Raw genomic sequence first — 57,671 nt, forward strand, 5'->3', positions numbered from 1 at the left:
CCAATACCCGACGGCCCCATCGCCAGCGAGACCGAAGCGCTGGGAAAGCCCCCGCCCAGCAAGCCATCGAGACTGGCCAGGCCCGTGCCGACGCGCCGGCGTCCCGGGCCTGCGGGCTCCCGGGCCCCGGCGTACCGGTGGCACGCGTCGCACCGGGCCCGGCTGCACCGGGTCCGGTCGGGCTGGGCCCGCCCGTACCGGTTCCGGTCGGGCTGGGCCGGTGCGCTCCGGTTCCGTTCGCGGTGGTGGGCCCCGGCTGCTGTACGTCACGGCGCCAGGTGGCTGCCACGACCGGGCGGGCCGTGCCGGCGCCTGCCGCCCCCGCTGCCGTCGGGGTGGCGGAGAACCCCTCGGCGGCACCCGTGCTGACCTTCAGCCCCCGGCCCGAGAGCAGGGTGCGCGACCGCTGGACGGTCGGTGACAGCGGGACGGTGCCGGTGGGAGGCGTGGCGGCGGCCCGTGCGCCCGCCCGCCTCGGGCCGATGTTCCGGATACGGACCGGTGCCGGGGGAGAGGCCGGGGAAGCGGCGGCAGCGGGCGCGGACCCACCCGTACCGACACCCGCACCCGTGCCCGTACCCGTAGACGTACGCGTCTGGGCGCGCTCGCCGTCCACCGCGCGCTGTACGGGCGCGGGCGAGGCGGCCGAGGCGGGCGCGGGGGCGGATCGCACCGGCATCTCGGAAGGCGTGCTCGGGGAGGCCGGTGGAGTGGTGGCCCGAGGGGGCGCGCTCCGCGGTGCCGGTGCGCCCGAGGGGCCCGGCTGCGTACGGCGACGGTCACCGAGGAGCGGGGCGTCGCGCTGGACCCGGGCGGTCGACGGGAGCGAGGTGAGGGGCGTGCCGATCCCGCCGCGCGCACGGGCTCGGGAGCCGGTGGCGTCGGCGGGCTGCGGGGGCCCGGAGGCGTCGGGGCGTGGTGCCTGGCGTGACGCGGTCGCCGATGACGGTCCCGCGCCCGCAGCCGGAGCCTTCTGGACCGGTGCCGGTGCCGGTGCCGGTGGTGCCTGTCCCGGCGGAGGTGTCGCGGCCGGTGAGGCTGTCGGCGCCGCCGTCTCCGGCGTCTGACGCTGGAGCACCGGCATGGCCGTCTCCTCCTGCCCCGCAGGGGCAGCGGGCGAGGGCTGCGCTTGCCCTCCGGGGCCGGACGGGATGGCCCCGGAGGGCAACTCCCGCAGGGGCTTGCCCAGGGCGGGGCGTACGGCCTCGGGGGCGGGAGCCGACGCGTGGCCGGGGCTCTCCGGCCGGGCGGGGGCGGGCGGCTGCTCGGACCGGTGCTGAGCGGTGGCGCTCCGTTGCACGGTGTCGGGAGGAGCGACCGCTGCTGAAGCAACGGCGGGCGTGGCAGAGGCGACCGGCGGCAGTCCGGTGATCTGCCGCAGCCGCATCGCCGGACGCCGGGCGACGATCAGGGGCGGCGCCGTCCGCCGAGGACGTACGGCGGCGGGGCGCGCACGCTCAACAGCCGAAGCCGAAGCCGAAGCCGAAGCCGAAGCCGAAGTGGCGGCCGTGGCCGAGGCGGGGGCAGCGGCCTGCGAAGAGGCCGGAGCCGCTCCGGTGTTCGCGGCCCGCTGCACGGTCGGCGTGGCCGCCGGGGCCGGGCCCGCAGCAGGCGCGGCGCCCGCGCCTGAGCCGGACGCGGACCCCGTACGGGTACCCGCACCCGTTCCCCGTACCGTCTTCGGCGTCGTGCCGCCGCCCGACCGCTGGACCGGGGCACTCCGCCCAGGGGTCCGACCACTCGCGGACGGCAGACCCGCCGCAGCCGATCCACCCCCCGCAGCCTCCGTCTCGCCCTCCGCCTCCGGCCGGGCGGCCCGCAGCAGCAGCGGCCCCCCGGGGGACGTCGAACGCGCCGAGCCGGGACGGGTCACGCCGTGGATGAGGCCCACCGGGGCGGACGGGAGTACGGCGTGGCCGAGTTCGCCGCCGAGGGCGGGGTTCTGCCAGGAGGCGAGCTGGGACCGGAACCGCAGCCCGTCGCTCACCCCGATCGAGGACCGGGCGACGGTCACCGAAGGCGGGGCGACCTGACGCCAGCCCCCATCCCAGCCGGAACCGGAAGCCGCAGAACCGGAAGCCGCAGAACCGAGAGCCGCAGAGCCGGAAACCTCGGAACCGGAAGCCGCAGGCACTGAAGGCCCCGGTCCCGACGACTCAGGACCACCACCCGTCCCCGTACGACCATCACCACCGGCACCACCGCCGACACCCGCACCCGCACCCGCATCCGAGCCGGCACCGGCCCCGTCCCGCGCCGCCCCGCCGGGCCGTTGCCGGTCCGTTCGGCGCAGCCAGTCCCCGAACCCCACACGATCACCCGCCTTCGTTGACGCGGGTGTTGATCCGCGCTATCTCCCGCACCCACTGCTGACGCTCAGCGTGGGTGAGGTCGAGAATGTCCTCACGCTGCCAATGGAAGTGGTAGGCGACGTACGCGATCTCCTCCCGCAACCGGGGAAGCGCGTACGTCACGATTCCCCCAGGCGCCCACCCGAGAGGTCCACCTCGAACGAGCCCTGGCAGAGCGGGCAGGTCACCGCCGCGTGCGTGTGGCCCTCGCTGTTGATCCGGCGGTAGAAGTCCTGGAGGAACGCCACGTCGGTGGCGTACATCCGCTCCACGATCCCGGCGTGCACATCGGTGACCGTTCCGAGCTGGGTGATCACCTGGCTCAGCAGCACCACGGACAGGTACGCCGGGTTCTCCTTCACCCGCAGGTCGATCTGCGGGCGCAGCTCGTCCCGGGCCGTCGCGAGCCGCATGGTGCCGTGCCGGTGCAGCTGGCCCTCGTCGTCGACGTACCCGCGCGGCAGCTCGAAGGCGAACTCCGTCTGGAGCGCGTCCCGTTCGCGGGAGCGGTCCCGGGGCGGGGCCGCCGCCGGGGCGGCGGCCTCCTCGCGCGGGGCGGGCGTGGCGGCGAGCGTGTCCAGGACCTCTTCGAGGCCGGCGCCCGGCGAAACGGTCCGGCGCCTCATTCGACCACGATCTCCTCGAAGGTGATGGTCACCGTCTCCGTGGCGGCGCTGGACTCGCCGGCCTTGAGGGAGGGGCCCTCCCACTTGGAGGCCCAGCCCTGCATCAGCTGGATGCGCCGGACGGTCTCACCGGTCGAGTCCTTGATCTCGATCGTGAGGTTCTGGCGCGCGGTGTCGACGGCGCCGTTGTTGAGCGTCTCCTTGATCCAGGTGGTGAACTCGCTGCTCTTGTCGAGCCCGCGGGTGATCGTCACCTCGCCCGCCTGGCGCGCGCCCGGCTGCTTGCGGATGATCTGCTTGCCCTCGGCGGTCACCTGACGGACCTCGACGACTTCCTCCTCGACGGTCATGCCACTGATCTCCTGGATGGACTCCACGAGGTAGCCGCCGAGCTGTACGCCGAATACGTGGGTGGAAAGAGCGTCGCCCTCTGCCATGACTGGGTGTCACCTGTTCCGCTAGTGAAGATGAAGGATGGTGGTGGGGAGGAGGACCGCGAGGGTCACTCGTCGATGAGGCTGGTGCTGTCGGAGAACTGCGCGAGGCGGAAGACCACGAACTCCGCGGGCTTCACCGGGGCGACACCGATCTCGCAGACGACCTGGCCGAGGTCGATCGACTCCTGCGGGTTGTTGCTCCGGTCGCACCGGACGTAGAACGCCTCCTCGGCCGTGCGGCCGAACAGCGCGCCGCGTCGCCACTCCTCGGTGAGGAAGGCGGTGACGTTGCGCCGGATGCTCGACCAGAGCCGGTCGTCGTTCGGCTCGAACACGACCCACTGGGTGCCCAGGAGGATGGACTCCTCCAGGTAGTTGAAGAGCCGGCGCACGTTGAGGTAGCGCCAGGCCGGGTCGGAGGAGAGGGTGCGGGCGCCCCAGATGCGGATGCCCCGCCCGGGGAAGGCCCGGACGCAGTTGACGCCGATCGGGTTGAGCAGGTCCTGCTCGCCCTTGCTGAGGCGGATCTCCAGGTCGACCGCGCCGCGGATGACCTCGTTGGCGGGGGCCTTGTGGACACCGCGCTCACCGTCGCTGCGCGCCCAGACACCGGCCACGTGACCACTCGGCGGGACCAGGGAGTTGCGGCCGCTCGCCGGGTCGAAGACCTTGACCCAGGGGTAGTACAGGGTGGCGTAGCGCGAGTCGTAACCGGCGTCGTCGTTGCGCCAGTCGCGGACCCGCTGGGCGTTCATGCCGGGCGGGGTGTCCAGGACGGCGACCCGGTCGCCCATCTGCTCGCAGTGCGAGATGACCGCGAGCTGCACGGTCTTGACGCCCTCGGCGTCGATCTCGCCGCGCTGGAAGGCGCTCATCAGGTCGGGGACGGCGACCATGGTGATCTCGTCGATCGATTCCAGGCCGGCGAAGCCCGTGCGGGCGGCGGCGTCACCGACGTACTCGGACGCGTCGAGCCGCGCCACACCGGAACCGGGGGCGCCGGTGGCCGGGGCGAGGGCCACCGTCTGCTTCTCGGGGCGGCTCTGGGCCGTGCCGGGCTGCTCGGTGACCTGGACGAGCTTGGAGTCGCGGGCCTGGGTGACCAGGTAGCCCTTGACGTTCTTGCGGGTGGAGGCGTCGTACGTCTCCACGACCTTGCCGGCCTGGCGGACCAGCAGCCGGAAGCGGTCCTCCGGGGGGTTCTCGCCCTCGGGGTCGGCGATCTCGACGGAGAGGTCGGCGCCGGTGCCCGACCTGGCGGCGATGAGGAAGCCGCCGAGGGCGACGGGGGCCGGGGCCTGGCCGACGGCGCCGGGGGCCTCGGACGCGCCCTGCGCCGGGCCGCCGATGCGCACGATGTAGGCCGCGCCGCCGCCGTTGGCGAAGAAGCCGTAGACGGCGTGGGTGAGGTAGGTGCCGGCGGTGAAGGTGCCGAACGTCTGGACGTACTGGTCCCAGTTGGTCACCAGCGTCGGCTGGTGGAAGGGGCCCGTCTCGGCGAAGCCGACGAAGGCTGCGACCGCGGTGCCGACTCCCTCGATGGGCCGTGCTCCGGACTGCACCTCCTCCACGTATACACCGGGGGTGAGGTACGACGGCATGCTCGCTCCTTCGGGGTGGTCACTCGTTCACCCGTCAGTCTCGCTTGACGGCCGGGGCGGGGAGTAGGCCTCAAAGTCCTGGGCGCGGGGCAACGACGCTGCCTTCCCAGGCACCCCGGCGGCGGTGATCGCTGCCCTTGGCGGGCCGGCCGGGCCGCGTGCCGTATTCGCCGGGAGGGGGCGCATTCCGGCGGGCCGAGATGAAGGGGAGGAGAACAACGGGTCACGGAACAGTTTCCGCTCCGGCCCCACTCCGGTTGCGGTCCGGCTGCGCCCCCGTTACGCGCCGGTTCCGCCGCTGGTTCCACTCCGGGTTCCTCCCCGGGTTCCGCTCCGGCCGTCGTTCCGGAGACGCGTCGGAATTACGGGTTCCGGCTCGTCCCGGGGATGTGTTCGGTATCTCTTTTTCTCGGTGAACGCCACGTGGCGAAAAAGCGTACGGGGGTCCCCGGGAATCGTCGCCGAGTGACGGGATTCGGCCAGAATGCGCCCAGAAGGTGTGGTCGTGCGGGCGGGTTTCGCCGGTGGAAACGGGCGCCGGACCGTTCCGATCGGGCACCCGGCGTCTCCCGTTGAACCGTCAGGAACGGCTCTGATCAGGCCCGTTCGTGATCGAGCACGCCGGAACCGGATATTCTTCCCGGGTCGTCGACGTCGAGGATGACCGACTTGGTGTAGACCTGTGGCGTATTAGGGAGGGCGAATCCGCCATCGCCCGGCACGCCGGGTTTCCTCCGGGGGCGGGTTTCTGCTGTTGTCGTCACCGATAGGTGGAGCGCGGCGCCCGGCGATGCCTGTTTCCGCTGCGCTCCACCCGTTTCTGCCGAGTTCTGCCGAGTTCTACCGAGCGAGATCGCTGAGTACACCGCTGACGTTGACCACCTGATGGCAGCCCGAAGCCTGCGTTCCGGTCGCCGGGGTGCCGGGCTTGGCACAGGTGACGGCAGCGGTGACCGTGGCGTTCTCCGGAATCTGAATGGGGGTGACCCAGTGATAGTCCTGGTTGCGGAAGGTTTCCAGCGCGATGGTGGTGATCTTCCGCTCTCCGAAGGAGATCGTCAGCACTCCCTCGTCGCCCTGGAAGTTCGCCACCACGAGGTCCGTGATGCCGAAGACCTTGCCCGCCGGAACCTGATACGTCCCCTGCTCCTCGGCGCCCGCCCTGGTCTCCACGTCGATCGTCGCGGAGCTCTGCTCGGTGCCCCCGGCGCCCCCGGTGCCCGTGCCACCCGGGCCGGTGCCTGTCCCCGGTCCCGTACCGGAGCCGCCGTTGCCACCGGGCGTGCCCGAGCCGTCCGGAGCGGTGCCCTGCCCCTGGCTTCCGCCCGGGGAGTCCGCGCCGCCCGGCGTTGCCGAACCCTGCTGCTGTTCGTTGCGGGCGGCCTCCTCCTCCGCGGCCTCGGTCACCGCCTGCTTCGCGGTGCTCTGCACCGCCGGCCGGACCAGCGCGAACCAGGCGAGCAGCAGCGCCAGCAGCGCGGCCAGCACGATCAGCAGCCACTTGGGCAGTACGGGCACCTGGAGGAACTCGCCGGGGACCGGCTCCGGGCGCAGCAGATCCGGCCCGGCGGGCTCCGGACGGGCGGGCTTCCCGCCCCCGGTCCCCACCTCGACGGCCTCGACGGGCGCCTCGGCCTCGGCGGCCTCCACCTCGAACGGCCAGGTGACCGGCGCGCCGAACCAGATGAGCTTGCCCGCACGGACCTTCAGCCGTATCTCGGCCGACTCGCCCGGCTCCAGCCGCTTGCGACCCGGGGTGAAGCCGAGCCGCAGCTCCTCCCCGGCCTGCTTGCCGGTGAAGGCGACGTCGACCGGGGTGTTCCCCTTGTTCTGCACGGCGGTACGGAACCGGGCGCCCAGCCAGCCCCGGCGGCGGCGCGGCTCCAGCTCGGTGCGCAGCTCGTGGTAGGGCTCGACGGTGACCGTGCCCTCCGGCACCACCACCGACTCCGGGTGCTCCGCGGGCAGTACGCGGACGGCCAGCGGGGTCTCGCCCGCTCTGACGTCACTGGAGCGCGGCGGGGCGAACGTGAGGGTCACCGTCTCGGAGGTGCCCGGGTAGAGCGACACGCGGGCCGGCTCGACGGTGCTCCACGCGGCGCAGTCGCCGACGACTTCGAGCGTGTAGGCCTCGACGATGTCACCGTCGTTGCGCACGGTCAGGGTGGTCGTCGCGGTACCGCCGGGCGACACCGTCACCCTGGGCATTTCGAGTTCGGCAGATGTGGTCACCCTGCGACGGTAAGCCGCCCCGGCGGCTGTGCAGCAGGGTCACGAGGGCAACGAGCGGGCAGCGCCGATGCCCCGAGGGCCCACCGGCCCGTCGGTCCCGCGACCCCGCCCAGGGCCCGCGCCCCCTGCCGAAGACCGGTGCGGTCGAGGGCGGAGAAGGCATATCGGGCGGAAGTACCTGAGAAAGACGGCGCGGAACGATGACAACGGCAGAAACGAAGAGCAGAACGACGGAGCGCGGGCAGTACCGCAGGCTCGACGCGGCACAACGGGCCGCCCGGACCACCCCCGGGGCGGGGACCGGCGGCAGGGTCACCGTGGCGGTGTACGCGGAGGACCTGATCCTTCAGACCGGCATGATCCACCAGCTGCGGATGCGGCCGGAGATAGAACTGATACCGGAGGCCGAGGCCGACAAGGCCCAGGTCTCCCTGGTGGTGGTGGACATGGTGGACGAGCCCACCATCCAGCTCCTGCACCGCCTCCAGCGCAACACCTCCACCCGCACCGGACTGGTCGTCGGCTTCTTCGAGTCCGGCGCGCTCCAGACCATGATCGAGTGCGGGGTCGCCGCCGTGCTGCGGCGCGGCGAGGCCGACCAGGACCGGCTGATCCACCTGGTCACCGCGATGGCGAACGGCGAGGGCGTCCTCCCGGGCGACCTGCTGGGCAAGCTCCTGGACCACGTCAGCAGCCTCCAGCGGACGGTCCTGGACCCCCGCGGGCTCACCCTCTCCACCCTCACCGCACGGGAGGCCGAGATGATCCGGCTGGTGTCGGAGGGCTTCGACACCGCGGAGATCGCGCAGAAGACCTCGTACTCCGAACGCACCGTCAAGAACGTGCTGCACGAGGTGGCGACCCGGCTCGAACTGCGCAACCGCGCCCATGCGGTCGGCTACGCGATGCGGCACGGGCTGATCTGACCGTTCACCGCCCCGGCCGTTCACCGCACCGCCCCGTACGAGCCCTGGCCGCGGGGGAGTTCCCGGGGCGATCCTGGACCGGGGGAGGGGAGGGACCGCCGCAAAGGGCAGCGGCTCCTTCCCCCGGTCCGGGTACTTGGGGCCTGTCTTCCCGCCCCGCGCGAGCGCGATGCTCGACGGTGGAGCGTCATCAACAGACTGTGAGGTGGGCCGTGACCGGCACTGCTGGCCCGGCGAAGCATTCCCGGTGGAGCCGACTGGCGGGCGCGGTGGTGCTGCTGGCGCCGCTGCTGGTCGTCGGCTCCGCCTCCGCCCCGCACGGGGCACCGAGGTTCACGGCCGCGGCGGCCGAGGCGGACCCGGCCGAGGCCGGGCGCATCGCGTTCGCCGGTACGGAGCACCGCAGCCTCGGCCGGGTCACGGACCCGGAGGCCACCGAACCCCTCTTCGGGGACGGCCCCACCCACTACGACGAGGACCCCTCCGCCCGTGGCCCGGTGCTCGTCTTCACCAGCCTCCGCGACAGCGTGCGCCCCCAGGTGTACGTGCGCGACGCGGACGGGACCGTACGCCGGCTCACCACCGACCGCGACGCGGCCAACCCCGAACTCTCCCCCGACGGGCAGACCGTGGTCTTCGACTCGGCGGAGACCGGACCCGGCTCCACCGTCCAGCGCGACCTGTGGTCGATCAGCATCGACGGCCTGGACCTGCGGCGGCTCACGGACACCCCCGACAACGAGGAGTCCCCGACCTTCTCCCCGGACGGCACCCGGATCGCGTACGCCTGCGACGGGGACGCCTCACGGGGCTGGCAGATATACCAGCGGGACCTCGCCGGCGGAGAGCAGACCCGGATCAGCGACGGACCGCCAGGCGACGCCACCGAACCGTCCTGGAACCCGGTGGACGACGACGCCCGCCGGGGCCTCGTCGCGTACACCCTCACCACCGACCCCGACCTCCAGGACGGCATGCGGCTGCGGGCCACCCGGGGCATCGGCACCGACCGGCCCCTGCTGACCGGCGGCCACGCCGAATGGGGCACCCGCTCGGCCTCCTGGCTGCCGGACGGCGACGACATCGTCTTCATCAGCCCCTTCCACACCTGCGGCTGCGACGACTTCGACCACGTGTACCGGGTGACCGCGTTCGTCGACGAGGCCCCGGAGCAACTGCTGACCGAGGACCGGAAGGTCGGCCCGCCCACCTGGCTCGGCCCCGCGGACTCCGGGACCGTCGTCGTCGCCCGGATCACCGCCGCGGCGGCGAACACCGTGACGCTCCAGGACGTACGGCAGGACGGCTCGGATCCGCGCGACCTCGGGCTGACCATCCTCGACGAGGACCCGGCGGCCCGCACCAACACCGAGCCCGGACTCGACCCGCTGTTCAACCCGGCGGCCGGGTACGACCCGTGGACCGAGCGGCAGAACTACACCCCCGACGGCCGGCGCATCGTCGTGACCCGCTTCGAGGGCCCCGCCGACGCACGCATCCAGCGGATCTGGATGGTCGACGCCGACGGCTCCGACGCCGAGGTGCTGCCGCTCGCCGGACGGGGCGAGCGTGACTGGGACACCGACCCCACCTTCTCGCCCGACGGCACCAAGCTGGCGTTCACCCGGACCTCGCCCGGCGGCGTCGGCGAGGCCGCGGGGCCGGGCCGCATCCTCATCGCCGACGTGGCCACCGGCGCCATCCTGGACGAGATCCACCCGCCCGAGGGCCAGCAGCAGGGCGGCGACGCCCAGCCCACCTGGTCCTCCGACGGCGTCAACCTCGCCTTCACCCGCAACCACACGATCAACGGCCACGGCGGCAACAAGCACATCTGGGTCGTGCCGGCGAACCGGCTCGACCAGCAGCGGGACCTCAGCGCCACCATCTGCTACGGCGACTGCGAAGTCATCGACGACAGCCCCGCCTTCTCCCCGGACGGTACGAGGGTCGCCTTCAACCGCAAGGACGGCGGCGGCCGCGTCAACGAGCAGGCTGGCATCCTGATCAAGCCCCTGCGCGGCGGCGGCTGCCGGGTCGTGCTGCCCTCCTCCGAGCGGGACAACCCCGACGGCTGCGACCAGGAGATCCCCGACACCACGCAGACCGGCCCCTTCCAGCCCCGCGACGTGGCCTGGTCGCCGGACGGCAGCCGGATCGTGCTGACCTCCCGCCGCGAGGTGGCGCCGAACTCGATGGAGCAGCTCTCGGTGCTCGACCTGGCCTCCGGCGAGCTGACGCCGCTGGACAACACGCACGCCGGACGCCAGAAGGAGCCCAGCTACCAGCAGGCGGTCGACCTCGCCGTGACGGCCCCGCCCACCGGGCCCGCCGTGGAGGTCGGCTCCTCGGTCGAGGTGACGGTCACCGTGGTCAACCACGGCCCCTCACCCTCGCCCGGCACCACGTTCACGGCCGACGCCCCGCCCGGCGTACGGCTGGAGGAGCTGACCACCGACGCCGGTACCTGCGAGGCCGGATCGCCCCAGTGCGACCTGGGCGTCGTCCTGCCCGGCACCGCGGTGGAGATCACCGCCCGGCTGACCGGCGTGGCCCGGGGCGACCAGCCGGTCGGCTGGTCCGTCACCGGCGCCGTGCTCGACCCGAACCCCACGGACAACGCCACCGGCACCCTCGTCCCGGTCCAGGACGTGCCCCCGCCGACCCCGTCACCCACCCCGACGCCCACCCCCACGGCCCCCACCCCGACCCCGACGCCCACCACGCCGGCCCCCACTCCGACGCCCACCACCACCGCGCCCGCCCCGCCCAACCCTCCGGCCCCGACCCCGGCCCCGCCCGCCGCCAGGCCCCCGGCCCCGCTGCCGCCCGCGCCCCTGGCCGGTCCCGCGGTCGTCGTACGGGCCCAGCCCAGCCCCGGCTACGTCGGCGGCAAGGTCGTGGTCACGTACACCGTGCGCAACGGCCGCAACGCCTCCGCCACCGGCCTGCGGCTCCAGCTCGGCCTGCCCGGCACCATCCCGGCGGGCCCGCTCCCGGCGGGCTGCGCGGCCGGACAGTGCACGCTGCCCGACCTGGCGCCCGGCGCCTCCACCGTCGTACGCGTCGTCCTCTCCCCGGACCGGGCCCTGCGCACCACCATCACGGCCACCCTCACCACGACCGGCACGGACGCGGACCGGAGCGACAACGTCTCCCGCATCCCGCTGCGCATCCTCCAGCCCCGGATCGTCTCGGTGCCCGCCGTCGGCAAGCCCGGCTTCGTCACCTCGGTGCGCGGCAAGGACTTCCCGCCCGGGGCGCCCGTGAAGCTCAGCTGGAACCCGGGGATCACGGCCGCCGCCGCGCCGACCCTGCCGAAGCCGGACGGCACGTTCATCGCCCAGCTGCTGATCCTGCCCAAGGACCGGACGGGCCCGCGCACGATCACGGCGCAGGGCCCCGGCTTCTCGCCGGTCACCACCGACTTCCTCGTGGTGCTCGGCACCATCACCCCGCCGGACGAGGTGATCCGCCGATGATCCACGAAGTCGACGAAGGGCTGCGGCTGCTGCTGGTCGACGCCGGACTCCAGGAGAGCGGGGTCGACCTGGTCTTCGACGCCCCGACCAAGGACTGGTCGGCCCGGCGCAACGCCCCCACGATCAGCGTCTTCCTGCACGGCATCCGGGAGGACGCGGCCAGACGGCGGACCGGCACGGCCGAGGAGCACGACGAGAACGGGATGGTCACCGCCTGGCGGACCCCGCCGCGCTGGTTCGAGCTGACCTACCTGGTCACCGCCTGGACTAACCGCCCGCAGGACGAACACCGCCTGCTCTCCGAGGTGTTGCGCTGCCTGATGCGCCACGACGTGCTGCCCGCCCCGATGCTCACCGGCAGCCTCGCCGAGCTGGGGCTCACCGTGGGACTGGAGGCGGCGGGCCCGCGCACCGACGGCCCGTCCGCCTCCGACGTGTGGTCCGCGCTCGGCGGCGAGCTGAAGGCCGGGATCGACCTGCGCGTCCTCGCCCCGCTCGCCGGCGAACGGGCCCCCGCGGGCCCGCCGGTCACCGAGGGGCTCGTGATGAAGGCCGCACCCGCCGTGGACGGTACGGCGGCCGACGACCCGGGCCGCCGCCTGCGGTACGAAGGGGCGGACGGCCTGGACGCGGAGGGCTTCGCCGCCGAGCGGGAACGGCAGCTGCCGCCCGGCCGGCGCAGGCGGGGGAGCGCGGCACGATGACGCTGACGCGGAGCGCCCCCGTCCAGGGCGCGGCCGGCCTCCCGGAGACGGACGTCGAGATCCTGTGGGAGCGGCTGGGCCGCGTCGAGCAGCGGGTCCGGCACGCGGTGGCGGCCCGCCACACGACCGACCCGGAGCCCGACGACCCCTACCGGGGGCAGTACCTCACCCCCGAGGCGGTCGAACGCGTCCTGGAGTCGCGGGACGCGTTCGCTCCCGTACCTTCGTACGGTACGGAGCCGGCGGGCGCGCAACCGCCGTACGGCCCCGAGCCCGTGCCGCCCGCCCCGCCCGGCTCCCGGCTCGACCTGCTGGCCCGGAGCTTCGGCCTGGTCCCGCTCGACGTGGAACTGCTGCTGGTCGCGATGGCCCCGGACATCGACGCCCGGTTCGAACGCCTCTACGGCTACCTCAACGACGACCTCACCCGCCGCCGCCCCGCCATCGGCCTGGCCCTGGAGCTCTGCGGGCTGCCGGCGGCGGGCTCCGGCCGCTTCCGGTTCCAGCCGTCCGCCCCGCTCGTCGCGGGCGGGCTCCTGGAGATCGGCGAACCCGAACGCCCCCTGCTCTCCCGGACCTTGAGGGTGCCCGACCGGATCACCGCCCACCTCCTCGGCGACGACGAGACCGACGGCAGACTGCGCGGCTTCGTCCGGGTGGCCGCCCCGGAGGGCGCCGCCGAGGACCGGCCGGAGGCCCGGCGGATCGCGGCGGCCCTCGCCACGGGCAGCGGCCTGGTGCACCTGCTCGACCGGGGCGGCGACCCCTTGGGACCGGCCGTCGACGCGCTCGCCGCCGCCGGCCGCCGCCCCCTCGTGGTGGACATCGCGGCCCTCGCCGGGGCCGGCGACCGGACGGCCGAGCTGGTACGGACCCTGGCGGCCGAGGCCCGCCTCGCCCACGGCGGCGTCGTCCTCGGCCCGCTCGAAGCGCTCGCCCCCGAACGCCCCGAGGGGGCCCGTCTGCTGGCCTCGCTGTGCGCGGCGGTGAGCGGCACGCCCCTGATCGCGTACGGGAAGAAGAACTGGGACCCGCTGTGGACCCGGGACAGCCCGGTCCCGGTCGCCGTCCTGCCGCCGGGCCCCGCGGGCGCGGCACAGCAGTGGCGGCGGGCGCTCGCGGAGGCGGCCAGGTCGGTGGGGCTGCCGGACGCGCGGGCGAGCGTCGACGACCGCCTCATCGAGGCCACCGCCTCCTACCGGCTCGACTCCGAACAGCTGAGGAAGGCCGCCACCGTCGCCTCCCGGCTGGCCGTCCTGGAGCAGCGCCCGGTCCACCCGGACGACCTGCGCGCGGCGGTCCGGGCCCAGAACGGCGCCGGGCTCGAACGGCTCGCCCGCCGCATCGAACCCGCCGTCGGCTGGGACGACCTGGTGCTGCCCCCGGCCACCCGCACCCAGCTCACCGAACTCGCCCTGCGCGCCCGCCACCGCGAGCAGGTGCTCGGCCGGTGGGGGATGCGGCCGGGCGGCGGCCGGGGCCGAGGGGTCATCGCACTGTTCGCCGGCGAGTCCGGCACCGGCAAGACCATGTCGGCCGAGGTGGTCGCCCGCGAACTGGGCATGGAGCTCTACGTGGTCGACCTCTCCACGGTGATCGACAAGTACATCGGCGAGACCGAGAAGAACCTGGAGCGGATCTTCGTCGAGGCCTCCGACGTCAACGGCATCCTGCTCTTCGACGAGGCCGACGCGATCTTCGGGAAGCGGTCGCAGGTCAAGGACGCCCGCGACAAGCACGCCAACGTGGAGTCGGCCTACCTCCTCCAGCGCATGGAGTCCTTCGACGGGATCGCCGTGCTCACCACCAACCTCCGGGCCAACCTGGACGAGGCGTTCACCCGCCGCCTGGACGTGGTCGCGGAGTTCCCGATGCCGGACGCCGAGCAGCGCCTGGCCCTGTGGGACCGCTGCCTGGGCCCCTCGATCCCGCGCGACGCCGCGCTCGACCTGGAGTTCTGCGCGGCCCGCTTCGAGCTGGCGGGCGGCTCGATCCGGGCCTGCGCGGTGACCGCCGCCTACCTCGCGGCGGAGTCGCGGGCCCCGCTGACCATGGACCAGCTCGTCACGGCGGTGCTCCAGGAGTACCGCAAGCTGGGACGGCTGGTGCTGGAGAGCGAGTTCGGTCCGTGGCTGGCGAAGGAGCGGGGGCGCGGGGGGCGGTAGGGCGCGTGGGGGGGGCGGGGCGTGAACCCGGCCTGTGAACCCGGGGCGTGAACCTGCTCGTGAGCCCGGGGTGTGAACCTGGGGCGTGAACCTGGCTCGTGAACCCGGGGCGTTCGCGCCTGGGGTCCCACGCCCTGGATGTCTGCGCCCGGAATGCCCGCGCCCTGGAGCACCCGCGCCCCGGAATGCCCGCGCCCCGGAATGCCCGCGCCCCGGAGCGCCCGCGCCCCCCGGAGCGACGAACGGACGACGGACGCGTGCCAGCCGCCACCACCGCCCCCGCCACCGTGTCACCGACGTGCCCGAAATCCCTGTCCCGGACGGGGATTTCCGGCTCTCCGGGGTCCCGCCGTCCCGCCTCTGCGTCTCTTCTCGCTGGTCACAGGCGTGTCCCGTCCCGGGACGTCCCTCCCGGCCGTAAAGCGTCGACCGGTACGCGGCCGGTGCAGCAGACTCGCTGACGCCGGCAGGAAACCTTCCGGCACCACCCCACCCGCACCGCGTCGCGCCATCCCGTTTCCGGGTCGCGGCGACGGGAGCGTACGCCCCTTGTCTTCCCCGACCACCCGGAAAGCCAGCCGAGGAGAACCGCCCATGCAGACACCGACCGCACCGCCCCGGAGCCTCCGGCGGACCCTGAGGACCGTGGCCGCCGCGACCGCCGCCGCCACGGTCATGCTCGCCCTCCCGCTCATCGGCGCCTCCCCGGCCGCCGCCGCCCTGCCCTCCTGTACGACGACTGACCGGGGGATCGTCCCCGCGGCCGGCCCCAAGAACCACCAGTGCGTACTGGGCGTCGGCAACCAGGGCACCGCCGTACGGGCCCTCCAGAAGTCGCTGCGCACCTGCAACGGCCAGAACATCACCGTGGACGGGGCCTACGGGCCGAACACCCGCCAGGCCGTGATCAACATCCAGCGGAAGGCCGGGATCGCGCAGGACGGGGTCTACGGCCCGAAGACCGCGCAGGCGATGCGCTGGAACACCGGTCAGTACTGCTACAACTACCTTTCGCTGCTGTGAGGATCCCCATGAACCTGCTCTCCCGCGTGGCCGCGACCGCGGCCGCCCTGCCCCTGCTGGCCGGCGCGACCCTGGCCTCCGCCGCCCCGGCGAACGCCGCGCCCTCGGGCATCGCCGACTGCCCCTACCCCTACGTGTGTCTCTACGACTCCCAGACCAAGCGGAAGGTGGGGCAGTTCAAGGACATCACCAGCGGCTACCAGGCGATCACGAACCGGACGTACCACGTCAAGAACACGCGGTACGACGACGTCGCCTACTTCCGGCACTTCAGCAGCTACGTGTGCATCGCGCCGCGTGCCGTCACCGATCTCCCCGCCGTCAACGGGATCCGCATCAGTTCGGAGGCGAAGTGCCGATGACCTGATCCGCCTCCGCACCCGTCGCGGCGGGCGACGGGTCATGGCCGGTCCCTTACCGGGCGGACGGCACGGCACGGAGCGGCACGGAGCGGATCGTTCGGGAGAGCCGGCCGCCCCCTGACAGGGCGGCCGGCTCTCCGTGTCGCCTCTTGGTGTCGTCAGGCCCGGCTCACCCCGGACCGAGGAGCGCCACCCGGCCGGTGCCCCCGTCCACCTGGACCAGCGCCCCGTCGGGCAGGGCCTCCGTGGCGTCCGTGACCGCCAGGACCGCCGGCAGCCCCAACTCCCGGGCCACGATCGCGGCGTGGGAGAGCAGGCCGCCGGTCTCGGTGACGACCGCCGCGACGACACCGAAGAGTGGGGTCCACGCCGGGTCCGTGGTCCGGCACACGAGTACGTCCCCGGGCCGCACCCGGGCGAAATCGCCGGGGCCGCGCACCACACGGGCCGGCCCCGCGGCGGAGCCGGGACTGCCGGGAGTTCCCGTACGGATGGCGGCGTCACTCTCCCCGGCGTCACTCTCCCCTGCGGCGTCACCGGCTCCGGCAGCCTCCGCGGGGGCGTCCGCCTCGGCGGGGAGGGCGCCGGTCGCCGGCCGGGCCTGGAGAAGCCAGAGCCGGGAGCCGCTGACCGCCCACTCGATGTCCTGCTCCCCGCCCAGCAGTCCGGCCGTCCTGCGGCCGAGCTCCGCGAGCCGGGTCACCTCCTCGTCGGTCAGGCAGAGGCGTGCCCGGTCGGCGGGTTTCACCTCACGGGTGACGACTCCGACGGCCCCGGTGGGGTCCCGGTCGGTCCGCGTCCGCTTCGTGCCGAGCGTCCGACGGGTGACCGTGGTGCCGGACACCGTCCAGGAGTCCGGCGTGACCCGACCGCCGACGACGCTCTCGCCCAGCCCCCAGGACGCCTCCAGCCGTACGGCGCTGCCGGTGCCGCTGCCGGTGAACATCACCCCCGCGACCTCGGCGTCCACCAGGCGCTGCACCAGCACCGCGAGGGCGGGCGGTCCCGCGTCCGCCCGCCGGCGCCGGTAGGCCACGGCGCGCTCGGACCACAGCGAGGCCCAGCACCCGCGCACCGCGTCGGCGACCGCGTCGGGGCCCCGCACCCCCAGGAAGGTGTCGTGCTGCCCGGCGGCGGTGGCGGTGGCGGTGTCCTCACCGGTCCCCGAGGAACGTACAGCGACGTACCCGTCCCCGGCCACGCGCGCCAGCGCCCGAGCGATCTCGCCGGTCAGCGCCGGTGAGGGGCCGGCCAGATCCCGTACGGCCCCGGCGTCCGCGAAGTCGAGGCCGCCGGCCGCCTGTTCGTACGCGGCGACCGGCACCACGAACCCGGGCGGCACCGGCAGCCCCGCGTCGAGGAGCCGGGCGAGCACCGCGGCCTTTCCTCCAGACGTACCGGCTCCGGCATCGGCCAGGTCGATCAGCAAGGCTTCCCCCTCCTGCCGCTTCCTCCAGCTTCCTGCCGGGGTCCCGCGTTGACGCCGTGCGCCTGAGCCTGAATGCTCCACGCCATGACGTACACCTCATCACCGGACCTCCTGGTCCTGCACGCCGTGCGCGTGTCCGGCTTCGCCGACGACGCGGCGGTGTCCCGGCGTACCGGCATCGAGGCGGACACCGTCGGCGAACTGCTGCCGGACTTCGAAGCCTACGGGTGGGTGACCCACACCGCGTTCGCGGGCACCGGCGGCTGGACGCTCACCGAGCGCGGCCGCGACGAGGACGCCCGGAAGGTGGCGCGGGAGCTGGAGGAGGCGGGTGCCCGGCCTGCCGTGGACCGGGCGCACCAGGCGTTCGAGGTGCTGAACGGACGGCTGGTGCGGGCGTGCACCGACTGGCAGTTGCGGCCCACCGAGGACGACCGGCTGGCGTCCAACGACCACAGCGACCCGGCGTGGGACGCCCGGGTGCTGGACGAACTCACGCTGCTCGGCGCGGAGTTGACCGGGCTGGTCGGTGGCCTCGCGGAGACGCTGGACCGGTTCGCCGGCTACGACGAGCGGTTCACCGCCGCGCTGGACCGTACTCGGGCGGGGGAGGGGCAGTGGGTGGCCGGGGTCGGTGTCGCCTCGTGTCACGCGGTCTGGATGGAGCTCCACGAGGATCTGCTGTCGACCCTCGGGATCGCCCGTGGCGCCGAGGAGGGAAGCCGGTAGCCGCGTTCCACGGCTACGTGGTGTCTCTCTGTCCGGCACCGACCCGGCACCGACCCGCCAGCGACCCGGCACCGACCCGCCAGCGACCCGGCACCGACCCGCCAGCGACCCGGCACCGACCCGCCAGCGGCCCGGCACGGACCCGGCCCCGGCCCGGCCCCGGCGACCGCTGAGAAGTGCCCCGCGAACGAGGGTTCGCGGGGCACCGTGGCGGGTCAGGCTGCCGTCCCGTAGCGGGCGGTCAGGCTCCGCCAGGCCGCCAGCAGCTCTGCGCAGAGGTCACCGGCCATCGGGTCGGTGGCGCGGACGGACAGCCGGGAGTCGGACGCGGCCGAGCAGTGGTAGGAGCCGGTGTCGGGGGCGAACCAGATGTGCGTCAGCCAGCCCGGCGGCGGCTCCGGAGGGCCGATGTGGTCGAAGACGAAGAGGGGTTGCCCGGCGCCGTGCGGGTAGGGCGTGCGGGATGTGGTGGACGGGGGAGGGGGGAGGACGGAGGTGAGCAGACCCGGCGCGGTGATCTCCGCGAGGTCGCGCTCGTCGACCTGCCAGCGGGCCATCAGGGCCCGCCAGGCCACGTACGCGGGCGCGTCTGTGTACGGCGCCGGGTCCGGGTCCACGTCATGGCCGGCTGCGGGTGCGGAAGCCGGGGCGACGGGCCTGGCGACCGGGTCCGCCCCGGCCGCCACCGCGGCGATCGAGTCCAGCAGCCCGGCGGCCCACGCGGCCGCCGCGGGTTCGCCCCTGTGCCGCAGCCGCAGCTCGGGGCCGTCCCAGGCACCGGACACCTCGGCGCTGGTCCCCCCGTGCCGCAGGACCTGGCCGCGCCGCCCCTCGAGCCAGCCCCCGGGCGGGGAGTCCTCGCCCGTCAGCGTGCGGGAGACGGCGCGGGCCAGGTCGGCCGTGCTCAGCTCGGGGGCGACCGTGTGCAGCCTGAGCAGGGTGGTGGTGGGTCGAGTCATGGTGTCGGTCCTCGATACGTCGGTGACGGTGACGGTCACAGGGAGACAGGGAGACAGGGAGACAGGGAGACAGGGGGTCAGGGGGACAGGGGCACAGGGGCACAGGGGTCAGAGGGTCAGGGAGTCAGGGGGACAGGGGTCACAGGGTCACGACGAAGGGAGCCGGGCCGCCCGGGGAGGCGAGCGTCCGCGCCGGCCGGTCTCTGCGGAGCAGCCGGTTCAGGGACACCGGGGGCCGGCCCCGGGTGACCACCGCCGCCACGGCCGAGGGGAGCGCGCCGCTTGCCGCGAGCGGTTCCGCCCGGCCGTACCAGGCGTCCGGGGGCCCGTGGCCGGCGATGCCGCGCAGCGACACCGCGCTGCCGGGGCCGAGTGCGAGATCGACGTCCTTCGCACCCCGGCTCAGCCCGAGGCCGGTCGCCTTGACCGCCGCCTCCAGCAGTGTCCATGCCGGGAGGAAGACCTCGGGGTCGGCGGTGACCGGCAGCGCGGGGTAGACGGTGGCCAGTACGTCCAGCGCCGCGGGCATCGGCCGCAGCCATTCGATGTCCACGCCGATCGGGCCGGTGCCGGCCGCCGCGAGGAGCAGCAGCTGGTCCGAGCGCGACCAGCTGATGTGCAGGTGGGGATGGTCCGGCAGATACGGTTTTCCGGCTGTCGTACGCGCGATGCGCAGCCCCGCCGGGGAGACGGCGAGCCGTTCCCCCAGGAGTTCCCGCACCGCCAGCCGGGCCCGCAGGAAGCGGCGAGCCGCGGACGCGTGGGTGAACTCCGCCGCGCGTCTGTTCTCCTCCGGTGTCGCACAGGCCCGCCCGCGTGGGAGGGCGCCGCTGTGCGGGTGCCGTCCCGGTGACCACGCGTGCTCGTCCAGATCCACCAGCCATGCGTCCACGCGCTCTTCTCCTCCTTTCGCCGCTCCACGGGCCGGGGCGGCCGCTACAGGGTGAAGACCTGGGTGTCGCTGAGCGACGGATCTCCGGGCCGCACGTGCAGTTCGCCCCGGTCCGGCAGCATCACCACGGCCGCGACGGTCCGCTCGGCGCGGACGTCGCCCCGGTCCGGCACAGCGATGGGCGGCAGGGACAGCAGCCCGAAATGCTCCTCGGCGCCCGCGCCCGGGGGCAGCTCGGCGAGTCCGGCACCGGCCGCCTTCAGCCTGCGGACCGAGGAGTTGCGGGCGAAGACGTTGATCTCGTCGCCCGCGACGAAGTCGGGGTGCAGGAAGTGGTTGGCGTGCACGGCCTGCGGGCCCTCCACGGCGCGGAGTTCGCCGCCGAGTGCCTCGACGTAGACGACCCGCTCGCGGTCGCACAGGACGAACGTGCGGGAGCTGGCGAGCGGCAGCCCGCGCAGGATCTCCAGGGCCTCGGTGACGGTGCCCGCCGAGTCCAGCAGGTGCCGGATGGCGAGGTAGGGCGGCACGCCTGGGCGCCAGTCGCCGCCCAGCACCAGATTGAGGCCGACCGCGAGGCCGTCGCCGTTGAGGCCGAGGTAGCCGAGCAGCCCGCCGAAGCTCAGGACGAGCGAGCCCCGCCCAGGCCGGTCGGACCGCTCCACCCTCAGTACGCTCAGGTAGTCGTCCAGGTCACTGTTGAGGTCGATGGTCTGGGCGAGGACAGGGCCGCCCGCGCCGGTGCGGGCGTACGTCGTGCAGTCGCCCATGGCGGGCACCTTGCGGTAGCCCATGATCTCCCGGCGCAGTTGCAGCAGCCAGGCCTCGTCCTCCCCGATCCCCGCCCCGGCCGCGAGGCCGGAGACCTCGTCGGCCAGGGCGGGGACCGCCGCCGTGATCGCCGCCCGGTGGGCGGCGATCGACGGCAGCAGACCGTCCAGCGAGACCGGCTCCCGCATGACCTTGTTCAGCCGGCAGAGCGAGTCGTCGAGGAAGGTACGGAGAGGACCGGCGAGGGCCTCGCCATGGGCGCGCCCCACGGCGAACGGGTCGCCCGACACGTGGATGAGGGGGATCCCCCCGCCCCGGGTCATCCGGCGGCGCTCAGCACGGCGACGTCCTGCGGCTCCTGGGGGGCGACCTTCGGCTTCGTGGCGAGTTCCCGCTCCACCCGGGGCCATTCGGCGCGCAGGAGGCTGTAGAAGACGGCGTCACGGCGGCGCCCGCCCGGCATGAAGTTGTAGCTGCGCAGGGTGCCTTCCTCCACGGCGCCGATGTTGCGCAGACCACGGCGGGCCTGGACGTTGAGGACGTCGGTCTTGAACTCGACCCGCTCGGCGCCGAGGACGTCGAACGCGTGGCGCAGCAGCAGGTACTTGGCCCAGCGGTTGATGCCCTTGCCGCGGAAGTCACGGCCCAGCCAGGACCAGCCGATCTCCAGGCGCTTGTCGGCCTCGGCCATGTTGCCGAAGCTCATGCTGCCCGCGATGCGGCCCGAGGCCTTGTCGAGGATGACGTGGACCGCGCGGCGGCCGGCCGCGTGGTCGGCGAGGCAGGCGTCGAAGAAGGCGGCGTAGTCGACGTCGTCGTCGACGGCGGAGACGAAGTAGCGCCAGATGTCGGGGTCCATGGCGACGGCGCGTACGGCTTCGCGGTCCGCTTCGGCGACCGGCCGCAGCAGGACGTACTCGTTCTCCAGGACCGCTGCCGCATTCCGGGACCAGGTCATGGTTCAGACCGCCTTGGCGTCGCTGTGCCGGGTGAGGGACTCGATGACGCTGCGCAGGGTGAGCATGTCGGCGAGGTCGTGCTCGGTGAAGTTGGCGAGGCCGACGTCGGTCGCCTCGCACACCTCGGTCAGGAAGAGGACCTTGTTGAGGGAGGTCAGGCTGTAGGAGCCGACCAGGTCCGCGTCGAGGTCCAGCTCCTGCGGGGGGACCTCCGGGTCGAGGACGGCGGAGAGGGCCTCGCGGGCCGCGTTCTCGATGATCGTGTCAGGGTGCATGAAGGCCTGCCTTGCTGTCGTGGACGCTGGACCGGTAGGCGGCCAGGATCCGGGGTCGTTTCGGCTTGTACTGCGAGGTGAGCAGGTCGTTGTCGATGCTGAACGGCTCGTCGGCGACGACGACCCGGCTGATCCGCTCGTCCCTGCCGAAGGTGGCGTTGGTCAGGGCGAGCTGGGCGAGGACGGCGTCCCGGTCGGCTGGCAGCACCGCCGGTGAGACGACCGCGACCAGGTCTGTCTGGGTGGGGCAGAACACGACGCACTCGGCGATGGCCGGACTGGTCCGCATGTGCTCCTCGATCGGCCGGACGATGACCTTCTTGCCGTTGTCCAGGACGATGACGTCATCGGCCCGGCCCCGGATGAAGAGGAAGCCGTCCTCGTCGATGTGGCCGAGGTCGCCGGTGCGCACCGTGCCCTCCGCGTCGAAGACGCGCTGGGAGTCGCCCGGTTCGGCGTACGCGTAGCCGTAGCCGACCGGATGGTCGCTGCGGACGCTGATCACCCCGTCGTCGTCGAACAGCACCTGCTTGCCCGGCAGGACGCGCCCCACGCTGCCCTCCCGGGCCGCGCCGGGGTGGTTCTTCGCGACGATGCAGGTCTCGTTGAGGCCGTAGCCCTCGTAGATGGGCAGCCCGGCGTCCGTGAAGAAGCGCAGCATCGCCGCGTCGGCCGGTGCGGAACCGGTCCACAGGTAGCGGATCCGGTCGCCGAACAGGTGGCGGGCCGCGTCGGCGGCCCTCGCCGTGCCGCCCGAGCGCCGGATGCGGGACTCGACCTGGCGCCTGGCCGTCTCGTAGAAGGCCGGCACGCCCATGACCACGGTCGGCCGGACCCGGCGCAGCGCCGCGAAGGCCGCCTCGTAGGTGCTGATCGTGACGTCATGCCCGTGGGCGAGCGCCGAGTAGATCCAGTAGCGCTGCTGGAGCAGCGACAGCGGCAGGAAGACGAACAGGTCGTCACCCGGCGCGTGGCCGAAGATCCCCTGCACCGCCGCCAGCGAGCTGTCGATACTGCCGGCCGTCGCGCCGAGCCCCTTGGGAGTGCCGGTGCTGCCGGAGGTGAACTTGATGGTGGTCACGTCCTGGGGCGCCCACCACACGGGCGCCGGGGCCGGCGCGCCGTCCGGCCGCGAAGCCGGTTCCGACCATGCGCGTACCTCGCTCATGGGCACGGACCGGTGGGTGTCCGTGGGCCGGTCCGTGAAGAGCAGGGTCAGCCCGTAGCGTCCGGTCAGATCGTCCGCCGGGTCGAACTTGCCGGGCTCGAACCCGGCGGTCTGCGCCTTCAGCCGCAGCGCCGCCAGGTCCAGCAGCACCCACTCCAGGCTGTTCGCGGCCAGGATGCCGATGCGGTCGCCCGGCCCGACCCCCCGTTCCCGCAGGTGCCCGGCGAGCCGTCCGGCGCGCTCGTACAGCTCCGGCAGGCCGATGGTCTCCGTACCGTCCAGGCGGGCGAAGGAGATCCGGCCGCCGGACGGGGCGGTGGTGACGATCCGGTTGATCACCGAGGTGGCGGTCATCACGGCATCCCCGCCCGCTGTTCGTCGAGAGCCCCGGCCAGTGCGTGGACGCAGTCCATCTCGGTGAACGCGTCGAGCGGGACGGTGATCCCGAACTGCTTGCGTACGGCGGTCAGGATGCGCGCCGCGGCGATGGAGTCGCCGCCCAGCGAGCCCAGGCTGTCGTGGATGCCGACCCGCGTGCCGCGCAGCACCGCCGTCCACATCTCGACCAGGGCCTTCTCGGTCTCCGTGGTGGGCTCACCGCCGCTGCGGATCTCCTGGTCGGGTGGCGCTGCCGCGACGGCTGCCGTGGCCAGCTGGTCGCGGTCCACCTTTCCGTTCCGGGTCAGCGGCAGCTCCGCGTGCCAGACGACGGTGGTCGGCACCATGTAGTCGGGCAGGTGGCGGCGCAGCGCGTCGCGTAGCTCGGTGTCGGTGGGGCGGCCTTCGCCTTCCGCCACCAGATGGGCCACCAGGCGGGCGCCCTGGGCGCCCGATCGGCCCGCGACCACGGCCTTGGTGACGCCGGGGACGGCGACCAGGTGCGTCTCGACCTCGCCGGCCTCGATGCGGTAGCCGTTGACCTTGATCTGGAAGTCGCTGCGGCCCAGGATCTGGATGTTTCCGTCCGGCAGCATCCGGCCCAGGTCTCCGGTGCGGTACATCCGCTCGCCGCGCACGGCGTCGTGGAAGAACCGCTCGGCGGTGCGCTCCTCGTCGCCCCAGTACCCGCGGGCCAGGCCGGTGCCCGCCGCGCAGATCTCCCCGGTCACCCAGTCCGGGGCGTCCAGGCCGTCCCGGTCCAGGACGTAGGCGCGGTTGTTGGCGTTCGGGCGGCCGTACGGGATGGACCGGCTGCCGTCCTCGTCCGGGCCGATCGGGTGCAGGATGTTCCAGATCGTGGTCTCGGTCGGGCCGCCCAGGGAGACCACGTCGAGGCCGGCCCTGAGCCCGCGCAGCGCGGCCGGCAGGGCCGGCGGGACACGGTCGCCGCTCATCATCACCAGGCGCAGCGCGGAGGGGACCACCGAGTCCGCGACCGCCTGGTCGTGCAGCAGGCCGACGATGGCCGGGACGGAGTTCCAGACCGTCACCCCCGCGCTCTCGCACAGCTCCAGCCAGTGCGCCGGGTCCACGGCCTTGTCCCGGTCCGGCATGACCAGGGCCGCGCCCGCCGAGAGGGCGCCGAAGACGTCCCACACCGACAGGTCGAAGTTGAAGGCGCTGATGGCGAAGAAGCGGTCGGTGGGGGCGATGCCGAAACGCTTGTGGCAGTCGGCGACGACGTTGGTGACGTTGCGGTGGCTGACCATGACGCCCTTGGGCACGCCGGTGGTGCCGGAGGTGTAGAGCACGTAGGCGAGGTCATCGGGGTCCGAGCCGGGCAGCCGGGCGGGCACCTCGGGTGGGGCCTCCGCCCGGTCGGCGCCGCTGCCGGCGCTGTCGTCGGTGATGTCGAGGCGTATGACCTCCCGCTCGCCGCTGGTGTCCTCCCGGTCGGCGTCGGTGAGGATCAGGCGCACCCGGCCGTCGCGCAGCATGTGCTCCTGTCGCTCGGCGGGCAGAGCCGCGTCCACGGGCAGGTAGGCCGCTCCGGCCAGCACGGTGGCGAGGATGCCGACGATCTGCTCGGGACCGCGGTGCATCACCAGGCCCACCAGCTCGTCCCGGCCCACCCCGCCCTCGCGCAGCCGGCGGGCCGCGGCGGCGGCTCGCCGCAGCAGCTCGCCGTAGCCGACCTCACGGCCGGAGGTGACGATCGCGGCCGCCTCCGGAGTCCGCAGGGCCTGCTCCACGAACGCGTCCCCGAGCATCGCCGGCACCAGCGGGACCTGCGTGTCATTGGCCTCGCGGCGCCGCTCGGCCTGCGCCTCGGGCAGCAGGTCGAAGGAGGTGCGCTGCCAGGAGCGGCGGTCGGTCAGGGCCTCCAGCAGGGTCCGGTAGCCGTGGGTGAACGCGTCCAGCAGCCCCTCCGGGAACAGCTCGTCGATACCGTCGATCTGGACGACGAGACCGCCGTGCTGCTCCATCGCGAAGGCGTTCAGCCAGACCTGCGGGGTCTGGGAGACGGTGAAGACCTCCGGGCCGAAGAGTTCCAGGGCCGAGCCGTCGGCCTCGGTGCTGCCGTGGCCGATCGCGCTGTTGAAGGTGTAGGGCATCCGCGCGCCCGCCACGCCGCCGCGGCGGCGCGCCAGTTCCTGGAGGACCTGGCCGCCGGAGAAGTGCCGGTGGTCCAGGTCCTTGCGCAGCCGGCTCTGCATGACGAGGGCCCGCTCCACGAAGGGGAGACTCCTGTCCACCTCCGCCTCGAACAGCAGGGTGTCCGAGAAGTTGCCGATGGCCTGGAACACGCGGGGGTGGATGGGCGGGCGGTTGGCGAGAGTGGTGTTGATCGTGAACCGGGCTCCGGCCCCCCAGGTGGCCAGGGTCTCCGCATACGCCGCGAGCAGCACGGCCGACGGGGTCAGGCCCGCCTCGGCGGCCCGCTCCTTGAGCGTCGCCCACGCCTCCGGGCCGAGGCGCACCTGACGCGGGGTGAACCGGGACGAGGACAGCGCCGAGGGGCTGACGCGCACCGGCAGATCGGGGTGCGGGGCGAGTTCGTCGACGCGCTCCAGCCAGTAGTCGCGCGAGCGGCGGGCCGGGGAGCGGTCCCGCCCCGCTTCCACGGCCGTGACGTAGTCCTCGTACAGCAGCTCCTCCGGTCCGCCGGAGCCGGTGCCCTGGTACTCCCTCCACCAGGCGCGGAAGAACAGGAACATGCTGATCCCGTCCATGACCAGCCCGTCGTGGCTGACGTGCAGCACCATCCGGTCGTCGGCGAGGTGGGTCACCTCCACGGCGAGCAGGGGCGCCCGGTCGGAGGGGAGCACCCGGTGCGAGCGCTCCTCGCGCAGCTCGCCCCGGATCCGGTCCTGTTCCTCGGGGCTCTTCGACCGCAGGTCGAGGCGGGGGATCAGCAGCGGGGCCCCGTGGTCCCCGGTGACCTGCCGGTCGTCGGCGGGGAAGCGCGACCGCAGGGCGCTGTGGGCGTCGATGACGGCCGCCAGCGCCTCCTCCAGGCGGTCCACGTCCCAGGAGCCCTCGATCTCGTGGTAGACGTGGCTGGCCACATCGCCGACCTCGAAGATGCCGCTGCGGCCCAGCAGATAGGCGCGCTGAAGGGTGGTGAGCGGGAAGCCCGGACCGGTCTTCTCCTCCTCGAGGAGGTGGGAGATCAGGTCTTCCTTCACGTCCTTGATCCGCGCGATGAACTCCGGCTCCATGTTCTCCCGGCCGCCCCGCAGACGCAGGTCGCTACCGGACAGTTCCACGAACAGGCCGCGGCTCTCGATCTCACGCAGTACGTCGTGGAAGCTCATCGGGGGTCCGCCTCGGCCAGCTCGGCGACGGTGGTCTCCTCGGCGCGCTCCTCCACGAGGGCGGCGAGCGCGGAGACGTTCTCGGCACCGAGCAGTTCGTCGAGGGTGACGTCCACGTCGAGCGCCTCGAGGAGCTGGTACTGCAACGTCACGGCCTGTAGCGAACTGGTGCCGAGGGCGTTCAGGCCCTGGGTGGCGACCACATGGTCGGCGGGCAGTTGCAGCAGGGTCCGTACGAGCCCGCTCAGCCAGCCGACCAGGCGCGGGTCGGTGGTGGCCTCGGGCGCCGGCCGGTCCGGCCGGACGAAGAAGACGGCGTCGGCGAGGCGGATCTCGCTGCCCGGGGCGACGAGTTCGACCGTACGCGGCCACACGGCGGGCGCGGGCAGCGAGAGCGCCTCGGCCACCCGGCCGGCGAAGCGGGGCATGAGCGGGGCGGCGACCTGGGCGAGCAGCCGGGCCGCGGCCAGTTCGAGGGCGATGACGGTACGAGCTTCGCTCTCCCAGCCCGCGGACCCGGCGAGCAGGCCCTCCTTGCGGGAGAACCGCACGGTGTCGTTCACGAGGCCGTCGAGTTCGGCGGCCGCCTCGTTGAGGGAGAAGGCCTCGGAGCCGAGGCTGGCGGAGATCGCGTCGAGGCGGTTGCCCAGGCGGCCGAGGAAGGCCGAGTGCTCCGGTGTCCAGGTGCCGGCGTCGGGGGCGGTGCCGCCGTAGTGCTTGGTGACCCGGGAGCCGAGATCGTTCAGCCAGGCCTGCCAGGTGCCGATCAGGGTGTCCTCAAGGGTCGCCTCGTACGCGGCGCGCCGGAAGTTGGTGCGCTCGGCCTCCGGGCGGGTGCGGGAGAGGAAGTAGCGGACGGCGTCGACCGAGTCCGGCCCGAGGATCTCCTTGCCCCAGATGGCGTGGCGGCGGCTGGTGGAGAACTTCTCGCCCTCCAGCAGGTAGAACTCGTTGACGTGGTAGTCGATGTCCGGCGCCCAGCCCGGGAAGGCCAGTTTGTACAGGGCCGGGTAGAGCACCGAGTGGTAGAAGCTGTTGTCGTAGCCGAAGAAGTGGACGACCTTCCAGTCCTGCTCCGGCTCAGCGGCCTTCCAGCTCTCGCCGAGGCGCGCGCCCAGGGCCTGGATCCCGTGCAGGAAGCCGTACGACATCTCGGGCCACACCCAGATCACCTGCCCGTCCAGCTCCTTCTCGGCCGGGGGAACGCCCCAGGCGGAGGGGTGGCTGACCGGGACGTCGAGGCTCGGGCGGCGGAAGAGGCGGTCGGTCAGCTCGCGCAGCCGGGCCGGAACCCGGCCCAGGCGGTGGTGGGCGTCGAGGTCCTCGCGGAACTCGTGCAGCGGCAGCGACCAGCGGGAGACCGGGCCGCGGCGCGGGGCGGACGGGGAGAGGGCGGAGACCGGGTCGGTCAGGTCGGTGACGACGTTGGGCTCACCGCACTGCTCGCAGATGTTGCCGCCGGCACCCGAACCGCAGCCGGGGCAGACCCCCTTGACATCCACCTCGTACAGGTACTGCCCGCTCTCCGCGTCGAACAGGGCGTCGGCCTCGGTGACCGTGACCCGGCCCGAGGAGACCAGCCGCGAGAAGAAGTCCCGCAGACCGGACCGGTACTCCGGGGCGGTGTCGGTGACGGTGAACTGGTCGGGCGAGATGTCCATCAGCTCGAGCGTCCGGGCTATCTCGGAGCTGTAGTGGGCGGCGGCTTCGGCGGGCTCGACGCCGTCGGCGGCGGCCGCGGCGATCACATAGCTCTGGTAGTCGTCGCTGCCGGTCAGATGCCAGGCCCTGGTGCCGTTCAGCCGCTGGTGGCGGACGTAGACGTCGGCACCGAGGTAGGGGCCCGACAGGTGGCCGAGGTGCAGGTCGCCGTTGGGGGTCGGCGGGGTGGAGAAGACGAAGACGGGGCGGTCGCCGAAGTCCTTGCGCTCGGTGTCGAGCGCCGAGGCCAGGGCACGGCCGGCGTCCCGCCAGTACTGGGTGAGGAAGACCAGGTCGCTCTCACCGGTGTTCTCCAGAACGTGGGACTCGAACGGCTCGAAGAGGACGACCGTGCCGGGAGCGGCCGGATGGCGCTCGCCGTCGACGGTGAACTCGCCCCGCCCGGCGACGATCACGAAGAACTCGGTCTCGTCGTGCTGGTGGCTGGCGGAGCTGGCCCCGGGGGCGACCCGGCCCCAGCCGGCGCCGACACCCAGACCCTGGATGTCGCTCATGTCGATGCCGAAGGCCTCGCTGAGCACGGTGTCGTCATAGGTGCTGATGATCACGAGAGGTCGCCCTTTCTGGGGGACGGAACGGGAAGCAGATGCGCGGTCTCCGCCGCGATGGCGGGAGCCAGCCGGTACCCGGAGCCGCTGGCGGCGCCCGCGAAGACCACGCGGCCGTCGGCCGTCAGCGGGCGGACGAGCGGTTCGAGGCCGGGGCCGTACGCGTCGCAGAAGACCCGGCCGGAGACGCAGTGCTCGATCAGGTGGGGGGCGTAGCGGGCCAGGACGGTGAGGGCCGCGTCCCGGTCGGCGGGTGTCAGGCTCGCCGCGACGGTGTCCGGGGCGACGTCCCATTCCTCGCAGGTGTAGCTGAACAGCCAGTGCCCGCGCTCGTGGTACGGCAGCAGGAAGGCGTCCTCGTCCTGGAAGACGACTGCCCGGTCATCGGCGGTGGGCGGGACCTCGATGTGCAGGGCCACGACCTTCTTCACCCGGGCCCCGAGCGGTGACACGAGATCCTTCCACGCGGGGGCCGCGAGCCAGGGGCCGGGCGCCAGGACCACGTGTCCGGCGCGGAGCTTGCCGCCCGTGCCCAGGGTGAGTTCCACCGAGCCGGCGCCGGGGGTCACCGCGGTGACCTCGACCCCTTCGCGGAGCTCCGTGGCCCGGCGCAGATCGCGCGCCAGCAGCTGGGTGAGGGCGGGGACGTCGGCGTACTGGCATCCGTCCCCCTCCCAGGCGGCCATGCCCTCCGGCAGCAGGGCGGTCTTCCCGGCCACCTCGGGGACGGGCCGCAGCCGCGCCTGCGGCAGGTAGACCTCCTCCAGCCGCGCCCGCGCCGCGACCGGGGCCACCACCGTCATGCCCAGGCCGCGGACGGGCAGTTCGGGACGGGCCGCCTTGAGCGCCGCGTACCGCTCCTGGCTGTGGGCGGCCATCGCGCGGAGCCGCGCCGTGGAGCCACGCGGGAAGTGCAGGCCGGCCGAGCGGCGGCTGGCGCCGCTGCCGACGGCGTCCCGCTCCAGGACCACCACGCGGGCGTGCGGCGCCCGGGAGACGATCTCCTGGGCGATGGTGAGGCCGAGTACACCGCCGCCGACCACCGCGACGTCGTAGGCCGTTCGGCCCTGCCGGGGCGGAGTCATCCGATGCTCCGCGCGGCGCTCGCCCCGGGGGTCTTGGAGGACCATTCGATGAAGGACGCCAGCTGCTCGTGGGTCCGTACCCCGAAGAGGCGGTCCGCGATGCGCTGGCTGCGCCAGGCGTTCAGGCTGAGGTTGGGGTCGGCCAGGCCGCGCTGCCCGCGGGCGGCGTTCTGGACGAAGACGCTGCGGTCGGCCGGGCCGTCCCAGCGCACCGCGAAGTCCTCGTCGATGCGCAGCTCGTCGCCGTCGCGCTCCAGCCGGTCCGCGATCGGCGCGAGGAAGTCCATCCGGGCCGGCCGGAAGCCGGTGGCCCAGACGATGACGTCCGCGTCGAAGTGTTCGGCCGGGGCGCCGGGCTCGTCGTTGTGCCGGACGGTCAGGTCCCAGCCGTCGACGGCGTTCTCCTCGACCGCGACGACGTCGCGGTTGGGGTGCAGCCCGACGAGGTCGGTGTTGCCCTCCACGAAGCGGTGGACGTAGACGGCCTGGTAGACGTCCCTCAGCGTGGACTCGGAGATGCCGTCGCTGCTCAGGACGTGCTGGGCGTTGAAGGTGGCGCGGGTCTCCGGGAGCAGGCCGTAGAAGTAGTCCGAGTGGGACGGCATGTAGTAGTCGTTGGTGAAGGGCGAGTCGTCGATCGGGAAGTAGTTGCGGCGGCGCGAGATCCACGAGACGCGGCGCGGCAGCTCGTCGCCGGAGCGGGAGATCAGGTCCAGGAACGCCTCGGCGCCGGACTGCCCGCCGCCGACCACGACGACCCGCTTGCCGCCCAGGTTCCGGGCCGCCTCGACGTAGTCGTTGACGTGGAACTGGGTGCGGCCGAGCGTGCCCTGCGGCGGGACCCAGGGCTGGTTGCCGACGCCGACGGCGATGTTGTCGGCGGTCACCGTGCGGCGGTCGGTGCGCAGGGTGAAGACGTCGTCGAAGCCGACCTCCAGCACCGTCTCGCCGAAGACGACGTTGGGGTTGCGCCGGGAGGCCCACGCCAGGTAGTTGCGGAACTCCAGGCGCGGTACGTCGGAGAACTGGGCGTTCAGGAAGTGGTACACCCGGCCCTGCTCGTGCAGGTAGGAGAGGAAGGAGAAGGGGCTCTTGGGGTCGGCGAGGCTGACCAGGTCCTTGAACATGGAGACCTGGAGCGTGGCGCCGGGTATCTGCTGGTTGTCGTGCCAGCCGAAGGCTTCCTTCCGGTCGATGAAGAGGTTGTTCACCTGCGGGCGACCATGGAGCAGTGAGGCCAGACTCAGGTTCGCCGGGCCCACCCCGATGCCGATGCAGCGGTAGTGGCCGGACCCGGGACGGATGTCGGTACTCATGCGGTCCTCTCCTTCAAGGCGTGCCGGTGGCTGACCGGCCCAGTCGTGCTGATGAGGGCGGGGGCGGTGTCGACGAACGTGCTGCCCAGGCCGTGGGAGTCCAGGAAGGCCATCCAGCGGACGGCTTCCCCGGCCGGCCGGCCGGCGCGGTTCAGACCGGGAGGCAGCGCCCCGGCCATCACCCGGGTGACGCCGTAGGCGATCGGCAGGGAGACGGCTCGGGCCATCGCGCTCTCCGACTCCTCGCCGGTGAGGTCCATCAGGTACGAGCCCTGCCAGCGCCTCCCGCCCGCCGCGCGCACGTCCAGCGCCACGGAGAGCACCACGCGGTCGCGGTCGCTCTCGGTGGTCGGGTGGAGTTCGGCCAGCTCCGTGGCGAGCCGGCGGACCTGTGCCTGGTCGCCGGCGCTCACCACGCGGAAGACCGGTTCCCAGGCGTCGCGCCAGCCCGCGTTGCGCAGGGTGCCGCGGACGAAGGTCCGCAGCCGCCAGCCCTCGGGGATGCCGTACTGGGACACGAAGGGCACGCTGTCGCGGTTGGGGTGGACCTCGAAGTCCTCGCCGCCCAGGCGGTGGACGGTGGTGGCCTCCCACGGGCGGACGGCGGTGCTCTCCACGCCTTCGGCGATACGGCGCGCGGGGGAGCCGAGCGCCGCGAGCACGCCGTACGGCGCCCAGCTGAAGCGGTAGCGGAACGCGTTGGGAACAGCCGGGATGCCGCCGCAGTAGGAGGTGAAGTCCACCGACTCGGCGGTGTCCCCGATCGCCTCACGGGCCTTCCCGACCAGCAGATGGGCCATCAGGTGATCGATGCCCGGGTCGAGTCCGGCCTCGGTCAGCACCACCAGGCCGGCCTCGGCGGCGCGCTCCGCCAGTCCGGCGATCTCCTCGGAGACGTAGCTGGTGCAGGCGAAGTGGGCCCGGCGGTCGATGGCGAGGCGCAGCAGCCGTGGGTGTTCGGCGGCGGGCAGCATCGAGACGATCACGTCTCCGGCGCCCACCTCGGCCTCCAGGGCCCCGTCCGTCAGGGCCCGCACCTCGGCGTGGCCGATCAGGTCCAGGGCGGCGAGCCGTTCGGCCGCGCGCTCGGCCGTACGGTCCCACAGCACGACGCGATCGGCCTGCGCGCACAGGAACCCGAGGCCGCTGCGACCGGTCGAGAGGCCGGTGCCTATCCAGTGGACGGTGCCGCTCGCGGGCACCGGGCCGGGCGATGTCGAGTCAGCGGGCATCGGCGTACTCCTTGTCCTCACGGGGCCGGCCGTCGTTCCCGTCCGCGCGGTGCTCGGTGGGGTCGCTGTTCCCGAACCCGGCGACGGCGGTCTCGAAGGCGCCCAGGCAGCGCGTCCAGACCGGATCCGAGCCGCCCAGGTTCGCCAGCAAGGGCCACAGCTCCGCCGAGAAGGCGCGGCTGGCCTCCACCGGAAGCAGCGACGGCAGATTGTCGATGGCGATGAGGTCGGCCGGCCGGTCACCGTCGCGCAGGCGGCGCACCGGCCGGTCCCAGTCGGTGAGTTCGGTGTAGACCGGCAGGACGTTGCAGGCCGAGGTCACGTCACAGGTGACGTCCGCCACCACGGAGAGGCGGCGGGGGCCGTCGAGGTCCCCGTGGGTCAGGAAGGGCGGCGTGGGCCGGGTCATCAGGACGGTGTTGACGAGGATGTCGTGGTCGAGCAGGGCCGCCCGGTCCAGCGTGGCCGTCTCCGCCACGTCCCACCGGGTGGGTGTGAACCCGGCGGCGACCAGGGCGTCGCACGCGCCACGGCCGCTGCGCCCGAGGGCGCCGATCACCAGCGCGCTCCCGTTCTCGCCGGGCTCGTCCAGCAGGGAGTCCAGCGCGGTTCGACCGGTCGGGGCCAGTGGGGCCCGCAGCCGCCCGCGTCGGTGCAGCACGGCCAGGGCCGCGCCGACGTAGCCCGCCCAGTAGCCGAAGGCGGCCAGCCGCCGGCCGGTGCCGCCGGTCAGGTACTCCAGGTCGAGGAGCCTGCCGCCGCCGGCCGTGAACCGGGCGAGCAGCTCGCCCGCGCCGGTCTGGCCCTTGTAGGCGTGCCCGAAGTAGATGTGCCGGTGAGTCAGGTCGGCCGGCTCTGCGGGCAGCTCCTTCAGGCCCAGGATGTGGGCGTCGTCGGGCGCGGCGGTCCAGCTGCCCGCCGGGGCGGTGCGGCAGCCCGCGGCGAGGTAGTCGTCGAGGGGGAAGGCGCGCTGCGCGGACGCCTCCACGGTGATCTGTGCGCCCTGGCTCACCAGGCGCGCCGCGTCCTCGGGGACGAGGGGTGCGCGGCGTTCGCTCGGCCGGGATTCGGCCCGCATCCAGAGGAGCGGATTGTCCGACATCTGCTTCATTCTCCTTTGTGGGCAAACTGGCGACTTGTGATGAGAAATCCAGTGGAAAAGGGCAGGCGGTAGCCGTGTGCGGTGCTCGTCGTGGAAGGCGGACACGCCGCTACGGCAGCGGGATCCGGGCGCTGCCCCGTGGCCGGCAGGTCACTGCGGTCGGTCCGGGTGGCCCGGAGGGCGGCAGCGTCCCGGTGACCGCCCTGACCGCTTCGATCGGCCAGGTCACCTGGGTGCTCCTCGCCGGGGACCGGTGCTCCGGTGCGGGCCGTCGGCCCGCCGAGGGGAAGGGGGCGTCAGAGGAAGCGGGCGGGGAGCGTGGCGCGCCGGGCGTCGAGGGTGCCGGCGATCGTCAGCCGCATGACCTCCGAGGTCCCCTCGTATATCCGCAGGGAACGGATCTGCCGGTACAGACGCTCGGTGACACTGTCTCCGGCCACCCCCGCCGCGCCGAGCAACTGCACGGCGGAGTCGACGATGTGCTGGGCCTCCTCGGTCGCGTACAGCTTGGCGATGCTCGAATGCCGGGCGAAGCGCCTGCTCCCGTGGTCGATCTCCCAGCCCGCTCGCGCCACCAGCAGCGCCGCCGCGTCGAGCCGGACGGCCATATCGGCCAGGGCCGCCTTGGTCAGCTGGAGGTCGACCAGCCTCTCGTTGCCGATCCGCCGGGTCCGGGCGTGGGCCAGCGCTGTGTCGGCGGCCCGGCGGGCGAAGCCGAGCGCCGCCGCGCCGACGGTCATACGGAACCGCTCCAGCAGGTCCATGGCGATGACGAAGCCCTTGCCCGGCCTGCCCAGCACGGCTTCCCGGGGCACCCGGCAGTTCTCGAAGGAGAGGTGGGCGAAGGCGCGCGGAGCGACCACGTCCAGGCGGTCATGGGCCCGCAGGCCGGGGGTGGTGGCCGGGACGAGGAAGGCGGTGAGCCCCAGCGGGCCGGGGCCCTCGCCGGTGCGGGCGATGACGACGTACACGTCCGCGATCCCGGCGTTGGCGATCCACGCCTTCTGCCCGTTCAGGACGTAGCCGCCGTCCTCCTCCGGCTCGGCCCGCAGCCCGACCGAGGCGATGTCCGAACCCGCCTCCTGCTCGGAGACCGCGAACGCGCCGATGAGCGAGCCCTTGGCCATCCGCGGCAGGTAGTGCTCCTTCTGTTCCTCGCTGCCGTACCGGATGACAGGGGTGGCGGCGAGGGCCTGGATGGAGAAGGCGAAGTCGGCCAGGTCCTCGGCGTAGGCGAGCGCCTCGCGCATCAGGCTGATGGTGCGGAAGTCACCGGACGGACCCCCGGGCGCGGACCGCGGGTCCAGGAAGGCGAGCCAGCCGTCCTCGCCGAGCATCCGGACCAGACGCCGTCCGGCCTTCTCCGGGTCCTCCCGGCGGACCTCCTTCCACAGGGGGGCACGGCCGTCGCACCACGTGCCGATGGAGTTCGCCAGGCGGCGGTGCCGGTCGTCGTAGAAGGGCAGGGCGAGGATCTCCTGATCGAAAGCGCTGGTCGGTTCCAAAGCGGTTCTCCCTGCGTGGGGCCGGCCGAGGGGGTGCCCGGCGGCAGACGTCAGATGAGCAGGCCGGCATCGTCGTCGGCGCGGGCGGCGGCCGACTGCTCGGCGCGGACCCGGCCGACCAGCTTGTGTTCGACGTAGTAGGCGAAGGAGGCGTAACCGCGCCAGATGCGGCGCCACTCCCGCTGGACCGCCTCCTCACCGGAGTTGCGCCGGATGTCGTCGAGGTAGGCGACGATGATGTCGGCCGCCTGACGGGCGTGCCCGGCGGAGAAGTTGTCGATCGACAGGTGGGCCTGCTCGTAGGTCGCGTCGAGGTTGTGGCGGCGCAGCTTCTGTATCTCCTGGAGCCGCATCGCGCCGAGCCCGAACATCTCGATGCCCAGGGTGTAGCCGAGGATCTCGTTGTAGAGGGTGTCGGGGAAGAGCGACAGGCACACCTGGTGGATGGAGACCCCGTAGAGCTCGTCCGGCAGGTCGCTCTGCTCCAGGAACGCGTCCTGCCGGATGTGCGGCAGGTGGATGTCCATGCTGGCCAGTACCTGGTGGATGATCGTGACGTGGTTCTTGGCGACGTCGCCGCGGCCCATCTCGTCGGCGTAGATGGAGAACAGCATGTGGTCGCTCTGCCGGTGGTTGCGGCCGAGGTTGCCGATGCGCTGGGCCCAGGTGCCGTCGATCAGGTTGCCGAGGGCGAAGGTGCTCTGCTCGAAGATCACGGTGTCGCGGTCGGGGACGTCCGTGAGGGGCTGGTACGGGTCGACCAGCTTGTCCCAGTAGATCGCGTCGACGCGCGCCATCAGCGCCTCGGGCGTGTAGTCGAAGAACTCGGCGTCGGTGAGGATGCCGCCCGATCCACAGCCGAACAGCAGCTCCGCTTCGGCGAGGTTGGCCTGGACCCGTTCCCAGGCGGTCCCCAGGATGTGGGGGAACTGCTCGATGTTGACCAGGCGGTGCAGCAGCCGGCGGTGGTCGAGGTCGGTCGGGGCCTCGGCGAAGACCGTATCGGCCGGGTCGCTGCCGCGCAGCGCCTCGGTCCAGGCCAGGGCCTGTTCGTCGCCGGCGGTGTTCGGCCGGAAGTCGAGGTCCGCCGGTTCACCCGCCTCGATGGCCTGGGCCCACCTGGTGAACACGGCCGCCTCGTGCGCGTCGAAGATGCCGAACATGGGCCCGCCGAACTTGATGGACCGCAGGAACCGGCACACGCCCTCGCGGGCGGGTTTCATCTGCCGGGCTTCGCGGAACTGGCCGACGAAGGCCGCGAGGTCCATGTTCTCGTCGTCGAGCCACTCCGACAGCCGCCGGTCGCCGATGCGCACACTGCGATGCTGGCGGCCCGCGTACGGCGCGTGCCGGGCCACGATCCGCCCGACCTCGGCATCCAGGGACAGCCCGTCGTGCCAGTCGGCCAGTTCGCCCAGGAGCGTGGTGTGCTCGCGCTCCAGCCGCAGCACCAGCTCGATGGCGGCGGTCATCCGCTGCCGGTCCCGCGCTCCGGTCGGCGAGGCCTCGGTCATCCTGAGGTACTCGGCGAGGACCGAACGGGCCTCCTCCTCGGCCAGGAAGGGAGTCTCCGTTCCCAGCAGCAGATCGTCGACCCCCAGGGCGTTCACGGCGTACTGCACGCCGACCACTTCGGGCAGGAACGACGCGGGCAGCCGGGAGAGCGCGAGGTAGAAGGAGGCGTGCAGCGCGGTGAGCGGGCGAGCCTCGGTCTCCTTCAAGAAGTCCACGGTCCCGATCTCGGGCAGGTGCACCTCGCGCTCGATGAGCGCCCGCCGCCGCCGGGCCGGTAACCCGCGCTCGGGGGTGCCCTCGCCCTGAAGGAAGAAGTGCTGACCGAAGAGCCGGTTGACGATGACCGACGGCTGCGTGGCGGTCTGCGAGACGGTGTCCAGCCAGCAGCCGGCGAGCAGCATGAGCGGTGCGCGCTGGCGCAGGACGAGGCGGTACGTCTCCGACCCGCGCCTGCGCAGATCGGCGAGGGACGGTTCGAGGGCGGTGCGGGCCTGCCGGACGCGGGCGGCGATCGTCTCCGCGTCCGTGGTGGTCTCTTCCCCGGCAGGGGGCAGGAAGGCGTGGAGCGTCCGGCGAGCGACGAGGAGGGTTGTCTCGCTCTCCTGGTCGTCGAGGAGTTGGCGGAAGATGTCGGCCGGCCCGGCGCCGAGAACCGCGGCGGCGTCCTCGGCGGCTCGCGGGCTGAACCGGAAGGCCGCGCCGGGCAGGGACGTGGTCAGGTCCGGAAGGGGAAATCCGGCGTGTGCGTTCATCAGGACTCCGAGGTCTCATTGCTCGTCGGCTGCTGGGCGGCGGCCAGTCGGCGAAGGAGTACGCCGACACGGACGCCCGGCACGCTCGATGCCAGTAGGTAGTGACCGTCGTCGCGCAGTCGCCCCGCGTCGGCGCGGTCCACGAGATTGATCAGGGGGTCGGCTGCGAAGCAGTGGCCGACGCGGGCGATGTTGTCCAGGAACAACTGCCGTGCGGTGAAACCGGCCTGATGCTCCTTCAGCACGATGATCGGCTTGAAGAGGTTGGGGTGCAGTACGCCGTCCACGTCCTGGAGGGTCAGGTCGAGGGGGGTGAGGATCCGGTCGTTGACCACTCGGGCCAGGTCCGAGCTGATCTCGTGGGACCAGCCGAGGGAGGGCGGGTCCTGGGCGCAGGCGCTGCCCAGGATCTCGTACGCGTCCTCGCCGTACCGCCGGCCGCTCACCAGGCAGGCGGCCGAACCGTCGCTGAACAGAGCGAAGTCCTCCATCCGGATCGCCTCGTCCGGGATCCGGTCGGTGGTGACCACCAGCACCGTGCGGTGCTGCCCGGAGGCCACCAGCGCCTGCGCCATACGCAGTCCGACCAGCAGATTGGTGCAGCGGTTCAGGGTGATGCCGGTGAAGGCCGTATCGGTCAGTCCGAGGCCGGTCATGACGGCGTGGACGAAATCCCCGTGGGTCCGGGGGCCGCCGGGGAACCGGGTCGAGCACAGGATGAGGGCGTCGACCTCCTCGGGCCCCGCCCCGGCCGCGGTGAGCGCCGCCCGGCCGCTCTCCACCGCCAGCGTCTCCAGGCTCTTTCCGGTGCGGTGGACCGTTCCCCAGCCCCACAAGGAGGCCTTGGCCGGTATCCGCAGTTCGGCGGCGCGTGCGGTCAGGTTCGCTATGGAGGAGTGATCGGCCGGGCTCTCGCCGAGGACGTAGGAGGGGGCGGACAGATGGACGGGAATGGCGTTCACCCTGTGGAGTCACCTTCCTGGCCGGCCGGTGGGGCCGGTGTCATCGCCGCGTTGACTTGGGGGTAGGGGAGGGCGTCCGTCCCGAAGCCGAAGGTTCCGTGGGTACGGATCTCCTCGGCGGCGCGGACGACCGAACCGAGCGCGGCTCGGGCCAGGGCCGAGCCGACGCTGATGCGCCGTACGCCGAGTTCACCGAGTTCCGCGACGGACAGGGGCAGGGCGGGTGAACCCATCAGGACGTTGACCGGGCGGGTGACGGCGGCGCACACCGCGCGGACCGCCTCACGATCGGGGAGGGCGGGTGCGTAGAGCACATCGGCGCCCGCGGCCTCGTAGGCCCGTAGCCGGCGGATGGTGTCCGGGAGGTCGGCGCGGCCCTGGAAGAAGTTCTCGGCGCGGGCGGTCACGGTGAAGGGGAAGTCGAGCTCCCGGGCGGCGGCGACGGCCGCGGCCACCCGTTCCACCGCCTCCTCCAGGGGGCGTACGGGATCGTCGGCCCGGCCCGTGGAGTCCTCGATCGAGCCGCCGACCAGGCCCGCCGCGGCGGCGAGCTCGATGGTCCGGGCCACCTCCTGCGGGGTGTCGCCGAATCCGCTCTCCAGGTCGGCGGAGACCGGCAGGTGTGTCGCGGCCACGATCTGCGCCGCGTTGGCGAGGAACTCCTGCCTGCCCACTCGGTTCGTACCGTCCGGCAGGCCCAGGCTGTAGGAGAGTCCCGCGCCGGTGGTGGCGAGGGCGGCGAAGCCGAGTCCGGTCAGCAGCCGCGCGGTTCCCGCGTCCCACGGGTTGGGGACGACGAAGGGTGCGGGGCCCTCGTGGAGCCGGCGGAAGGCGTGGGCGCGGGCGTGCTGGTCGGCGGGGTCCACGGAAGGGGTGATGGATGGGTTCACGACGGAAGTTCCTCTGTGACGTCGGTGTCCTACGGGTGCGGCACGCTCAGATGAGTACGACGTGCCCGTCGACAGGATGCCCGTCCCCGGGTGCTCCGGACAGGAGCGACCGCAGGGTGTCGGTGACGGTCCGGGAGCGGCCGTCGAAGTAGAAGTGGCCGCCCTCGCGCCAGTGCCGGGCCGGAGGCCGGAGGCATTCCCGCTCCCAGGGCTCGAGCGCGGCCTCGCCGACGTGCGGGTCCTCCAGACCGTTGATCAGGGTCACCGGTACGGTCAGCGGCGCGGCCGGCCGGTACGTGTACCCGGCGACCAGGCGGAAGTCGGCGCGCAGGTGCGCCAGAAGCAGCTCCTGGAGGGTTTCGTCGGCCACGACCTCCGGAGGCAGGCCGCCGAAGAAGCCCACGGCTTCCGTGAACTCCCGGCCCTCCAGCCGGGCGGCCTCCACCACCCGCTGGGTCGGCAGCAGAGCGGGGCCGGCGCAGCCGGAGGCGACGAGGTGGCGGAAGTCCGGCATGTGGCCGATCCGACGCGCGACCTCGAAGGCCAGCACCGCGCCGAAGCTGTGCCCCAAGAGGATGAAGGGACGGTCGGCGGTGGCGGTGATCTCGCGCGCCACCGCGTCGGCGAGTTCCGCGACATCGGTGGGGGCGGGCTCCCGGTAGCGGCGGCCGCGTCCCGGCAGGCAGAGTGCGGCGATCTCTGCCGTATCCGCCAGGTCCGACTGCCAGCTGAGGAACAGGCGCGGGTTACCGCCCGCGTGCGGGAAACAGTAGACGCGTGCGGCGGTCGGGAACTCGGATTCCGCGTGGTCGCGGATGAACCAGGAGGAAGAGTTCGCCCGAGCGGCCGCGCTCACGGGGTTGTCTTGGGCGTGGGTGAGTTCCAGCCAACATCGGCCGGAGTGATTACCTCGCCGGATACGCGGTGAGAGGTGCCGGCGTTCGTGGAGGGCGCCGCGAGCACGTCGTCGGCCAATGTGGCCGCAGTGGCCGAAAAGACAATGCAGACCGTTAGGGCCAGCGGGAGTAACGTACGGGCGCGGGAAGGGTGTGCCCACATTTTGTTGATCCTTTCGAAAGGGTGGGACGCGTGTCCCTGGATTGTCGCCGGAGTCGAGGTCGATTGCCGCGACCGGCCTCGAGCACTGTGGCACCCGGGTCACCCTGGACTCAAGGTCCGAGGTAGCTCATACTTTCGCATTGCCGAGACCTGATGGACCCGGAAGTCGTACAGTAGTAGATATGGGGCATCAGCCTGCATTTTGAGGGCCCACAGGAGTCAGCGAACTGGCAGGACGACCGGTTAAGTTGGAGAGTATGAATGGAACGTGAAATCTCGGAAGGCCCGAATGGTGTGCAACAGCTCATGGTCGAGCACTTACAGGCGCTCTCCCGGCTGGTCGCCGGCGGCCCACCCTCGGCCTCAGCCGCAACGACGACGGCAGAAGAAGCTCCCGCCGACCCCAGCATCGAGTACCACTACGGGCTCGAAGCCATTGCCACCGCCATCGACGAGGCACTCGCCGGCGCACGCAAGGAGATCCTGACCGCGCAGCCCGACGGGCCGCGCCCCGGGCCGGTTCTGGACGAGGCCCTCGCATCCGTACGCCGCCAGATAGAAGAGGGCGTCGCGATGCGCACTCTTTATCAGCACACCACGCGATTCGACGAAGCGACCAAGAAGTACGTGCGGACCGTCTCCGATTACGGAGTTCAGGTCAGAACGCTGGCCGAGTTCTACGACCGGATCATCATCGTCGACGAAAGCGTCGCCTTCATCTCCGCCAACGAGAGCCGTAGCAACGCCATTGCCATCAGAGAGCCCGCGATCGTGCGCTTCCTCAGAGACATATTCGAACGCTCATGGGACCGCGCGAAGCCCTTTCCCTTCGTTTCGACACATGCCGCGAGAGCGGCCGAGCAGGTCATCCCCTCGCTGCGGAAGTCGATCGGAAAGCTGCTCATAGCCGGATATCCCGACAAGCAGATCGCCCGTCGGCTCGGTATCAGTGAACGGTCACTGCAAGGGCATATCGCGGCGATGAAACATGAGCTGGGGGCGCACACCCGAATCCAGTTCGGCTACGAGCTGGGAAGAAATGAGACCACGCTCATCCTGTGAAGCGTCAGGCGCGGAAAGAGGGGGACGAGCGGGCAGGAGAACAGGGGCGGGGAGATCGTGTCTCCGCCCCTGTCGGTGTCGCCGCCGGCTCTGCCGGCCTCGGCCCGTGACTCAGCGCGCTGTCTCCGCCGCAGCGGCCGGCGCCGCGCTCTCCTCATCTCCCCGCCTGCGGAAGCCCGGCATGCGGGACACGGCCACTCCACCCAGGCAGATGGCGCCGCCGAGGAGTGTGACCCAGCCCGGCACCTCGTCCAGGGCGAGCCACGAGATGACGATCACCACGGCGGGCACCGCGTAGGTGGTTGCCCCCAGCTTCCCGGCGGTGGTCCGCGACAGCGCGTACGCCCAGGTGGTGAAGGCCAGTGCCGTGGGGAAGAGCCCCAGATAGACGACGTTGAGCGTGGCTGCCAGTGGCGCTTGGGACAGGTTCGACACCAACTGCCCGCTGAACGGCAGACATGCGACGGTGCCGATGAGACAGCCGTACGTCGTCACCTGCATCGGGCTCGCATGCCGCAGTGCGGGCTTCTGCAACACCACACCGGCCCCGTACGCCACGGCAGCCAGCAGGCAGAGCGCCAGGCCGAGGACCGAGGACGATCCGCCGCCGGAGGTCGAGACGCCGACGACCACCGCGCCGACGAACGACACGGCCATGCCGGCCAGCAGCAGGGGCGGGAATCCCTCTTTGAGGAACCAGCCGCCGAGCAGCGCGATCACCATCGGCCCCACGTTGACGACCATGGACGCCGTTCCCGCGTCCACCAGTTGCTCGCCCCAGTTCAGCACGATCATGTAGACGCCGAACCAGAGCACCCCCGACCCCACGATCCCGGGCCAGGCCTGCCGCGGCGGCACTCCACCGCGCTGCACCACCAGCAGGCAGACCAGCGCGAGGGAGCCTGTCAGCAGCCGCCCCAGCGCCAGAGCCCCGGGGTCGAAGTAGTCGGCGGCGGCGCGAATGGACACGAACGCCGAGGCCCAGAGCACCACAGTGGTGGACGCGGCTACCAGCGCCCGCCGATCCATTCCGGATCGGCCAGATAATGAGTTCATTCGGCCAACCTAGCTTTGCCGTTTCCCGAAGCGGCAGATCCTCATGTGAAGTCGCCTGATTTTCGGCTGGATCGCGTGATGCGGTGGCGGGGAAGTTCGGTTGAGTGACGCCGTACTCCGACGGCGAGAGGTGGTTCCCCGGACCGCGGTCGCGCACACGCTCATGACCACGAGGTGTGGCGTCGGTGGACCTGGCGGGTGGAGAAGGTTTCCTCTTGGATAGCGGAGTAATCGACGACGGGGCCGGCTGAGGGCAGGTCGGCAGGAGCGTCGGATTCGCTGTTGGGGGTGAGCCATCGTGCGACGGGGCGCGACGGTGGTGATGTCGCGGAAGCCTCGCGCAGCGGCGTCATCTCACGGCAGGGTGACCAGCCTTGAGGGGGCTACCTGCCCGTCAGCCCGCCTGTCAACAGGCCGTCAGGTGGCACGGCCCTCGGTTCCGCACGCACGGACGGGGCCTGGCCTGGCCTTTTCGCGGGCCTTCCTGCGGTGAGCCGACCAATGCGGCGGTACTCGGTGAGCAGACCGCCGAGCCCCCCGGGGCGCTGCCCCCGGGCTCCGCCGGCCGCGGAGCCCGATGACGCGATGGCCCACGGACTCACGCCGGAGCATTGTCGGCGCGGACGAGGGCGGCGGGGTGTGCGTAGAGGACTTTCGTCGGGCTTTCATCCGGCTTTCATCGGACAGGCCCGGAAGACCCGGGGAGGGCCCGTTTTCACGGGCGGCTACAGCGACTGACGGCAGCGAATCGCACCATGAACGGTTTCCCGGAAATCTCTGGAATATCTCATGGCGGTCAAGAAGAAATGGGGGGGCGTTCGGTGTGCGTGTGACGCACCGCGGAAACGGCAGCCGGACCGATCTCCTGGAAATGCCAGTCCGGCCACGGTCTTCATTCCGTTGAATTCCGGTCCGCAAGCCGTTCTCAGCACTCGATGATGTTCACCGCGAGCCCGCCCCGGGCCGTCTCCTTGTACTTCACGCTCATGTCGGCGCCCGTCTCCTTCATGGTCTTGATGACCTTGTCCAGGGAGACCTTGTGGCTGCCGTCCCCGCGCAGCGCCATCTTCGCCGCCGTCACGGCCTTGACCGCCGCCATGCCGTTGCGCTCGATGCACGGGATCTGGACGAGCCCGCCGACCGGGTCGCAGGTCAGGCCCAGGTTGTGTTCCATGCCGATCTCGGCGGCGTTCTCCACCTGCTCGGGGGAGCCGCCCAGGACCTCGGCCAGGGCTCCGGCCGCCATCGAGCAGGCCGAGCCGACCTCGCCCTGGCAGCCGACCTCGGCGCCGGAGATGGAGGCGTTCTCCTTGAAGAGGAGGCCGATCGCCCCGGCGGCGAGGAGGAAGCGGACGACGCTGTCCTCCTTCTCCGTCTCGGTGCAGCCGCCGGCCGCGAAGTTCATGTAGTAGTGCAGGACGGCCGGGATGATGCCCGCCGCGCCGTTGGTGGGGGCGGTGACCACACGGCCGCCCGCCGCGTTCTCCTCGTTGACCGCCATCGCGTAGAGGGTGATCCACTCCATGGCGTGGGCCTGCGGGTCGCCCTCGGCGCGCAGCTGGCGGGCCGAGTTCGCGGCGCGGCGGCGGACCTTGAGGCCGCCGGGGAGGATGCCCTCGCGGGACATGCCGCGCGAGACGCAGGCCTGCATGACGCGCCAGATGTCCAGCAGGCCGGAGCGGATCTCCGCCTCGGTGCGCCAGGCCAGCTCGTTCTCCATCATCATCGAGGAGATGGAGAGGCCGGTCTCGCGGGAGAGGCGCAGCAGCTCGTCCCCGGTGCGGAAGGGGTGCCGCAGGACCGTGTCGTCCGGGACGATCGGGTTCTCGCCGGCCACCGCGTCCTCGTCCACGACGAAGCCGCCGCCGACCGAGTAGTACGTCTTCTCCAGAAGCGGGGCGCCCTCGGTGTCGTACGCCAGGATCGTCATCCCGTTGGCGTGGTACGGGAGCGCCTTGCGGCGGTGCAGGATCAGGTCGTCGTCGAAGGCGAAGGCGATCTCGTGCATGCCGAGCAGGTTGATCCGGCCGCTGGAGCGGATCTCCTCCACCCGGCCGTCGGCCGACTCCACGTCCACGGTCTGGGGCGACTCGCCCTCCAGGCCGAGCAGGACCGCCTTGGGCGTGCCGTGGCCGTGGCCGGTCGCGCCGAGGGAGCCGTACAGCTCGGCCCGTATCGAGGCGGTGTGTGCGAGCAGCCCCTCGTTCTTCAGGCGGCGCGCGAACATCCGGGCGGCCCGCATCGGGCCCACCGTGTGGGAGCTGGACGGGCCGATGCCGACCGAGAAGAGGTCGAAGACCGAGATGGCCACGGGAGGACTCCTTGGGGTTGGAAGACGCCGTTGTCTGCCTGGGTGGTGCGGGAACGGGCCAGGTGGTTCGGTACGGGCCGGGGTGGGGCCCGCGGGACAATCAGGTGCAAAGGGTGGAGCGGGGGACACGGGTCGGGGCACCGCGCTCACTCGTTCAGTGTGCGCGGTGCCCCGCCTTTATGCGCAGAATCGCAGGCCAGGTGCTACTTCAGGCCGGGGTACAGCGGGAACTTCTCGGCCAGTGCGACGACGCGGGCCTTGAGGTCGTCGGCGTCGTAGGCCGGCTTGAGAGCGGAGGCGATGATCTCCGCGACCTCGGTGAAGTCCTCGGCGCCGAAGCCGCGGGTGGCCAGGGCCGGGGTGCCGATCCGCAGGCCCGAGGTGACCATCGGAGGGCGCGGGTCGTTCGGGATGGCGTTCCGGTTGACCGTGATGCCCAGCTCGTGGAGGCGGTCCTCGGCCTGCTGGCCGTCCAGCTCGGAGTTGCGCAGGTCGACCAGGACCAGGTGCACGTCGGTGCCGCCGGAGAGGACGGAGACGCCCACCTCGGTGACGTCCGGCTGGACCAGGCGCTCGGCGAGGATGCGGGCGCCGTCCAGGGTGCGCTGCTGGCGCTCCTTGAACTCCTCGCCCGCCGCGATCTTGAACGAGACCGCCTTGGCCGCGATCACGTGCTCCAGCGGGCCGCCCTGCTGGCCCGGGAAGACCGCCGAGTTGATCTTCTTGGCGAGCTCCTGGGTGGAGAGGATCACGCCGCCGCGCGGACCGCCGAGGGTCTTGTGCGTGGTGGTGGTGACGACATGGGCGTGCGGCACCGGGCTGGGGTGCAGACCGGCCGCGACCAGGCCCGCGAAGTGCGCCATGTCGACCATCAGGTACGCGCCGACCTCGTCCGCGATGCGGCGGAAGGCGGCGAAGTCGAGCTGGCGCGGGTAGGCGGACCAGCCGGCCACGATCATCTTCGGCTGGGACTCCTTGGCGAGGCGCTCGACCTCCTCCATGTCCACGAGGCCGCTCTCGTCGACGTGGTACGGGACCACGTTGTAGAGCTTGCCGGAGAAGTTGATCTTCATGCCGTGGGTCAGGTGACCGCCGTGGGCCAGGTTCAGGCCCATGATCGTGTCGCCCGGCTTCAGCAGCGCGAACATCGCGGCGGCGTTCGCCTGCGCACCGGAGTGCGGCTGGACGTTCGCGGCCTCGGCGCCGAACAGTTCCTTGATCCGGTCGATCGCGATCTGCTCGACCACGTCGACGTGCTCACAACCGCCGTAGTAGCGGCGGCCGGGGTAGCCCTCGGCGTACTTGTTGGTGAGGACGGAGCCCTGCGCCTCCATGACGGCGACCGGAGCGAAGTTCTCCGAGGCGATCATTTCGAGGGTGGACTGCTGACGGTGGAGCTCGGCGTCGACGGCGGCGGCGACGTCCGGGTCCAGCTCGTGGAGGGAGGAGTTCAGAAGCGACATCAGGGGGTCCCTTAAGGTCTCAGTTGCCGGAGAACGCGGTGTACTCGTCGGCGGAGAGCAGGTCGGCCGGCTCCTCCGTGACGCGCACCTTGAACAGCCAGCCGCCCTCGAAGGGAGCGGAGTTCACCAGAGAGGGGTCGTCCACGACGTCCTGGTTGGCCGCCGTCACCTCACCGGTCACCGGCGAGTACAGGTCGCTGACGGACTTGGTCGACTCCAGCTCCCCGCAGGTCTCGCCCGCGGTCACCGTGTCGCCGACCTCCGGAAGCTGGGCGTAGACGACGTCACCGAGCGCGTTGGCCGCGTACTCCGTGATGCCGATGGTGGCGACGCCGTCCTCGAGGGCCGACAGCCACTCGTGCTCCTTGCTGTACCGCAGCTGCTGGGGGTTGCTCATGACCTGAATTCTCCTGTACGCGGGGGAGTGCTGATGAACGGTGGTCTTACGGTGTGAGACAGAGGTACGTCACTTCCGTGACGCCTGCGGGCGCGAGAGGGCCCGGTTTCTACCGGGATATCACTTCTGGCGCTTGTAGAACGGCAGCGCGACGACTTCGTACGGCTCGTGCGTGCCACGGATGTCCACGCCCACGCCCTCGGTGCCCGGCGCGGCGAAGGCCGCGTCCACGTACGCCATGGCGATCGGCTTGCCCAGGGTGGGGGAGGGGGCGCCGGAGGTGACCTCGCCGACCACCTTGCCGTCGGCGACGACCGGGAAGCCGGCGCGCGGCACCCGGCGGCCCTCGGCGACCAGGCCCACCAGCTTGCGCGGCGGGGCGGCCTCGGCGCGCTCGGCGGCGGCCTGGAGCGCCTCGCGCCCCACGAAGTCGCCCTCCTTCTCGAACTTCACGACCCGGCCCAGACCCGCGTCGAACGGGGTCAGCGCGGTCGTCAGCTCGTGCCCGTACAGCGGCATGCCCGCCTCCAGGCGCAGCGTGTCACGGCAGGACAGGCCGCAGGGGATCAGCCCGTGTGCCTGACCGGCCTCCGTCAGCGCCCGCCACAGGGCCTCCGCGTGCTCGGGCGCGACGAACAGCTCGAAGCCGTCCTCGCCGGTGTAGCCGGTACGGGCGATGAGCGCCGGGACCCCGGCGACCGTGCCCGGCAGCCCCGCGTAGTACTTCAGCCCGTCCAGGTCCGCGTCGGTGACGGCCTTCATGATGGCGGGGGACTCGGGGCCCTGGACCGCGAGCAGCGCGTACGCGTCCCGGTCGTCGCGCACCTCGGCGTCGAAGCCCTCCACGCGGGCGGTCAGCGCGTCCAGCACGGTCTGGGCGTTGCCCGCGTTGGCGACGACCATATATTCGGTCTCGCCCAGCCGGTAGACGATCAGGTCGTCCATGATCCCGCCGTCGTCCTGCACGATCATCGTGTAGCGGGCCCGGCCGTTGCCGACGGTGGCGATGTTGCCCACCAGCGCGTAGCTCAGGAAGGCCGCGGCCTGGGGGCCGGTGACGGTGATCTCGCCCATGTGCGACAGGTCGAAGAGACCGGCCCGGGTGCGTACGGCGTTGTGCTCGTCGCGCTCACTGGCGTACCGCAGCGGCATGTCCCAGCCCGCGAAGTCGGTCATGGTGGCGCCGAGCGAGCGGTGCAGCGCGTCGAGGGCGATGAGACGGGGGGCAGTGCTCATGGATACGGCTCCAGGGCATGACGACATCAGGACGAATCCTCCCCATCTGTCATCGGAACCTGAGAGGTTCGCCGATATCCCCTGACGGGGTACGCCCCGGAGAGGAGCGCCCCTGTTCACAGGGGTCGGCTTGCACCTTGGGTGGAGCCGCCGGGCGGCTCGCTTTTCAGATCTGCCTCATCCACGCGGTACGGGGCCTGAGAGATTCAAGGGAGGATCTTGCTCCTTCGGCGCCCGGCTCACAGCTGTGGCCGGAACTCTCCCGCGCGGATTCGAACGGCCGGTATGCAGTTGGCGGGGTCATCATCGCACGCATTGCGGCAGAGTGGGGCGGCCGGTACCCACACATGTGCGAACGGCGGGAGTGGTTGTGCCGCCTTGCCATTTCTTTACACTTCAGGAGCAGGCGTGGGTGGCCCGACAGCAGGGGGATGGGCGATGGCGTTGCAGCGGTCGGTACCGACCGCGGGGGTCGCGCACGGCGCGATGCCCGCACAGCCCGGCGCACCCGCACGTGAGCTGCTGGAACCCCCCGCGCCGGTCGTACGCGACCTGCGCGGGCGCACCGGCCGGGGCCCGTCGGGCCTCGACTTCACCGCGGGCGACATCGTGGTCGTCTCCGGGCTCCCCGGCGGCGGCAAGTCCACCCTGATCCGGCGGGCGGTGAGCGGCCGCGCCATCGACTCCCAGAACACCCGCGACCTCTGGGCCGCGGCCCTGCCCCGCTTATTTCCCTACGCCCTCTACCGCCCCCTGGTCCGGGTCGCCCACTACCTCGGCCTCTGGACGGTCCTGCGCTCCGGCGAGTCCGTCGTCGTCCACGACTGCGGTACGCAGACCTGGGTACGCCGCTGGCTCGCCCTGCACGCCGCCCGCCGGGACCGCACCCTGCACCTGCTCCTCCTCGACGTGGACCCGGAGACGGCCCGCCGGGGGCAGCGCGAACGCGGCCGGGGCGTCTCCGGCTACGCCTTCGCCCGCCACCGCCACGCGGTCGCCCGGCTGATCCGCTCCACCGAACGCGGCACGCTGCCCGCCGGCTGCGGCTCGGCGGTGCTGCTGGACCGGGAGGCCGCGAGCGCGCTGAACCGGATCTCCTTCACGGACGGCCGTTCCGGTTAGGGTTCTGGCCTACGGGTGAGGCCCCGGAAGGGGCGACAGGCAGCGGAGAGAGGCACAGAGGCAGTGGACATTCCGGCACCGGCCCCGGCGCACCCCCAGCACGGGTGGCCCGCCAACGAGCTCGAAGAGGTGCTGACCGCCTCCCTCGGCGTCGCCGACGCGGGCGGCCGCCTGGTCGAGGTGCTGGGCCGCAGCTCGGTCTGGGTGCCGCTGCCGAACGGCGGTTCGCCCGCCAGCGCCGACCTGGACCTGCCGATGATGGACATCGAGGGCGCCGCGTACGTCCCCGTCTTCAGCTCCGAGGGCCAGTTCCTCAGCTGCGTCGGCAGCCACATGTCCTTCGCCGTGGCGCCCGCCCGCGACTTCGCCCGGGGCCTGCCCCCGCAGGTCGGCATCGCGGTGAACCCGGGCGGCGCGGTCGGCATACCGCTGCCGCCGCCCGCCGTCGCCGAGCTCTGCCGGGCCGGGCGCACCGCCCTGGACGGCCCGGCCACCGGCGGGCGGGTCAAGCTGTACGAACCGGACTGGCAGCACGACCCGGTCGACTTCCTCACCGCCGTCTCCGCCGAGTTCGAGGCCACCGGCGTGGTGAGCACCGCCCGCCGGGCGCTCGCCAGCATCGAGGGCGGCGACCCGGTCCTCTTCGTCGGCGTCGAGTTCGCCGCCTGGGACGGCACGGGCCAGAGCGTCCCGATGGACGCCCTGGGCCGGGCGCTCGGCCGGGTGGAGGTGCCCTGGCCGGTGAACCTGGTCCTGCTGGACATGGCCCAGGACCTGGTCGGCGACTGGATGCGCGAGAAGGTACGGCCGTTCTACCGGCGCGAGGGCCACTGAACGGACCGGCGTGAGAGCAACGGAACGGACCGGCGTGAGGGCCACGGAACGGACCGGCATGAGAGCGACCGAACGGACCGGCGTGAGGGCCACGGAACATACCGGCGCGAGGCGGCGAGACGTACCGGCGCGAAGGCCACCGGCCGCCTCGGAAGGCGCCCGCGTTCCGGCCCCGCCCGACCGTGGCGTCAAGTCGGTGTCAGAAGTGGCGCCTAAGCTGGTTTGATGGCGAGGCCGCTCCCGTGTGCCCGGGAGCGTCGGACGGATCGATGAGGGGCGGGACCCAGGGTGAGTGCGTCAGGCACTGCGGCGACCGGGCAGGTCGAGCACATGCTGCGCCAGGTGAGCCCCGGGCGTTACGACGCCTACGAGGCGCTGCTCGCGGCCCTCGCCGACGGCCGGGTCTGGATGCTGCTCTGGAACGGCACGGCCGGCTCCCCGGACGCCCAGTACGGGTCGATGGAGATCGACGGCCTCGGGTACGCCCCGTGCGTCACCTCCGCCCAGGAGCTCTCCGCCAGCGGCTGGAGCCGGGCCCACGAGCTGGTCTCCGGACGGGACATCGCCCGCGTCCTCTTCCCCGACCGCTGGGGCATCTGGCTCAACCCGCACGCCCCCGGCGGCGGCGTCGGCATCCCCTGGCTCGACCTGCGCCGGATCGCCACCGGCCTGGACCGGCTGCCCGCAGGTCCGCTCCGGCTGACCGAGCCCGCCGTGGAACTCCCGCAGTTCTACGCCCAGCTCACCCAGAACGCCCACCGCACCCCGGCCGTCCGCTCCCTGCGCCGCGCCTGGGTGCACCCCGCCGTCGGCGTCCCGTACCTCACGATCGGGCTCGACCTGTACGACACCGGGCGGGCCTCCGTCGACGCGGTGCGCGCGATGATGCGGCAGTCGATCGGCACGGTCCCCGACGGGCTGCCCGTCTCCACCGTCGCCATGTCCGACGAGTACGACCCGGTCGCGATGTGGCTGCGCGCCAACGCCCGCCCGTTCTACGACCGCGAGGCGCACGCCCCGGCCGCCCCGCCGGCCGTCGCCCCCGGCTACGGGCACCCGCCCCAGCGGCACCTCTGAACTGCGCGGTTGAGGTGGAGCCGGGCCGCTCGGCGCCCCTGCCTCGCTGAGCACCGCCAGATGTCCGGCGTGTGAACCGGGCGTGGAGGGATGTCCCGGATCTGGACGGTTTGTCAACTGTCCGGGTCTCGACTAGGTCTCACCGCTATCCGGACTGTTCTCTTGCGGTGTACCCCGTCTGTAGTGTGCGGCCATCAAACCTCACCACATGGCGAACCAGGGGTGGACCCATGCGCATATTCAAGTCCCGGGCCGGCCGGGCGATCACGGCAGCGGTCGCTGTCGGTCTGATCGCCACGGGCTGTTCCAGCGAGCGGGACGAGGGCGGCTCCAAGGGCGGCGACAGGAAGGACACCTTCGTCTTCGCCGGCTCCGGTGACCCAGGCTCCCTCGACCCGGCCCTCGCGAGCGACGGCGAGACGTTCCGCGTCACCCGTCAGGCGTTCGAGGCGCTGCTGGAGCACGAGCCCGGCGGCAGCAAGCTGGTCGGTGGCCTCGCCGAGACGTGGGAGGGTGACGCGGCCGGCAAGGTCTGGACGTTCAACCTGCGCCAGGGCGTGAAGTTCCACGACGGCGAGGCGTTCAACGCCGCCGCGGTCTGCGCGAACTACGACCACTGGTTCAACTGGAAGGGCACGTACCAGTCCAGCGCGGTCTCCTACTACTGGCAGACCATCATGGGCGGGTTCGCCAAGAACGAGGACGACGAGGCGCCCAAGCCGAACTACAAGTCCTGCACCGCCAAGGACGAGAACACGGCCGTCATCGAGGTGAACGAGCCCTCGGCGAACCTGCCGGGCGGATTCTCCCTCCAGGCGCTCGCGATCCACTCGCCGAAGGCGCTCAAGGAGTACGAGAAGCAGGACGCGACCGCCAAGGGCGACGCGATCACGTACCCCAAGTACAGCCAGGAGGCCGGCACGGTCGCCGGCACCGGCCCGTACAAGATCGTGAAGTGGAACAAGGGGAACAAGGAAGTCTCCCTGGAGCGCTTCGACGACTACTGGGGCGACAAGGCCAAGGTGAAGAACCTGGTCTTCCGCACCATCTCCACCGAGGAGACCCGCCGCCAGGCGCTCCAGGCGGGTGACATCGACGGCTACGACCTGGTCGCCCCGGCCGATGTGACGACGCTGGAGAAGCAGGGCTACGAGGTCCCCACCCGTGACGTCTTCAACATCTTCTACGTGGGCATGAGCCAGTCGGCCAACCCGGCGCTGAAGAAGCTCGAGGTCCGGCAGGCGATCACGCACGCCATCGACCGCGAGAACCTCGTCAACACCCAGCTGCCCGAGGGCGGCAAGGTCGGCACGCAGTTCATGCCCGACACGGTCGCCGGCTACTCGGACAAGGTGAAGACGTACCCGTTCGACACCGCCAAGGCGAAGGACCTCCTCAAGCAGGCCGGCGAGGAGAAGCTGAAGATCGACTTCTGCTACCCGACCGAGGTCACCCGCCCGTACATGCCTGCCCCGCAGGACATGTTCGAGCTGATGAAGGCCGACCTGGAGAAGGCCGGCATCACCATCACGCCGAAGGCCATGAAGTGGGCCCCGGACTACCTGGACGCCACCGAGTCCGGCTCCTGCGCCCTGCACCTGCTCGGCTGGACCGGTGACTTCAACGACGGCTACAACTTCATCGGCACCTGGTTCTCCGGCCCCGACAAGCAGTGGGGCTTCAAGGACGAGAAGGTCTTCGGCGCCGTGAACGCGGCCTCCAAGGTCACCGACACCGCCGGTCGCACCGCGGCGTACGAGAAGGCCAACGAGGCGATCATGGAGTACGTCCCGGGCGTGCCGATCTCGTCGTCCCCGCCGGCCATCGCGTTCGCCAAGAACGTCAACCCGCCGAAGGTCTCCCCGCTGACGCAGGAGAACTTCGCCGAGGTCTCCTTCAAGTAATCGCACACCAGCGGGTCCGCCCGGCCACAGCTACCAGGTGGCCGGGCGGATCCGCATCGACGCACGTGAGAAAGGGGCATGCGGGGTGCTGCGACTCGTCGTAAGAAGACTTCTCCAGCTCATTCCCACCCTGCTCGGCCTGTCGGTCCTGCTGTTCCTCTGGCTGAACCGACTGCCCGGCGGACCCGCCTCAGCGATCCTGGGAGAACGGGCCACCGAAGCCGAAGTGGCGAGGATCAACCGTGCACTCGGGCTCGACGAGCCGGTGCACGTCCAGTACTGGCGCTTCCTCAAGCGCATCTTCGAGCTCGACCTCGGAACCTCCACCCAGACCGGACAGCCGGTGTGGGAGGAATTCACCCTGCGCTTCCCCGCCACCGTGGAACTCAGCGTCGCCGCGATCCTGATCGCCGTGGTCGTGGGCATCCCGATGGGCTATCTGGCGGCCAAGCACCGCGGCGGCTGGCTGGACGTCGCCTCCGTCTCCGGATCGCTGCTCGGCATCTGCATCCCCGTCTTCTTCCTCGCCATGCTGCTGCGCGGGATCTTCTCCGTCCAGCTGGGCTGGTTCCCGAGCCAGGGCAGGCTCACCACCGGACTCAACGCCACCGACATCACCGGGTTCTCGGTCCTGGACGGGTTGCTGACCGGCGAACTCGACGCGAGCTGGGACGCGATCATGCACCTGGCCCTGCCGGCCGTCGCGCTGGCCTCGATCCCGCTCGCCGTCATCGTCCGGATGACCCGCGCCAGCGTCCTGGAGGTGCTCGGCGAGGACTACATCCGCACCGCCGAGTCCAAGGGCCTGGACAAGCGCGTCGTACGCGGACGCCACGTGCTGCGCAACGCGCTGCTGCCGGTGATCACCGCGGTCGGCCTGCTGACCGGCAGCCTGCTCTCCGGTGCGGTGCTCACCGAGTCCGTCTTCGACTTCGGCGGCATCGGCTCCTTCATCCGTACCGCGATCGACGGGCGCGACTACCCGGTCCTCGTCGGGTTCATTCTCTTCATCGCGATGGTGTACGTGCTCATCAACCTCCTGGTCGACCTCGCGTACAGCATCATCGACCCGAGAGTGCGGGTGCACTGACGTGACGATCATGACCAACAAGGCAGACAAGATCGACCGCCTCGCCGAGCTGACCCAGAGCTCCGAGTCGGTCGCCGGCACCAGCCTGTGGCGCGAGGCGTTCCGCCGTATGCGCTCCAGCAAGATGGCGATCATCGGCGCGGCGATCATCGCGGCCTTCGTGCTCGTCGCCGTCGTCGGCCCGATGGTGGCGCCGCACGGCCCCACCGCCCAGAACTGGCGCAGCGAGGTCTTCCCCAACCAGGGCAGGTTCGTCGGCATGCGCGGCGAGAACTGGTTCGGCCTGGACCACCTGGGCCGCGACATGTTCTCCCGCTGGCTCGTCGGAGCCCGGCAGACGCTTCTCGTCGGTGTGGTCTCCATGCTCATCGGCCTGATCGTCGGTGCCTCGGTCGGCATCGTCTCCGGCGCCGCCGCCACCCTCGGCGGCAAGATCGGCCGGCGCATCGACACCGTGGTCATGCGCATCACCGACATCATGCTGTCGCTGCCGTCCCTGCTGCTGGCCGTCTCGATCGCCGCCGTGCTCGGGCAGTCGCTGACCACCGTGATGATCGCCGTCGGTGTCGTCCAGATCCCCATCTTCGCCCGCCTGCTGCGGGGTTCGATGCTGGTCCAGGGCGGCGCGGACTACGTGCTCGCCGCGAAGGCGGTCGGGATCCGGCGCAAGCGGATCGTGCTGACCCAGATCCTGCCGAACTCCCTGAGCCCGGTGATCGTCCAGGCGACGCTGAGCCTCGCCACCGCGATCATCGAGGCGGCGGCCCTGTCCTACCTGGGGCTCGGCAACCCCGATCCGGCCGTTCCCGAGTGGGGCGTGATGCTCTCCCAGGCGCAGCGCTTCTTCGACAACGAGCCGATGATGGCCGCCTATCCGGCCATCGGGATCATCATCACCGCACTCGGCTTCACCCTGCTCGGGGAGTCCATGCGCGAAGCCCTCGACCCGAAGCTGCGAGGCTGAAGTCCTATGCCACTGCTCTCAGTTGAAGAACTCAGTGTCACCTTCACCGCGCGCGGCCGCAAGGACGCCACGGCCGTGGACGGCGTCTCCTTCGGCGTCGACCAGGGCCAGGTCGTCGGCCTGGTGGGCGAGTCGGGGTGCGGCAAGTCCGTCACCTCGCTCGCCCTGATGGGGCTGCTGCCCCGCAAGGGTGTGCGGATCGGCGGACGGGCCGAGTTCGACGGCCAGAACCTGCTGGGCATCAGCGAGCGCAAGCTCCGCGACATGCGCGGCAGCCAGCTGGCGATGATCTTCCAGGACCCGCTCTCCTCGCTGAACCCGGTCATCCCCATCGGCATCCAGGTCACCGAGATCCTCCAGCGCCACCGCGGCCTCAAGGGCGAGAAGGCCCGCAAGGAGGCGGTGTCCCTGCTCGACCGGGTCGGCATCCCCGACCCGGACCGGCGGCTCAAGGAGTACCCGCACCAGCTCTCCGGCGGTATGCGCCAGCGCGCGCTGATCGCCATGGCGGTGGCCTGCGCGCCCCGCCTGCTGATCGCCGACGAGCCGACGACGGCCCTGGACGTCACCATCCAGGCGCAGATCCTGGAGCTGCTCAAGGAGCTGGTCGACCAGGAGGGCACCGCCCTGCTGATGATCACCCACGACCTCGGTGTGGTGGCCGGCCTCTGCGACGAGGTCAACGTGCTCTACGCGGGCCGGGCGGTGGAATCGGCGGGCCGCCGCGAGCTGTTCGCCCACCCCACCCACCCGTACGCGCACGGGCTGCTCGGCTCCATCCCGCGTCTGGACGCGCCGCGCGGCGAGCCGCTCAACCCGATCCGCGGCTCCATCAACGACAAGATCGCCTGGGCCGACGGCTGCGCCTTCGCACCCCGTTGCGACCACTACACGATGGAGTGCCTCACCGGCACCCCCGAACTGACCGAACCACGCACCGCCGGACACCAGGTCCGCTGCGTCAACCCGGTCCTGCCCAAGGCGGAGGTCCCGGCATGAGCCTGCTCGAACTGGACGGCGTCAAAGTCCACTTCCCGGTCAAGAAGGGCCTCTTCTTCGACCGTACGGTGGGCCATGTCTACGCCGTCGACGGTGTCTCGCTCAGCGTGGAGGCCGGCCAGACCTACGGCCTGGTCGGCGAGTCGGGGTGCGGCAAGACGACGCTCGGCCGCGCGGTGCTGCGGCTGAACGACATCACCGAGGGCGCGGTCGTCTTCGACGGTACCGACCTCGCGCAGCTGCCCTCGGAGGAGATGCGGTCCTTCCGCCGCCGCCTCCAGATGGTCTTCCAGGACCCCCTGGGCAGCCTCAACCCCCGGCAGAACATCGAGTCGATCCTGGCCGAGGGCATGGCCGCCCACAACATCGGCAAGGACCAGGCGGAGCGCCGGGAGAAGATCAAGGAGATCCTCGCCAAGGTCGGCCTGCCGGCCAACGCGATGTCCCGCTACCCGCACGAGTTCTCCGGCGGCCAGCGCCAGCGCATCGGCATCGCCCGCGCGCTGGTGCTGGAGCCGGACGTCATCATCTGCGACGAGCCGGTCTCCGCCCTGGACGTCTCGGTCCAGGCGCAGGTGATCAACCTGCTGGAGGAGCTCCAGGAGTCGCTGGGCCTGACCTACCTGGTCATCGCCCACGACCTCGCGGTCGTCCGGCACATCTCGGACGTCATCGGGGTGATGTACCTGGGCGGGCTGGTCGAGGAGGCGCCGAGCGACGCGCTGTACGCGGGGCCCCGGCACCCGTACACCAAGGCGCTGATGTCGGCGGTCCCGGTGCCCGACCCCGAGGTCGAGGACCGCCGCGAGCGCATCCTGCTCCACGGCGACCTGCCCTCCCCGGCCAGCCCGCCGGCCGGCTGCCGCTTCCACACCCGCTGCCCGTGGGTGCAGGAGACCAAGTGCGCCACGGAGCGCCCGCCGCTGCTCGACACGGGCGACGGGCACAAGGTGGCCTGCCACTTCACGGCCGAGATCGAGGCCGGGACGGTGAAGCAGACCCTGGCGACCGGGATCGAGGCGGTCGTCTCCACGGAGGCGGTGGCGAGCGAGGCGGTGGAGGTGTCGGAGGGGGAGACCTCACCCGGGACCCCGGCCGCCGGTGCCCCGGCCGAGAAGGAGGAGCCCGAGACCGCCGGGCCGTCCGGGACCGCCGAGGTCTCCCGAACCGGCTCGGCCCTCAAGACCGCCGCCGAGCTGCCCGCGAACGTGCCGGGCCAGGCCGACGCGTCCGGCTCCGTACCGGCGGAGGACGGAGCCAAGGAGTAGGACGGGCACAATTGTCCGGTGCTCACCCAACTGTTCACGCCCTCCGTCCAGCATGCGCTCGACCTCGTCGGGATCTTCGTCTTCGCGATCTCGGGCGCCCTGCTCGCCGTACGCAAGAACTTCGATGTCTTCGGCATCGCGGTCCTCGCCGAGGTGACAGCGCTGGGCGGAGGGCTGTTCCGTGACGTGATGATCGGCGCGATCCCGCCCGCGGCCTTCACCGACCTCGGCTACTTCACCACCCCTCTCTTCGCCGCCGGGCTCGTCTTCTTCCTCCACCCGCACGTGGAGCGCATCCAGACCGGCGTCAACGTCTTCGACGCGGCGGGGCTCGGCCTGTTCTGCGTGACCGGCACGGTCAAGGCGTACGAGTACGGCCTCGGCCTCACGGCGTCCGCCGCGCTGGGGCTG

Annotated in this window: 47 protein-coding genes and 1 riboswitch (1 of these 48 running past the window's edge); of the genes, 19 read left to right on the plus strand and 28 right to left on the minus strand. The window is 72.0% G+C overall.

What is annotated here, in order from left to right; all coding sequences use genetic code 11:
- The first annotated feature begins 278 nt into the window (after positions 1-278).
- Together AB0917_RS00855 and AB0917_RS00860 are read left to right on the plus strand one after the other, a co-directional pair.
- Positions 279-1,067 carry a hypothetical protein gene (locus tag AB0917_RS00855; protein WP_366817278.1) on the plus strand — a complete coding sequence of 263 codons (789 nt, stop codon included), beginning with the start codon at positions 279-281 and terminating at the stop codon, positions 1,065-1,067.
- Between the two features lie 273 nt (positions 1,068-1,340).
- Positions 1,341-2,033, plus strand: coding sequence for a hypothetical protein (locus tag AB0917_RS00860; protein ID WP_366817279.1), 693 nt, complete (start codon positions 1,341-1,343; stop codon positions 2,031-2,033).
- Positions 2,034-2,315: 282 nt separating this feature from the next.
- On the opposite strand, the gene AB0917_RS00865 is transcribed toward AB0917_RS00860, so the two are convergent.
- The 5 genes from AB0917_RS00865 to AB0917_RS00885 form a co-directional block, all read right to left on the minus strand.
- Positions 2,316-2,474 (minus strand): DUF6760 family protein, encoded by a 159-nt coding sequence (locus AB0917_RS00865; protein WP_018492281.1) that lies wholly within the window; start codon positions 2,472-2,474, stop codon positions 2,316-2,318.
- Complete coding sequence (locus tag AB0917_RS00870; RefSeq protein ID WP_366817280.1) at positions 2,471-2,977, minus strand: hypothetical protein; 507 nt, start codon at positions 2,975-2,977, stop codon at positions 2,471-2,473. The genes AB0917_RS00865 and AB0917_RS00870 overlap by 4 nt, the downstream gene beginning before the upstream one ends.
- Positions 2,974-3,414: a phage tail protein gene (locus AB0917_RS00875; RefSeq protein ID WP_007457189.1), complete on the minus strand. Its 441-nt coding sequence runs from the start codon at positions 3,412-3,414 to the stop codon at positions 2,974-2,976. Before AB0917_RS00875 ends, AB0917_RS00870 begins: the two co-directional genes overlap by 4 nt.
- 65 nt (positions 3,415-3,479) lie before the next feature.
- Entirely contained in the window at positions 3,480-5,015 is a 1,536-nt protein-coding gene (locus AB0917_RS00880; RefSeq protein WP_366817281.1) for a phage tail sheath family protein, read from the minus strand.
- Positions 5,016-5,855: 840 nt separating this feature from the next.
- Positions 5,856-7,223 (minus strand): hydrolytic protein, encoded by a 1,368-nt coding sequence (locus tag AB0917_RS00885; protein WP_366817399.1) that lies wholly within the window; start codon positions 7,221-7,223, stop codon positions 5,856-5,858.
- A gap of 224 nt (positions 7,224-7,447) precedes the next feature.
- On the opposite strand from AB0917_RS00885, the gene AB0917_RS00890 reads away from it, so the two are divergent.
- The 6 genes from AB0917_RS00890 (at position 7,448) to AB0917_RS00915 (ending at position 15,909) form a co-directional block, all read left to right on the plus strand.
- The gene (locus AB0917_RS00890; protein ID WP_366817282.1) at positions 7,448-8,173 is read left to right on the plus strand and encodes a response regulator transcription factor; all 726 of its coding nucleotides are present in this window, start codon (positions 7,448-7,450) and stop codon (positions 8,171-8,173) included.
- Between the two features lie 212 nt (positions 8,174-8,385).
- A complete protein-coding gene (locus tag AB0917_RS00895; protein WP_366817284.1) occupies positions 8,386-11,655 on the plus strand; it encodes a hypothetical protein in 3,270 nt (1,089 codons plus the stop codon).
- Positions 11,652-12,359: a DUF4255 domain-containing protein gene (locus AB0917_RS00900; RefSeq protein WP_366817285.1), complete on the plus strand. Its 708-nt coding sequence runs from the start codon at positions 11,652-11,654 to the stop codon at positions 12,357-12,359. The genes AB0917_RS00895 and AB0917_RS00900 overlap by 4 nt, the downstream gene beginning before the upstream one ends.
- Positions 12,356-14,524, plus strand: a complete 2,169-nt coding sequence (locus AB0917_RS00905) for an AAA family ATPase (RefSeq protein ID WP_366817286.1) — start codon at positions 12,356-12,358, stop codon at positions 14,522-14,524. Before AB0917_RS00900 ends, AB0917_RS00905 begins: the two co-directional genes overlap by 4 nt.
- Positions 14,525-15,118: 594 nt before the next feature.
- Positions 15,119-15,547, plus strand: coding sequence for a peptidoglycan-binding domain-containing protein (locus AB0917_RS00910; protein ID WP_366817287.1), 429 nt, complete (start codon positions 15,119-15,121; stop codon positions 15,545-15,547).
- Positions 15,548-15,555: 8 nt separating this feature from the next.
- Positions 15,556-15,909 carry a hypothetical protein gene (locus AB0917_RS00915; protein WP_366817288.1) on the plus strand — a complete coding sequence of 118 codons (354 nt, stop codon included), beginning with the start codon at positions 15,556-15,558 and terminating at the stop codon, positions 15,907-15,909.
- A gap of 169 nt (positions 15,910-16,078) precedes the next feature.
- Here AB0917_RS00915 and AB0917_RS00920 read toward each other — a convergent pair whose 3' ends face one another.
- A complete protein-coding gene (locus tag AB0917_RS00920) occupies positions 16,079-17,338 on the minus strand; it encodes a PEP/pyruvate-binding domain-containing protein (RefSeq protein WP_366817289.1) in 1,260 nt (419 codons plus the stop codon).
- Positions 17,339-17,422: 84 nt separating this feature from the next.
- Here AB0917_RS00920 and AB0917_RS00925 point away from each other — a divergent pair, with 84 nt between their 5' ends.
- Positions 17,423-18,067 carry a transcriptional regulator gene (locus AB0917_RS00925; RefSeq protein WP_366817290.1) on the plus strand — a complete coding sequence of 215 codons (645 nt, stop codon included), beginning with the start codon at positions 17,423-17,425 and terminating at the stop codon, positions 18,065-18,067.
- A 215-nt stretch (positions 18,068-18,282) separates the two neighbouring features.
- Here AB0917_RS00925 and AB0917_RS00930 read toward each other — a convergent pair whose 3' ends face one another.
- The 17 genes from AB0917_RS00930 to AB0917_RS01010 form a co-directional block, all read right to left on the minus strand.
- Positions 18,283-19,026: a hypothetical protein gene (locus AB0917_RS00930; protein ID WP_366817291.1), complete on the minus strand. Its 744-nt coding sequence runs from the start codon at positions 19,024-19,026 to the stop codon at positions 18,283-18,285.
- Between the two features lie 139 nt (positions 19,027-19,165).
- Entirely contained in the window at positions 19,166-19,918 is a 753-nt protein-coding gene (locus tag AB0917_RS00935) for a 4'-phosphopantetheinyl transferase superfamily protein (RefSeq protein ID WP_366817292.1), read from the minus strand.
- A gap of 44 nt (positions 19,919-19,962) precedes the next feature.
- A complete protein-coding gene (locus tag AB0917_RS00940; RefSeq protein WP_366817293.1) occupies positions 19,963-20,979 on the minus strand; it encodes a C45 family peptidase in 1,017 nt (338 codons plus the stop codon).
- A 29-nt stretch (positions 20,980-21,008) separates the two neighbouring features.
- On the minus strand, positions 21,009-21,647 hold the full coding sequence (locus tag AB0917_RS00945; protein WP_366817294.1) for a GNAT family protein: 639 nt from the start codon (positions 21,645-21,647) through the stop codon (positions 21,009-21,011).
- Positions 21,648-21,650: 3 nt separating this feature from the next.
- The gene (locus AB0917_RS00950; RefSeq protein ID WP_366817295.1) at positions 21,651-21,923 is read right to left on the minus strand and encodes an acyl carrier protein; all 273 of its coding nucleotides are present in this window, start codon (positions 21,921-21,923) and stop codon (positions 21,651-21,653) included.
- Positions 21,913-23,445 carry an AMP-binding protein gene (locus AB0917_RS00955; protein WP_366817296.1) on the minus strand — a complete coding sequence of 511 codons (1,533 nt, stop codon included), beginning with the start codon at positions 23,443-23,445 and terminating at the stop codon, positions 21,913-21,915. Before AB0917_RS00955 ends, AB0917_RS00950 begins: the two co-directional genes overlap by 11 nt.
- Positions 23,445-26,789: an amino acid adenylation domain-containing protein gene (locus tag AB0917_RS00960; RefSeq protein ID WP_366817297.1), complete on the minus strand. Its 3,345-nt coding sequence runs from the start codon at positions 26,787-26,789 to the stop codon at positions 23,445-23,447. Before AB0917_RS00960 ends, AB0917_RS00955 begins: the two co-directional genes overlap by 1 nt.
- Positions 26,786-29,059, minus strand: coding sequence for a class I tRNA ligase family protein (locus AB0917_RS00965; protein ID WP_366817298.1), 2,274 nt, complete (start codon positions 29,057-29,059; stop codon positions 26,786-26,788). The genes AB0917_RS00960 and AB0917_RS00965 overlap by 4 nt, the downstream gene beginning before the upstream one ends.
- Complete coding sequence (locus AB0917_RS00970) at positions 29,056-30,144, minus strand: FAD-dependent oxidoreductase (RefSeq protein ID WP_366817299.1); 1,089 nt, start codon at positions 30,142-30,144, stop codon at positions 29,056-29,058. Before AB0917_RS00970 ends, AB0917_RS00965 begins: the two co-directional genes overlap by 4 nt.
- A complete protein-coding gene (locus AB0917_RS00975; protein ID WP_366817300.1) occupies positions 30,141-31,460 on the minus strand; it encodes a SidA/IucD/PvdA family monooxygenase in 1,320 nt (439 codons plus the stop codon). Before AB0917_RS00975 ends, AB0917_RS00970 begins: the two co-directional genes overlap by 4 nt.
- A complete protein-coding gene (locus tag AB0917_RS00980) occupies positions 31,457-32,692 on the minus strand; it encodes a saccharopine dehydrogenase family protein (RefSeq protein WP_366817301.1) in 1,236 nt (411 codons plus the stop codon). The genes AB0917_RS00975 and AB0917_RS00980 overlap by 4 nt, the downstream gene beginning before the upstream one ends.
- Positions 32,682-33,794, minus strand: a complete 1,113-nt coding sequence (locus tag AB0917_RS00985) for a saccharopine dehydrogenase (RefSeq protein WP_366817302.1) — start codon at positions 33,792-33,794, stop codon at positions 32,682-32,684. The genes AB0917_RS00980 and AB0917_RS00985 overlap by 11 nt, the downstream gene beginning before the upstream one ends.
- A gap of 296 nt (positions 33,795-34,090) precedes the next feature.
- Positions 34,091-35,299 carry an acyl-CoA dehydrogenase family protein gene (locus tag AB0917_RS00990; RefSeq protein WP_366817303.1) on the minus strand — a complete coding sequence of 403 codons (1,209 nt, stop codon included), beginning with the start codon at positions 35,297-35,299 and terminating at the stop codon, positions 34,091-34,093.
- Positions 35,300-35,349: 50 nt separating this feature from the next.
- Entirely contained in the window at positions 35,350-37,566 is a 2,217-nt protein-coding gene (locus tag AB0917_RS00995; RefSeq protein ID WP_366817304.1) for an iron-containing redox enzyme family protein, read from the minus strand.
- Positions 37,566-38,528: a 3-oxoacyl-ACP synthase gene (locus tag AB0917_RS01000; protein WP_366817305.1), complete on the minus strand. Its 963-nt coding sequence runs from the start codon at positions 38,526-38,528 to the stop codon at positions 37,566-37,568. The genes AB0917_RS00995 and AB0917_RS01000 overlap by 1 nt, the downstream gene beginning before the upstream one ends.
- The gene (locus tag AB0917_RS01005; RefSeq protein WP_366817306.1) at positions 38,525-39,418 is read right to left on the minus strand and encodes an isocitrate lyase/phosphoenolpyruvate mutase family protein; all 894 of its coding nucleotides are present in this window, start codon (positions 39,416-39,418) and stop codon (positions 38,525-38,527) included. The genes AB0917_RS01000 and AB0917_RS01005 overlap by 4 nt, the downstream gene beginning before the upstream one ends.
- 46 nt (positions 39,419-39,464) lie before the next feature.
- Complete coding sequence (locus tag AB0917_RS01010) at positions 39,465-40,274, minus strand: alpha/beta fold hydrolase (protein ID WP_366817307.1); 810 nt, start codon at positions 40,272-40,274, stop codon at positions 39,465-39,467.
- Between the two features lie 464 nt (positions 40,275-40,738).
- Here AB0917_RS01010 and AB0917_RS01015 point away from each other — a divergent pair, with 464 nt between their 5' ends.
- Positions 40,739-41,539: a LuxR C-terminal-related transcriptional regulator gene (locus AB0917_RS01015; protein ID WP_366817308.1), complete on the plus strand. Its 801-nt coding sequence runs from the start codon at positions 40,739-40,741 to the stop codon at positions 41,537-41,539.
- A 111-nt stretch (positions 41,540-41,650) separates the two neighbouring features.
- Here the strand turns inward: AB0917_RS01015 and AB0917_RS01020 are convergent, their stop codons facing one another.
- The 5 genes from AB0917_RS01020 to gcvT form a co-directional block, all read right to left on the minus strand.
- Positions 41,651-42,595 (minus strand): DMT family transporter, encoded by a 945-nt coding sequence (locus tag AB0917_RS01020; RefSeq protein WP_366817309.1) that lies wholly within the window; start codon positions 42,593-42,595, stop codon positions 41,651-41,653.
- Positions 42,596-43,520: 925 nt separating this feature from the next.
- Entirely contained in the window at positions 43,521-44,906 is a 1,386-nt protein-coding gene (locus tag AB0917_RS01025) for an L-serine ammonia-lyase (RefSeq protein WP_366817310.1), read from the minus strand.
- A gap of 203 nt (positions 44,907-45,109) precedes the next feature.
- Positions 45,110-46,369, minus strand: coding sequence for a serine hydroxymethyltransferase (gene glyA / locus AB0917_RS01030; protein WP_366817311.1), 1,260 nt, complete (start codon positions 46,367-46,369; stop codon positions 45,110-45,112).
- 19 nt (positions 46,370-46,388) lie between these two features.
- Positions 46,389-46,766, minus strand: coding sequence for a glycine cleavage system protein GcvH (gcvH, locus tag AB0917_RS01035; RefSeq protein ID WP_366817312.1), 378 nt, complete (start codon positions 46,764-46,766; stop codon positions 46,389-46,391).
- 120 nt (positions 46,767-46,886) lie between these two features.
- On the minus strand, positions 46,887-48,002 hold the full coding sequence (gene gcvT / locus AB0917_RS01040; RefSeq protein WP_366817313.1) for a glycine cleavage system aminomethyltransferase GcvT: 1,116 nt from the start codon (positions 48,000-48,002) through the stop codon (positions 46,887-46,889).
- A gap of 176 nt (positions 48,003-48,178) precedes the next feature.
- Positions 48,179-48,277: riboswitch (glycine riboswitch) on the minus strand.
- Between the two features lie 163 nt (positions 48,278-48,440).
- Here gcvT and AB0917_RS01045 point away from each other — a divergent pair.
- The 9 genes from AB0917_RS01045 to AB0917_RS01085 all read left to right on the plus strand — a co-directional run.
- Positions 48,441-49,124, plus strand: coding sequence for an ATP-binding protein (locus AB0917_RS01045; RefSeq protein WP_366817315.1), 684 nt, complete (start codon positions 48,441-48,443; stop codon positions 49,122-49,124).
- 63 nt (positions 49,125-49,187) lie between these two features.
- Positions 49,188-49,958: an enhanced serine sensitivity protein SseB gene (locus AB0917_RS01050; RefSeq protein ID WP_366817316.1), complete on the plus strand. Its 771-nt coding sequence runs from the start codon at positions 49,188-49,190 to the stop codon at positions 49,956-49,958.
- A gap of 330 nt (positions 49,959-50,288) precedes the next feature.
- Positions 50,289-51,035 carry an enhanced serine sensitivity protein SseB C-terminal domain-containing protein gene (locus AB0917_RS01055; RefSeq protein WP_366817400.1) on the plus strand — a complete coding sequence of 249 codons (747 nt, stop codon included), beginning with the start codon at positions 50,289-50,291 and terminating at the stop codon, positions 51,033-51,035.
- A gap of 230 nt (positions 51,036-51,265) precedes the next feature.
- Positions 51,266-52,939 (plus strand): ABC transporter substrate-binding protein, encoded by a 1,674-nt coding sequence (locus tag AB0917_RS01060; protein ID WP_366817317.1) that lies wholly within the window; start codon positions 51,266-51,268, stop codon positions 52,937-52,939.
- An 85-nt stretch (positions 52,940-53,024) separates the two neighbouring features.
- On the plus strand, positions 53,025-54,029 hold the full coding sequence (locus tag AB0917_RS01065; protein WP_366817318.1) for an ABC transporter permease: 1,005 nt from the start codon (positions 53,025-53,027) through the stop codon (positions 54,027-54,029).
- 1 nt (position 54,030) lies between these two features.
- Positions 54,031-54,993 carry an ABC transporter permease gene (locus AB0917_RS01070; protein WP_366817319.1) on the plus strand — a complete coding sequence of 321 codons (963 nt, stop codon included), beginning with the start codon at positions 54,031-54,033 and terminating at the stop codon, positions 54,991-54,993.
- A gap of 6 nt (positions 54,994-54,999) precedes the next feature.
- Entirely contained in the window at positions 55,000-55,992 is a 993-nt protein-coding gene (locus AB0917_RS01075) for an ABC transporter ATP-binding protein (protein WP_366817320.1), read from the plus strand.
- Entirely contained in the window at positions 55,989-57,260 is a 1,272-nt protein-coding gene (locus tag AB0917_RS01080) for an oligopeptide/dipeptide ABC transporter ATP-binding protein (RefSeq protein WP_366817321.1), read from the plus strand. Before AB0917_RS01075 ends, AB0917_RS01080 begins: the two co-directional genes overlap by 4 nt.
- Positions 57,261-57,278: 18 nt before the next feature.
- Positions 57,279-57,671, plus strand: partial view of a trimeric intracellular cation channel family protein gene (locus AB0917_RS01085; RefSeq protein WP_366817322.1) — the 5' portion only. The gene runs 279 nt beyond the window's last position; 393 of the gene's 672 nt are visible here — the first part of the coding sequence; the start codon lies at positions 57,279-57,281; its stop codon lies beyond the right edge, outside the window.

This window comes from Streptomyces sp. NPDC007346 (genome assembly GCF_040703535.1).
Classification (GTDB): domain Bacteria; phylum Actinomycetota; class Actinomycetes; order Streptomycetales; family Streptomycetaceae; genus Streptomyces.

What these genes read in the sequence shown, in the direction of transcription:
- AB0917_RS00870 (WP_366817280.1), bottom strand. Translation starts at nt 2,977, where the DNA reads ATGAGGCGCCGGACCGTTTCGCCGGGCGCCGGCCTCGAAGAGGTCCTG.
- AB0917_RS00875 (WP_007457189.1), bottom strand. Translation starts at nt 3,414, where the DNA reads ATGGCAGAGGGCGACGCTCTTTCCACCCACGTATTCGGCGTACAGCTC.
- AB0917_RS00880 (WP_366817281.1), bottom strand. Translation starts at nt 5,015, where the DNA reads ATGCCGTCGTACCTCACCCCCGGTGTATACGTGGAGGAGGTGCAGTCC.
- AB0917_RS00885 (WP_366817399.1), bottom strand. Translation starts at nt 7,223, where the DNA reads ATGCCCAGGGTGACGGTGTCGCCCGGCGGTACCGCGACGACCACCCTG.
- AB0917_RS00890 (WP_366817282.1), top strand. Translation starts at nt 7,448, where the DNA reads ATGACAACGGCAGAAACGAAGAGCAGAACGACGGAGCGCGGGCAGTAC.
- AB0917_RS00900 (WP_366817285.1), top strand. Translation starts at nt 11,652, where the DNA reads ATGATCCACGAAGTCGACGAAGGGCTGCGGCTGCTGCTGGTCGACGCC.
- AB0917_RS00905 (WP_366817286.1), top strand. Translation starts at nt 12,356, where the DNA reads ATGACGCTGACGCGGAGCGCCCCCGTCCAGGGCGCGGCCGGCCTCCCG.
- AB0917_RS00910 (WP_366817287.1), top strand. Translation starts at nt 15,119, where the DNA reads ATGCAGACACCGACCGCACCGCCCCGGAGCCTCCGGCGGACCCTGAGG.
- AB0917_RS00915 (WP_366817288.1), top strand. Translation starts at nt 15,556, where the DNA reads ATGAACCTGCTCTCCCGCGTGGCCGCGACCGCGGCCGCCCTGCCCCTG.
- AB0917_RS00925 (WP_366817290.1), top strand. Translation starts at nt 17,423, where the DNA reads ATGACGTACACCTCATCACCGGACCTCCTGGTCCTGCACGCCGTGCGC.
- AB0917_RS00930 (WP_366817291.1), bottom strand. Translation starts at nt 19,026, where the DNA reads ATGACTCGACCCACCACCACCCTGCTCAGGCTGCACACGGTCGCCCCC.
- AB0917_RS00945 (WP_366817294.1), bottom strand. Translation starts at nt 21,647, where the DNA reads ATGACCTGGTCCCGGAATGCGGCAGCGGTCCTGGAGAACGAGTACGTC.
- AB0917_RS00950 (WP_366817295.1), bottom strand. Translation starts at nt 21,923, where the DNA reads ATGCACCCTGACACGATCATCGAGAACGCGGCCCGCGAGGCCCTCTCC.
- AB0917_RS00955 (WP_366817296.1), bottom strand. Translation starts at nt 23,445, where the DNA reads ATGACCGCCACCTCGGTGATCAACCGGATCGTCACCACCGCCCCGTCC.
- AB0917_RS00960 (WP_366817297.1), bottom strand. Translation starts at nt 26,789, where the DNA reads ATGAGCTTCCACGACGTACTGCGTGAGATCGAGAGCCGCGGCCTGTTC.
- AB0917_RS00970 (WP_366817299.1), bottom strand. Translation starts at nt 30,144, where the DNA reads ATGACTCCGCCCCGGCAGGGCCGAACGGCCTACGACGTCGCGGTGGTC.
- AB0917_RS00975 (WP_366817300.1), bottom strand. Translation starts at nt 31,460, where the DNA reads ATGAGTACCGACATCCGTCCCGGGTCCGGCCACTACCGCTGCATCGGC.
- AB0917_RS00980 (WP_366817301.1), bottom strand. Translation starts at nt 32,692, where the DNA reads ATGCCCGCTGACTCGACATCGCCCGGCCCGGTGCCCGCGAGCGGCACC.
- AB0917_RS00985 (WP_366817302.1), bottom strand. Translation starts at nt 33,794, where the DNA reads ATGTCGGACAATCCGCTCCTCTGGATGCGGGCCGAATCCCGGCCGAGC.
- AB0917_RS00995 (WP_366817304.1), bottom strand. Translation starts at nt 37,566, where the DNA reads ATGAACGCACACGCCGGATTTCCCCTTCCGGACCTGACCACGTCCCTG.
- AB0917_RS01015 (WP_366817308.1), top strand. Translation starts at nt 40,739, where the DNA reads ATGGAACGTGAAATCTCGGAAGGCCCGAATGGTGTGCAACAGCTCATG.
- AB0917_RS01020 (WP_366817309.1), bottom strand. Translation starts at nt 42,595, where the DNA reads ATGAACTCATTATCTGGCCGATCCGGAATGGATCGGCGGGCGCTGGTA.
- glyA (WP_366817311.1), bottom strand. Translation starts at nt 46,369, where the DNA reads ATGTCGCTTCTGAACTCCTCCCTCCACGAGCTGGACCCGGACGTCGCC.
- gcvH (WP_366817312.1), bottom strand. Translation starts at nt 46,766, where the DNA reads ATGAGCAACCCCCAGCAGCTGCGGTACAGCAAGGAGCACGAGTGGCTG.
- gcvT (WP_366817313.1), bottom strand. Translation starts at nt 48,002, where the DNA reads ATGAGCACTGCCCCCCGTCTCATCGCCCTCGACGCGCTGCACCGCTCG.
- AB0917_RS01045 (WP_366817315.1), top strand. Translation starts at nt 48,441, where the DNA reads ATGGCGTTGCAGCGGTCGGTACCGACCGCGGGGGTCGCGCACGGCGCG.
- AB0917_RS01055 (WP_366817400.1), top strand. Translation starts at nt 50,289, where the DNA reads ATGCTGCGCCAGGTGAGCCCCGGGCGTTACGACGCCTACGAGGCGCTG.
- AB0917_RS01060 (WP_366817317.1), top strand. Translation starts at nt 51,266, where the DNA reads ATGCGCATATTCAAGTCCCGGGCCGGCCGGGCGATCACGGCAGCGGTC.
- AB0917_RS01075 (WP_366817320.1), top strand. Translation starts at nt 55,000, where the DNA reads ATGCCACTGCTCTCAGTTGAAGAACTCAGTGTCACCTTCACCGCGCGC.
- AB0917_RS01080 (WP_366817321.1), top strand. Translation starts at nt 55,989, where the DNA reads ATGAGCCTGCTCGAACTGGACGGCGTCAAAGTCCACTTCCCGGTCAAG.